Annotated in this window: 48 protein-coding genes and 2 pseudogenes; 30 read left to right on the forward strand and 20 right to left on the reverse strand. The window is 73.2% G+C overall.

What is annotated here, in order from left to right; all coding sequences use genetic code 11:
* The first annotated feature begins 263 nt into the window (after window positions 1-263).
* The gene (locus ACGF0D_RS34340) at window positions 264-1,931 is read left to right on the forward strand and encodes a hypothetical protein (RefSeq protein WP_392922923.1); all 1,668 of its coding nucleotides are present in this window, start codon (window positions 264-266) and stop codon (window positions 1,929-1,931) included.
* Between the two features lie 443 nt (window positions 1,932-2,374).
* Window positions 2,375-5,422: a hypothetical protein gene (locus ACGF0D_RS34345; RefSeq protein ID WP_392922925.1), complete on the forward strand. Its 3,048-nt coding sequence runs from the start codon at window positions 2,375-2,377 to the stop codon at window positions 5,420-5,422.
* 119 nt (window positions 5,423-5,541) lie between these two features.
* Here ACGF0D_RS34345 and ACGF0D_RS34350 read toward each other — a convergent pair whose 3' ends face one another.
* The 3 genes from ACGF0D_RS34350 to ACGF0D_RS34360 all read right to left on the reverse strand — a co-directional run bounded on the left by ACGF0D_RS34350 (window position 5,542) and on the right by ACGF0D_RS34360 (window position 9,280).
* Window positions 5,542-6,411: a LysR family transcriptional regulator gene (locus ACGF0D_RS34350; RefSeq protein WP_392922927.1), complete on the reverse strand. Its 870-nt coding sequence runs from the start codon at window positions 6,409-6,411 to the stop codon at window positions 5,542-5,544.
* A gap of 172 nt (window positions 6,412-6,583) precedes the next feature.
* Window positions 6,584-7,831 (reverse strand): MFS transporter, encoded by a 1,248-nt coding sequence (locus ACGF0D_RS34355; protein ID WP_392871471.1) that lies wholly within the window; start codon window positions 7,829-7,831, stop codon window positions 6,584-6,586.
* A gap of 225 nt (window positions 7,832-8,056) precedes the next feature.
* Window positions 8,057-9,280, reverse strand: a complete 1,224-nt coding sequence (locus ACGF0D_RS34360; RefSeq protein WP_392923012.1) for a hypothetical protein — start codon at window positions 9,278-9,280, stop codon at window positions 8,057-8,059.
* 295 nt (window positions 9,281-9,575) lie between these two features.
* Here ACGF0D_RS34360 and ACGF0D_RS34365 point away from each other — a divergent pair, with 295 nt between their 5' ends.
* From ACGF0D_RS34365 to ACGF0D_RS34390, 6 genes are all read left to right on the forward strand, one after another.
* Window positions 9,576-10,604: a phosphotransferase family protein gene (locus ACGF0D_RS34365; protein ID WP_392922930.1), complete on the forward strand. Its 1,029-nt coding sequence runs from the start codon at window positions 9,576-9,578 to the stop codon at window positions 10,602-10,604.
* A 6-nt stretch (window positions 10,605-10,610) separates the two neighbouring features.
* Window positions 10,611-11,843: an acyl-CoA dehydrogenase family protein gene (locus ACGF0D_RS34370; protein ID WP_392922933.1), complete on the forward strand. Its 1,233-nt coding sequence runs from the start codon at window positions 10,611-10,613 to the stop codon at window positions 11,841-11,843.
* A gap of 121 nt (window positions 11,844-11,964) precedes the next feature.
* Window positions 11,965-13,275 carry an alpha/beta hydrolase family protein gene (locus ACGF0D_RS34375; RefSeq protein ID WP_392922935.1) on the forward strand — a complete coding sequence of 437 codons (1,311 nt, stop codon included), beginning with the start codon at window positions 11,965-11,967 and terminating at the stop codon, window positions 13,273-13,275.
* 389 nt (window positions 13,276-13,664) lie between these two features.
* Window positions 13,665-15,563 carry a putative Ig domain-containing protein gene (locus ACGF0D_RS34380; protein ID WP_392922938.1) on the forward strand — a complete coding sequence of 633 codons (1,899 nt, stop codon included), beginning with the start codon at window positions 13,665-13,667 and terminating at the stop codon, window positions 15,561-15,563.
* A gap of 170 nt (window positions 15,564-15,733) precedes the next feature.
* Window positions 15,734-16,177 (forward strand): hypothetical protein, encoded by a 444-nt coding sequence (locus tag ACGF0D_RS34385; RefSeq protein ID WP_392871486.1) that lies wholly within the window; start codon window positions 15,734-15,736, stop codon window positions 16,175-16,177.
* A gap of 160 nt (window positions 16,178-16,337) precedes the next feature.
* Window positions 16,338-16,814 carry a hypothetical protein gene (locus ACGF0D_RS34390; RefSeq protein ID WP_392871489.1) on the forward strand — a complete coding sequence of 159 codons (477 nt, stop codon included), beginning with the start codon at window positions 16,338-16,340 and terminating at the stop codon, window positions 16,812-16,814.
* A gap of 97 nt (window positions 16,815-16,911) precedes the next feature.
* On the opposite strand, the gene ACGF0D_RS34395 is transcribed toward ACGF0D_RS34390, so the two are convergent.
* Genes ACGF0D_RS34395 through ACGF0D_RS34405 form a run of 3 tightly spaced genes read right to left on the reverse strand, consistent with a single transcriptional unit; the run spans window position 16,912 to window position 19,483 of the window.
* Window positions 16,912-17,883 (reverse strand): NADPH:quinone oxidoreductase family protein, encoded by a 972-nt coding sequence (locus ACGF0D_RS34395; protein ID WP_392922941.1) that lies wholly within the window; start codon window positions 17,881-17,883, stop codon window positions 16,912-16,914.
* Entirely contained in the window at window positions 17,880-18,671 is a 792-nt protein-coding gene (locus ACGF0D_RS34400; RefSeq protein ID WP_392923015.1) for an SDR family NAD(P)-dependent oxidoreductase, read from the reverse strand. The genes ACGF0D_RS34395 and ACGF0D_RS34400 overlap by 4 nt, the downstream gene beginning before the upstream one ends.
* 53 nt (window positions 18,672-18,724) lie before the next feature.
* The gene (locus ACGF0D_RS34405; RefSeq protein ID WP_392922944.1) at window positions 18,725-19,483 is read right to left on the reverse strand and encodes an SDR family oxidoreductase; all 759 of its coding nucleotides are present in this window, start codon (window positions 19,481-19,483) and stop codon (window positions 18,725-18,727) included.
* A 255-nt stretch (window positions 19,484-19,738) separates the two neighbouring features.
* Between ACGF0D_RS34405 and ACGF0D_RS34410 the strand changes: the two genes are divergently transcribed.
* Window positions 19,739-20,365 carry a TetR/AcrR family transcriptional regulator gene (locus tag ACGF0D_RS34410; protein ID WP_392871496.1) on the forward strand — a complete coding sequence of 209 codons (627 nt, stop codon included), beginning with the start codon at window positions 19,739-19,741 and terminating at the stop codon, window positions 20,363-20,365.
* A 203-nt stretch (window positions 20,366-20,568) separates the two neighbouring features.
* Here the strand turns inward: ACGF0D_RS34410 and ACGF0D_RS34415 are convergent, their stop codons facing one another.
* The 4 genes from ACGF0D_RS34415 to ACGF0D_RS34430 form a co-directional block, all read right to left on the reverse strand.
* On the reverse strand, window positions 20,569-21,642 hold the full coding sequence (locus ACGF0D_RS34415) for a M14 family metallopeptidase (protein ID WP_392922947.1): 1,074 nt from the start codon (window positions 21,640-21,642) through the stop codon (window positions 20,569-20,571).
* Between the two features lie 15 nt (window positions 21,643-21,657).
* Complete coding sequence (locus ACGF0D_RS34420; protein WP_392922950.1) at window positions 21,658-21,987, reverse strand: hypothetical protein; 330 nt, start codon at window positions 21,985-21,987, stop codon at window positions 21,658-21,660.
* A gap of 81 nt (window positions 21,988-22,068) precedes the next feature.
* Window positions 22,069-22,791 carry a TetR/AcrR family transcriptional regulator gene (locus tag ACGF0D_RS34425; protein WP_392871502.1) on the reverse strand — a complete coding sequence of 241 codons (723 nt, stop codon included), beginning with the start codon at window positions 22,789-22,791 and terminating at the stop codon, window positions 22,069-22,071.
* Window positions 22,792-23,101: 310 nt separating this feature from the next.
* The gene (locus ACGF0D_RS34430) at window positions 23,102-23,719 is read right to left on the reverse strand and encodes a LysE family transporter (protein WP_392922953.1); all 618 of its coding nucleotides are present in this window, start codon (window positions 23,717-23,719) and stop codon (window positions 23,102-23,104) included.
* Window positions 23,720-23,934: 215 nt separating this feature from the next.
* Between ACGF0D_RS34430 and ACGF0D_RS34435 the strand changes: the two genes are divergently transcribed.
* The 3 genes from ACGF0D_RS34435 to ACGF0D_RS34445 all read left to right on the forward strand — a co-directional run bounded on the left by ACGF0D_RS34435 (window position 23,935) and on the right by ACGF0D_RS34445 (window position 28,385).
* Window positions 23,935-24,564: a maleylpyruvate isomerase N-terminal domain-containing protein gene (locus ACGF0D_RS34435; RefSeq protein ID WP_392871505.1), complete on the forward strand. Its 630-nt coding sequence runs from the start codon at window positions 23,935-23,937 to the stop codon at window positions 24,562-24,564.
* 95 nt (window positions 24,565-24,659) lie between these two features.
* The gene (locus ACGF0D_RS34440; RefSeq protein WP_392922955.1) at window positions 24,660-26,495 is read left to right on the forward strand and encodes a M1 family aminopeptidase; all 1,836 of its coding nucleotides are present in this window, start codon (window positions 24,660-24,662) and stop codon (window positions 26,493-26,495) included.
* A gap of 201 nt (window positions 26,496-26,696) precedes the next feature.
* The gene (locus tag ACGF0D_RS34445; protein ID WP_392922958.1) at window positions 26,697-28,385 is read left to right on the forward strand and encodes a protease pro-enzyme activation domain-containing protein; all 1,689 of its coding nucleotides are present in this window, start codon (window positions 26,697-26,699) and stop codon (window positions 28,383-28,385) included.
* A gap of 127 nt (window positions 28,386-28,512) precedes the next feature.
* Here the strand turns inward: ACGF0D_RS34445 and ACGF0D_RS34450 are convergent, their stop codons facing one another.
* Entirely contained in the window at window positions 28,513-29,397 is an 885-nt protein-coding gene (locus ACGF0D_RS34450) for a lysozyme (protein WP_392922960.1), read from the reverse strand.
* 368 nt (window positions 29,398-29,765) lie between these two features.
* Between ACGF0D_RS34450 and ACGF0D_RS34455 the strand changes: the two genes are divergently transcribed.
* The 3 genes from ACGF0D_RS34455 to ACGF0D_RS34465 all read left to right on the forward strand — a co-directional run bounded on the left by ACGF0D_RS34455 (window position 29,766) and on the right by ACGF0D_RS34465 (window position 34,790).
* A complete protein-coding gene (locus tag ACGF0D_RS34455; protein WP_392922963.1) occupies window positions 29,766-30,335 on the forward strand; it encodes a GNAT family N-acetyltransferase in 570 nt (189 codons plus the stop codon).
* 268 nt (window positions 30,336-30,603) lie between these two features.
* The gene (locus ACGF0D_RS34460) at window positions 30,604-32,340 is read left to right on the forward strand and encodes a glycosyltransferase family 2 protein (protein WP_392922966.1); all 1,737 of its coding nucleotides are present in this window, start codon (window positions 30,604-30,606) and stop codon (window positions 32,338-32,340) included.
* A 134-nt stretch (window positions 32,341-32,474) separates the two neighbouring features.
* Window positions 32,475-34,790, forward strand: coding sequence for an acyltransferase family protein (locus ACGF0D_RS34465; RefSeq protein WP_392922969.1), 2,316 nt, complete (start codon window positions 32,475-32,477; stop codon window positions 34,788-34,790).
* Here ACGF0D_RS34465 and ACGF0D_RS34470 read toward each other — a convergent pair.
* Window positions 34,781-35,407: a hypothetical protein gene (locus ACGF0D_RS34470; protein ID WP_392922972.1), complete on the reverse strand. Its 627-nt coding sequence runs from the start codon at window positions 35,405-35,407 to the stop codon at window positions 34,781-34,783. The two genes, ACGF0D_RS34465 and ACGF0D_RS34470, sit on opposite strands and share 10 nt — an antisense overlap.
* Window positions 35,408-35,532: 125 nt before the next feature.
* On the opposite strand from ACGF0D_RS34470, the gene ACGF0D_RS34475 reads away from it, so the two are divergent.
* The 3 genes from ACGF0D_RS34475 to ACGF0D_RS34485 all read left to right on the forward strand — a co-directional run bounded on the left by ACGF0D_RS34475 (window position 35,533) and on the right by ACGF0D_RS34485 (window position 37,183).
* On the forward strand, window positions 35,533-35,763 hold the full coding sequence (locus ACGF0D_RS34475; protein ID WP_392871530.1) for a hypothetical protein: 231 nt from the start codon (window positions 35,533-35,535) through the stop codon (window positions 35,761-35,763).
* A 260-nt stretch (window positions 35,764-36,023) separates the two neighbouring features.
* Window positions 36,024-36,563, forward strand: coding sequence for a hypothetical protein (locus ACGF0D_RS34480; protein ID WP_392922975.1), 540 nt, complete (start codon window positions 36,024-36,026; stop codon window positions 36,561-36,563).
* Window positions 36,560-37,183, forward strand: coding sequence for a class I SAM-dependent methyltransferase (locus ACGF0D_RS34485; protein ID WP_392922978.1), 624 nt, complete (start codon window positions 36,560-36,562; stop codon window positions 37,181-37,183). Before ACGF0D_RS34480 ends, ACGF0D_RS34485 begins: the two co-directional genes overlap by 4 nt.
* Before the next feature lie 4 nt (window positions 37,184-37,187).
* Here ACGF0D_RS34485 and ACGF0D_RS34490 read toward each other — a convergent pair whose 3' ends face one another.
* The 4 genes from ACGF0D_RS34490 to ACGF0D_RS34505 all read right to left on the reverse strand — a co-directional run bounded on the left by ACGF0D_RS34490 (window position 37,188) and on the right by ACGF0D_RS34505 (window position 40,509).
* Window positions 37,188-37,658 (reverse strand): YrhB domain-containing protein, encoded by a 471-nt coding sequence (locus ACGF0D_RS34490; RefSeq protein ID WP_392922981.1) that lies wholly within the window; start codon window positions 37,656-37,658, stop codon window positions 37,188-37,190.
* A 387-nt stretch (window positions 37,659-38,045) separates the two neighbouring features.
* Window positions 38,046-38,687, reverse strand: coding sequence for a TetR/AcrR family transcriptional regulator (locus ACGF0D_RS34495; protein WP_392922983.1), 642 nt, complete (start codon window positions 38,685-38,687; stop codon window positions 38,046-38,048).
* A gap of 76 nt (window positions 38,688-38,763) precedes the next feature.
* Window positions 38,764-39,393, reverse strand: coding sequence for a histidine phosphatase family protein (locus tag ACGF0D_RS34500; protein ID WP_392922985.1), 630 nt, complete (start codon window positions 39,391-39,393; stop codon window positions 38,764-38,766).
* A 153-nt stretch (window positions 39,394-39,546) separates the two neighbouring features.
* Window positions 39,547-40,509: an oxidoreductase gene (locus ACGF0D_RS34505; RefSeq protein WP_392922987.1), complete on the reverse strand. Its 963-nt coding sequence runs from the start codon at window positions 40,507-40,509 to the stop codon at window positions 39,547-39,549.
* A gap of 73 nt (window positions 40,510-40,582) precedes the next feature.
* Between ACGF0D_RS34505 and ACGF0D_RS34510 the strand changes: the two genes are divergently transcribed.
* The 3 genes from ACGF0D_RS34510 to ACGF0D_RS34520 all read left to right on the forward strand — a co-directional run bounded on the left by ACGF0D_RS34510 (window position 40,583) and on the right by ACGF0D_RS34520 (window position 42,494).
* A complete protein-coding gene (locus ACGF0D_RS34510; RefSeq protein ID WP_392922990.1) occupies window positions 40,583-40,942 on the forward strand; it encodes a winged helix-turn-helix domain-containing protein in 360 nt (119 codons plus the stop codon).
* A gap of 72 nt (window positions 40,943-41,014) precedes the next feature.
* Window positions 41,015-41,410 (forward strand): hypothetical protein, encoded by a 396-nt coding sequence (locus ACGF0D_RS34515; protein ID WP_392871554.1) that lies wholly within the window; start codon window positions 41,015-41,017, stop codon window positions 41,408-41,410.
* Between the two features lie 43 nt (window positions 41,411-41,453).
* Window positions 41,454-42,494: a hypothetical protein gene (locus ACGF0D_RS34520; RefSeq protein ID WP_392922992.1), complete on the forward strand. Its 1,041-nt coding sequence runs from the start codon at window positions 41,454-41,456 to the stop codon at window positions 42,492-42,494.
* Window positions 42,495-42,768: 274 nt separating this feature from the next.
* Here ACGF0D_RS34520 and ACGF0D_RS34525 read toward each other — a convergent pair whose 3' ends face one another.
* A complete protein-coding gene (locus tag ACGF0D_RS34525) occupies window positions 42,769-43,455 on the reverse strand; it encodes a MerR family transcriptional regulator (RefSeq protein WP_392871562.1) in 687 nt (228 codons plus the stop codon).
* Window positions 43,456-43,653: 198 nt separating this feature from the next.
* On the opposite strand from ACGF0D_RS34525, the gene ACGF0D_RS34530 reads away from it, so the two are divergent.
* The 3 genes and pseudogenes from ACGF0D_RS34530 to ACGF0D_RS34540 all read left to right on the forward strand — a co-directional run.
* Entirely contained in the window at window positions 43,654-44,988 is a 1,335-nt protein-coding gene (locus ACGF0D_RS34530) for a YhgE/Pip domain-containing protein (RefSeq protein ID WP_392922995.1), read from the forward strand.
* Between the two features lie 125 nt (window positions 44,989-45,113).
* The gene (locus tag ACGF0D_RS34535; protein WP_392922997.1) at window positions 45,114-45,590 is read left to right on the forward strand and encodes a MarR family winged helix-turn-helix transcriptional regulator; all 477 of its coding nucleotides are present in this window, start codon (window positions 45,114-45,116) and stop codon (window positions 45,588-45,590) included.
* A 121-nt stretch (window positions 45,591-45,711) separates the two neighbouring features.
* Window positions 45,712-45,840: pseudogene (locus ACGF0D_RS34540) on the forward strand (family 1 glycosylhydrolase); the annotation flags it as partial.
* Window positions 45,841-45,880: 40 nt separating this feature from the next.
* Here the strand turns inward: ACGF0D_RS34540 and ACGF0D_RS34545 are convergent.
* Window positions 45,881-47,476 (reverse strand): M4 family metallopeptidase, encoded by a 1,596-nt coding sequence (locus tag ACGF0D_RS34545; protein ID WP_392922999.1) that lies wholly within the window; start codon window positions 47,474-47,476, stop codon window positions 45,881-45,883.
* A 159-nt stretch (window positions 47,477-47,635) separates the two neighbouring features.
* On the opposite strand from ACGF0D_RS34545, the gene ACGF0D_RS34550 reads away from it, so the two are divergent.
* From ACGF0D_RS34550 to ACGF0D_RS34575, 6 genes are all read left to right on the forward strand, one after another.
* On the forward strand, window positions 47,636-48,037 hold the full coding sequence (locus tag ACGF0D_RS34550) for a GNAT family N-acetyltransferase (protein WP_392871572.1): 402 nt from the start codon (window positions 47,636-47,638) through the stop codon (window positions 48,035-48,037).
* A gap of 159 nt (window positions 48,038-48,196) precedes the next feature.
* The gene (locus ACGF0D_RS34555; protein ID WP_392871575.1) at window positions 48,197-49,021 is read left to right on the forward strand and encodes an ABC transporter ATP-binding protein; all 825 of its coding nucleotides are present in this window, start codon (window positions 48,197-48,199) and stop codon (window positions 49,019-49,021) included.
* Window positions 49,022-49,150: 129 nt separating this feature from the next.
* On the forward strand, window positions 49,151-50,299 hold the full coding sequence (efeO, locus tag ACGF0D_RS34560; protein WP_392923001.1) for an iron uptake system protein EfeO: 1,149 nt from the start codon (window positions 49,151-49,153) through the stop codon (window positions 50,297-50,299).
* Between the two features lie 117 nt (window positions 50,300-50,416).
* Window positions 50,417-51,721 (forward strand): iron uptake transporter deferrochelatase/peroxidase subunit, encoded by a 1,305-nt coding sequence (efeB, locus tag ACGF0D_RS34565; protein WP_392923004.1) that lies wholly within the window; start codon window positions 50,417-50,419, stop codon window positions 51,719-51,721.
* A 48-nt stretch (window positions 51,722-51,769) separates the two neighbouring features.
* Window positions 51,770-52,615 carry an iron uptake transporter permease EfeU gene (gene efeU, locus ACGF0D_RS34570; protein ID WP_392923007.1) on the forward strand — a complete coding sequence of 282 codons (846 nt, stop codon included), beginning with the start codon at window positions 51,770-51,772 and terminating at the stop codon, window positions 52,613-52,615.
* A gap of 229 nt (window positions 52,616-52,844) precedes the next feature.
* The gene (locus tag ACGF0D_RS34575) at window positions 52,845-53,456 is read left to right on the forward strand and encodes a DUF4232 domain-containing protein (RefSeq protein WP_392871586.1); all 612 of its coding nucleotides are present in this window, start codon (window positions 52,845-52,847) and stop codon (window positions 53,454-53,456) included.
* A gap of 98 nt (window positions 53,457-53,554) precedes the next feature.
* Here the strand turns inward: ACGF0D_RS34575 and ACGF0D_RS34580 are convergent, their stop codons facing one another.
* Both ACGF0D_RS34580 and ACGF0D_RS34585 read right to left on the reverse strand, forming a co-directional pair.
* Entirely contained in the window at window positions 53,555-56,122 is a 2,568-nt protein-coding gene (locus tag ACGF0D_RS34580; protein ID WP_392923010.1) for an ABC transporter permease, read from the reverse strand.
* 56 nt (window positions 56,123-56,178) lie between these two features.
* A pseudogene (locus tag ACGF0D_RS34585) lies at window positions 56,179-56,346 on the reverse strand (ABC transporter ATP-binding protein); the annotation flags it as partial.

Here is a 56,346-nt window from a genome sequence, read left to right on the forward strand (position 1 = left end):
CCCGCCGGGGCGGGGCGCGCCGCCCCCCCCCCCCCCCCCACCCGGCGGGGGGGGGGGCGGGGGGGGGCCCGGGGCCCCCCGGGGGGGGGGGGGGCGGGGCCCCCCCCCGGCCCCCGCCCCGCCCGGCGGTCCTCGTCACCAGCCGCGCCGCGCTCACGGCCCTGCCCGGCTCCCGGCTCGTCGACCTGCACGAACTCGACGCCGCCCACGCGCGGACGCTGCTGCGCCGCATCCTCGGGGAGCACCGGGTCGCCGCCGAGCCGGTGGCCGCCGCCCGGATCGTCGAGCTGTGCGGCGGCATGCCGCTGGCGGTCCGCATCGCCGGTGCCCGCCTGGCCGCCCGGCCGCGCTGGACCCTGGCCCGGCTCGCCCACCTGCTGCACGACGAACGGCGCCGGCTCGACGAACTGGCCGCCGGGAACCTGGCCGTACGGGCCGGCTTCGCCGTCGGCTACACCCGCCTCGCCGAGCCGACCCGCCGCACCTTCCGGCTGCTCGGGCTGCTCGACGCCCCCGACTTCGCGCCGTGGGCCGCGGCGGCGGCGGCCGACATCCCGCCGGAGCAGGCCGAGCGGCAGCTGGAGGAGCTGATCGACGCCCAACTCCTCCAGGAGACCGGCACGGAGCCGCACCTGCGCTACCGCTTCCACGACCTCGTCCGGCTGTACGCGCGCGAGCACGCCGAGGCCGCGGACGAACCGGCCGCCCGCGCCGCCGCGCTCGAACGGGCCTTCGGCGCCTGGCTCTGGCTGGCCGAGCAGGCGGCCGACCAGGTGCCCGGGCCGTGCTTCGCGCCGATCCACGGCGCCGCGCCGCGCCACCCGATGCCGTCCGGCGTCGCGGCGGCGCTGCTGGACGACCCGACGGCCTGGTTCGACGCCGAGCAGCCGGCCCTGAACGCGAGCGCCCGGCAGGCCGCCGCGCTGCGCATGGTGCCGATGGCGTGGGAACTCGCCGCCTGCCAGGAGAAGTACTGCGACGTGCGCGGCCTGTACGACGAGTGGCGCACCACCCACCTGGCCGCCCTCCAGGCCTGCCGGGCGGCCGGCGACGACCTGGGGACGGCCGTGCTCACCCGCGGCCTGATCGAGGTGACGACCTGGACCACCGCGGCCGACGGCTCCGGGGCGACCGTCGACCTGCCGGACGGCACCCAGACGATGGTCGCGCTGGACGACCGGGCGCGACACCTGCGAGGCCTGTTCGAGCAGGCCGGGGAACCGCGCGGGACCGCCGACGCCCTCGTCCTGACGGCCTGGAGCCTGGTGGCCCAGGGCCGCGAACAGGAGGCCCTGGACGCCGCCCGGCAGGCCCTGGACCTCGCCACCGCCCACGACCACCCGGGCGGCGAGGCCCGGGCCCACCAGATCATCGCCATCGCCTACGGGGAGACGGACCTCGACCGCACGATCGAACACCTCACCGAGGCGCTGCGGGTGGCGCGGCTGATCGGCAACACCCGCTTCGAGACGACCGCGATCCAGTTCCTCGGAGCCGCCCACGGCCGGGCCGGCCAGGTGGAGCGGGGCGGCGAGCTGCTCCTGCGCTCGCTCGCCATGGCCCGCTCGCTCAAGGACCGCTACGTGGAGGCGTTCTCGCTGCTCTACCTGGCGATGCTGTACGCGGCCACCGGCGACGACCGGGCCCGGGAGACGGCCGAGGCCGCGCTGGCCATCGCCCGCCGCTTCGACCTGGGGCACCACCTCGCCCAGGCCCTCGGCATCCTGGGGGAGCTGGACCTGGCGGCGGGGGACCACGCCGCGGCGGTCGGGCACCTGGAGGAGTCGGTGCTGGTGTGGCGCGCCCGCGGCTGGCGCTCCTTCCTCGCGGAGGCGCTCCGCGCGCTCGGCCGGGCGTACGAGGCGGCCGGGCTGGCCGAGTCGGCCGCGCGGGTGCTGGAGGAGGCGCGGGAGCTGAGCGACATCCGGTAGCCCGGCAGGGGCCGTACGGCACCGGGGCCGTACGGAGTGGCCGGCCGGCGCCCGAGGGGCGCCGCCCGTGGGCCGAGCGGTGAGCGATCGGTAAGCGAACGGTAAGGCGCCCCTGCCTAGGCTCGATCCCCACGGCACAGGACAGGCGTACGCACCCGGCCCCGGCCCGGTCGACGCGCCCGTCCCGTACGCACCGCATGGGCAGCCGGTCGGGTCCGCGCAGGGGACGGACCCGGCCGGAGGCGCGGCCAGTCGGTGCTGAGCCAGCGCCAGCGCCAGAGCCAGAGCCGCGCCGGAACATCCGGCGCGGCCGCTCGTGTCCACCCCCTATGATCGCGCCCCGGGGGGAAGGCCGCTGACCTGGTAGGACGCCGGTCGTGTCCGCTCCCTTTCGGCGACGCGGACCCGCGCCGCCGGTCCGACGACCGGGAGACTACGACTCGGTGATACTCACTCAACGCCTGGGCCGCGGGCTGCTGGCCGGCGCCTCGGCGCTCGCGCTGGCACTGCTGCCCGCGGGCCTCGCACCCACCACGGCGGCAGCCGCCCCGACCGGCGCCCCCGCCGCTGCCCCGACCGGCGCCCCGGCCGGCGACGGATCCGGGCCGACGCCGGTGGACCTCGACACCACGCGTGCCTTCGCGGACACCTTCCAGCTGGACCCGGCCAGGGACACCGACCCGCTGTACGGGCTGAACGTCGGGCTCGAAGCCCGGCAGTCGGTTCCGGCCGGGCAGCACGGGATCTCCTACACCCGGGTCTCCGGCCGCTGGGACACCTCGGTCGCGCCCGACCAGTGGTTCGTCCAGACCAGTCATCCCAACTACCCCAACAAGCTGCTGTTCGCCAAGGGCGTCTCCGCGGTCATGCTCGGTGCGCCGGCCGTCGCGGACGGCACCGGGCACTACACCGTCTCGACGGTGATCGACCCCGTCGTCGGTGACACCGGCGGCAACGACTGGGGCTCGATCGTGCTGAGCCGCAGCCACCGCAGCAACGGCTACGTCACCGGTGGCGACGTCGACCTCGGACTGACCGTCAGCTCGCGCGGCGGGCTCGCCCTCTTCCACGGCGGCGGCGGTGAGACTCCGTTCTGGACCGGCACGGTGGCGCCCACGGCGCAGTACGCCGTCTCGCTGACCGTCTCCACCGGGGCCGACCGGGCCGTCACCCTGACGGTGAACGGCACCCCGTTCACCGTCTCGGCGCCGGCCGGGGTGACCCGCTGGCCGGGCAGCGAGTTCCTCTACCTCGGCGCCTACCTCACCAACCCGGACCGGTTCACCACCTTCGGCGACGGCGCCGGCCACGGGCTGAACGTCAGCAGGGTCGACACCGGGGCCACCCGCAGCGCCAAGCCGCTCGTCGACACCTTCGACGGCGCGCCCAACGCCACCGCCGACTTCGGGCTCAACCAGGATCTCAGCGCCCGCCAGCCGAGCCTGATCTCCGCGAACTACACCGCCGTCTCGGGCGTCAAGGGCCTGGCCCTCGACCCGCCGGCGGGCTCGGTGCAGGTCAACAGCCCGGCCCAGCCGAACGTGCTCTCCTTCCCCAAGGGCACCTCGGCCGTGCGTCTGAACAAGCCGGCCACCTCGGACGTCCCGACCGGCGCCTACACGGTGCACGCCGTGCTGACCCCGGTGGTCGGCAGCACCTCCGGCCAGGACTGGGCCTCCCTCGCCGTCAGCAACGCCTCGGGCGGCACGGGCGCCGTGGACGCCGAGGACGTCGCGCTCGGTCTGCGCGTCCAGTCCGACGGCGGGCTGACGCTCTTCCAGGGCGGCCGGTCGATCGTCCTGCCCACGGCCCCGGCGGCGGGCTCCTACGAGGTGTCGGTCGCGCTCAAGACGGACGAGCAGCGGGCGAGCGTGCTGGTCAACGGCGCGACGGTGTTCTCCGGCCGCACCGACGTCCAGCTGCCCCGCGACGGCTACGTCTCGCTCGGCGCCCACCACTCGGCGGCCGGCCAGGTCACCACGGTGGACGACCTGCGGATCTCCATGCTGGGCGGGCTCGGTTACTACGGATTCTTCGACATCCGGGACCCGGACTCGCCGAACAACGGCGTCAACCACGCGCCGGAGGTGGCGCAGTGGACCAACCTCAACAACTACCTGCGTGGCCAGGACCCCCGCCTGGAGTTCCTGGACCAGTGCCTGCCGGCCTCCTGCGTGATCGACGTCAACCAGGAGACGGTGATCCCGAACTCGCCGGGCGACTGGGCGGTCCACCCGAACCCGGACGCCGCGGAGAACCTCCGCAAGCTGGTGGAGCGCATCGGGCCGAACATCGACAAGATCGCCGCCGTGGACATGGCGGACGAGCCCTACTCGCACGGCATGGCCCCCGAGCAGGTCATGCTGCAGGCCAAGCAGATCCGGGCCGCGTTCCCGGACAAGACGCTGATCATGAGCCTCGACCGCTGGAACGCCGAGCAGACCGCGCCGATCCCGCCCGAGGTCGACATCGTCGGCTTCGACCACTACTGCATGGGCCGCGGCCGGCTCCAGCCGCTGCTGGCGAACCTGAAGACGTTCCTCTCCTCGCCGGACCAGCACCTGATGCTCTTCCCGGAGTCCACCAACGAGTGGGGCGTCGCCGTGAACTGCTACCCCGACAGGACGGACGCGGACATCGCGGCGTACAACGCCGAGTACCGGGCGCTCGCCGCGCAGGACCCGCGCGTCGTCTACCTGCAGAACTTCCGCTGGCTGGGCCCCGACCAGCCGAACAAGGTGCCGCTGACCGTCGCGGCGCAGCAGCGGATCGGCAGGGCCGTGGTCAACGCCACGCCCACGCCGAAGCCCGCCTCGGCGGGCGTCTACCGGCGGTCCGACGGCAGCTTCGGCGAGGCCGCCCACAACGGCCGGTACACCGGGCAGACCGTGTTCGGCGGCGGCGGCGACGACGTCGTCCCGCTGACGGGCCACTGGAACGGTCCTGGCACCGACACCATCGGCGTCTACCACCGCGACACCGCGACCTTCCAGCTGTCGAACGACAACGCCACCGCGGCCGCCACCTTCCCGTTCGGGATCCCCGGTGACATCCCGCTGGTCGGCGACTGGAGCGGGCAGGGGCGGACCACGGTCGGTGTCTACCGGCCCAGCGACCAGTACTTCTACCTCTCCGACGACAACTCCACCGTCAAGTACCGGATCAAGCTGGGCAATCCGGGCTGGAAGCCGCTGGTCGGCGACTGGGACGGCAACGGCACCACCACCGTCGCCGTCTACGACCCGCAGACCCAGATCTTCTACCTGAACGACTCCAACCAGACGGAGCACGTGCGGCCGGGCGTCAAGTTCGGCAACCCCGACGACATCCCGGTCAAGGGCGACTGGGACGGCACCGGCAAGGAGACCATCGGCGTCTACCGGCCCGGCGACCAGACCTTCTACGGGGCCTCCGAGAACTCCGACCTGGTGATCTACCGTACGAAGTTCGGCAACCCGGGCGACGTCCCGCTGGTGGGCAACTGGGGCTGACGCCTCGTGTGACGTCCGACAGGCGCCCTCCCGACCGACCGCTCCGCGGCGTCGGGAGGGCGCCCTGCTGTTGCCGGACCTCCAGGGCGAGCCCCCGCCGGCACGGCGTCAGGTGATGTTCAGGTGATGTGCCGCAACAGCGCGGCGACGGCGGGCGGCGCCTCGCCGGGAGGCCGGACGACCATGACCTTCCAGGTCGGGGCGTGGCGCTCGAAGCGGTACCGGGGGAGGTCGGGGAAGCGGTCCGCGATCGACCTGGGCATGATGCAGACGCCCAGGTCGTTGCGGACCAACTCGGCGGCCGCCACGATGTCGTTCACCTCGAAGGTGGTGCTGCGGTCGACGCCCGCGGCGCGGAAGGCGCGGTCGACGGCGTGCCGGATGGCCCAGCCGGGGGTGAAGTCCACCAGGGGCAGCCGGGCGACGTCGGCGAGGGTGACCTCGCCGTCCGGGGTGGCCCCGGCGAGCATCCGTCGGGGCGCCGCGAGCAGCACCATGGACTCGCGGGACAGCAGTCTGGTGGTGAGGCCGCGCTGCTGCTGGCGGTCGAGCGCCACCACGGCCAGGTCGACGGTGCCCTCGCGCAGTGCCTGGCGGATGTCGGCGACGGCGGCCTGGCGCAGGTGCACCACGACGCCGGGGTGTTCGGCGCGCAGGGCGGCCAGGGCGTGGTGGAGGCCGGCCCAGACGCCCTGCATGGTGCCGACGGTCACCCGGCCGCGCAGCTGCCCGCGGGCCGCGTCGACGGCTTCCCGGGCGAGTTCGGCGGCCCGCAGCGTCGCGCGGGCGGCGGGGACGAAGGCCTCGCCGGCGGGGGTGAGGGCGACGCGGTGGGTGGTGCGGTCGAACAGCGGGGTGCCGAGTTCGCGTTCGAGGGCGCGGACGGTGCCGGACACGGAGGACTGGACGACGTGCAGCCGCCGTGCCGCCGCGGTGAAGCCGCCGGTGTCCGCCACCGCGACCACGACCTCCATCTGCCGCAGATCCATCGTCCACTCCCGGTTGGGCCGTACGCCGCCCGGTGCGGGGGCGGCGAGGGCTGTCGATCTTCACGCATCGTATGCGGAGGGCGGTGCCGCCCGAGGGCGAGCGGCGGGCGGCCCGGCACGCGGCGCCGGCCCGTCCTCGGTGCGGGGAAGGCCGGCGCCGGGTCGCTCCCGGTCACGCGTTCGCGGTGCCGGGTTCGGCGGCCGCGCCCTGGCGGCGTTCGGTGGTCCAGTAGAGCAGGGCGAGCAGGGGCAGGGCGGTGCCGAGGGTGGCGACGCCGGTCCAGCCCCAGGCGTGGTAGACGACGGAGCCGAGTTCGGATCCGGCTGCTCCGCCGACGAAGAACATGGCGATGAAGGCGCTGTTGAGGCGGGCCCGGGCGGCCGGGTCGAGCGCGTAGACGGTGTGCTGGCCGAGGATCAGGCTGGCCTGCACGGCCATGTCGATGAGGACGGCGGCGAGGGCGAGCAGGACGACGCTGTGGCCGCCGAAGCCGGCGAGCGCGAAGGAGACGGCGGCGACGGCGAAGGCGATGCCGGTCATGCGGCGGGTCAGCCCGTGGTCGGCCCAGTGCCCGGCGAACGGGGCGACGGCCGCTCCGGCCGCGCCGACGAGGGCGAACAGGCCGACGCCGACCGCGGAGTAGTGGAAGTGGGGGCCGGTCAGGACGAAGGAGACGGTGGTCCAGAAGGCGCTGAAGGCGGCGAACATCGCGGCCTGGTAGAGGCCGCGGCGCAGCAGGGCGGGGTGGGTGCGCACCAGCCGGACGGTGGAGCGCAGGACGTGGTGGTACGGGATGGTGGTGGTCGGGGCGTGCGCGGGCAGGGCGGCGCGCAGGGCCACGCCGAGGACGGCCATCAGGACGGCGGAGCCGAGGAAGACGGTGCGCCAGCCGGCGACGTCGGAGACCAGGCTGCTGAGGGTGCGGGAGAGCAGGATGCCGGTGAGCAGTCCGCTCATCACCCGGCCGACGATCCGGCCGCGGGCGTGGTCGGGGGCGAGGCTCGCGGCGAACGGGACGAGGACCTGGGCGACGACCGAGGTGGCGCCGCTGACGAGGGAGGCGATCAGCAGCATCGGGAAGCTGGTGGCGAGCCCGGCGGCGACGAGGGCGAGGGTGGTGACCGTCAGCAGGGCGGTGATGAGGTTGCGCTTCTCCAGCCGGTCGCCGAGCGGGACGAGGAAGAGCATGCCGATCACGTAGCCGACCTGGGTGAGGGTGATCAGGGCCCCGGTGGTGGCGGTGCTGGTGTGGAAGACCCCGCTCAGCGTGGAGAGCAGGGGCTGGGCGTAGTAGAGGTTGGCGACCGTCATGCCGGAGGCGACGGCCAGCAGCGCTATCAGCCAGCCCGGTACGCCGTGGGGGGCGTCGGCGGGTGCGGACCGGCGCGCGGCGGTCGGGAGGTCGGACGAGGCGGACATGGGGCACCTTCTCGAAGCAGTGGGCCGGGGTCGGCCGGCACGGGCGGGGCGGTGACGGCAGCCTCCTCGCTGCCGTCACACGGGTGTGAGCGCCGGTCCGTGTCCGCTGCTTCCCCGTCCGGGGCGATGCTTCGGAATGTCAGTCATCTCGATCGGAGATGACCGTGGGAGCCCTGCCGCCGGGCCGTGCGCGGTTCCGGATCCGGCCCGCGCCGGCCGGGCCCGTCACTTGACCAGGCGGGACCAGTCGGCCGGCTGGGCGGGGTCGAGTTGGCGGAGCTTGTCGAGGACCGCCGGGTCCTGGGCGTCGAGCCAGTCGGCGACCTGGCGGAAGGAGGCGCAGCGGACGCCCTCGCGCTTGCAGACGCTCTTCATCACGTCCTCGACGGCCTGCATGTAGATGCCGCCGTTCCAGTCCTCGAAGTGGTTGCCGATGAACAGCGGGGCGCGGCTGCCGTTGTAGACGCGTTCGAAGCCGGCGAGGTAGCTGTCGCGGGTCTCCTTCTCCCAGGTGTCGTACTTCCTGGGGTCGCCCTTGGTGGTGTTTCCGGACTGGTTGGCCAGGAAGTTGAAGTCCATCGAGAGGCTCTGGGTCGACTTCCCGGAGTAGGGGAGCATCTGGAGCGGGAAGTTCCAGATGCTGTCCTTCCTGGTGGGCCAGACCTGGAACTCGCCGGGGGAGCTGGCGTCGTAGCGGAAGTTCGTGGCCTTCTCGGCCGGCAGCAGGTTCTTCTGGCCCTCCAGGCAGGGGGCGCGGCCGCCGACCAGTTCCTTGGTGTAGTCGAAGGGGAGCGGCGGGAGGTCCTTGAAGCCGGTGTTGGTCTTCCAGTTGGTGACGAAGGAGATGGCCTGGTCGAGCTCGCTCTTCCACTCCTCGGTGCTCCACTCGCCGCCGCCCTTGGCGTTGCAGAAGTGCCCGTTGAAGTGGGTGCCGATCTCGTTGCCGTCCTGCCAGGCGAGGCGCAGCTGTTCCAGGGTGTCCTTGATGTGGGGGTCGGTGGCGTAGTCGATGGAGGCGTCGCCGGGCTTGTGCTGCGGGGGTTTGTAGAGCGTGCTCTTGGACTTGGGGAGGGTGTAGAGGCCGCTCAGGAAGAAGGTCATCTGGGCGTTGTTCTCCACGCCGAGCTTGCGGAAGCGGGAGAACATGCGCTCGTCGCCCTCCAGCGCCCCGTCCCAGGAGAAGACGACGAACTGCGGCGGCTTCTCGCCGGGCTTGAGCCGCTCGGGCGTGGGCTGCTTGGGCTGCGGGCCGGTGTAGGAGGTGGAGCCGTCGCCGAGCACCTTGACCTGGCCGTCCCAGGTGGGGGTGGGAGCGGGCGGCGGCGGGGCCGGGGCCTCGGTGGTGCTGCTCGGGGTGGGGCTGGACGGGGTGGTGCCGGTGGCGGTCGTGGGTCTGCTCGTCGTGTCGGAGCATCCGGTCGCCAGGGCGGAGGCCCCGAGGACCCCCATCGCCAGCAGGATGGCCGAGCCGCGAGCAGTCCGCACAGGACCCCCTTTTCCCTGATGTCTGATCAGGAAGTATTCGGAAGATGATCGATGAATGCGATCATCAGAACATTTTTGAGCGTCAAGGTCGAACCGCTCCAGGGGCGGTGTGGCAGCGGCCCGTCCGGCGCGATCGGCGGTGGTAACGACGTCTACGGGGTCGCGGGGCCCCGGGGTTCATGCCATTGACAGCGGACCTTCCGGGTTGAATGCTAAGCAAGCGCTTAGTCAATGATCCGCCTCCCCGAGGAGCCGCCCGATGGCCGAGACCCCCGTCGACCCGCCCGGCCTGGACCTGGCCCGTCTCCGGGCCCACCTGGACCGCGAGCTGCCCGGGATCCTCCAGGGGCCGCTGCGGGCCGACCTCGTCGAAGGGGGCCGCTCGAACCTCACGTACGTGCTGAGCGACGGCGCCTCCCGCGCCGTCCTGCGGCGCCCGCCGCTCGGGCACGTCCTCGCCACCGCGCACGACATGGGCCGCGAGTACCGCGTGATGACCGCCCTGCGCGACACCGGCGTCCCCGTGCCCCGCACCCTGCTGCTCGACCCGGACACCGACACCCTCGGCGCCCCCTGGTACCTCATGGAGTACGTCCCCGGCACCGCCCACCGGGACGCCGCGCCGCTGGCCGCCCTCGGCGAGCAGCGGGTGCACACGCTCGGCACCAGGCTGGTCGACACCCTCGCCACCCTGCACCGGATCGACCCCGCCGCCGTCGGCCTCGCCGACTTCGGGCACCCCGAGGGCTACCTGGAGCGCCAGCTGCGCCGCTGGTCCAAGCAGCTCGCCGCCTCCCGCAGCCGCGAACTGCCGGACCTGGACCGGCTGTACGACCTCCTCGGCCGACGGCTGCCCGTCTCGCCCGCGCCCGCCCTCGTCCACGGGGACTACCGGCTGGACAACGTCCTGGTCGACGACGCCGACGACATCGCCGCCGTCCTGGACTGGGAGATGTCCACCCTCGGCGACCCGCTCACCGACATCGGCCTCCTGGTGATGTACACCGAACTCGCGGGCGTCGGCGGCGGCATCATCCCCTCCGCCATGACCGCCCCCGGCTTCCCCGAGCCCGACGAGATCGTCTCCTCCTACGCCGACGCGACCGGCCGCCGGGCGGAGGACCTCGACTGGTACGTCGCCTTCGCCTCGTTCAAACTCGCCGCCGTCGCCGAGGGCATCCACTTCCGCTTCCAGCAGGGCCGCACCCTGGGCACCGGCTTCGAGCGCGCCGGCGAGATGGCGCCGGTCCTCGCCCGGCACGGCCTGAGCACCCTCAAGGAGAACTGAGCACCGATGGACTTCGCCTACGACGCCCGGACCAACGAACTCCGCGAACAGCTGCTCGCCTTCATGGCCGAGCACGTGTACCCCGCCGAGCCCGTCCTCGCCGCCCAACTCGCCGACCGGGCCCGCGACCCGTGGGCCATTCCGCCCGTCGTCGCCGACCTCCAGGCCGAGGCCCGCAAGCAGAACCTCTGGAACCTGTTCTTTGTGGACAAGCACAGCCTGCCGGGCGAGCCGGGCGCCGGCCTCACCAACCTCCAGTACGCCCCGCTCGCCGAAATCACCGGCCGCAGCATCCAGTTGGCCCCGCCCGCGCTCAACTGCGCGGCGCCCGACACCGGCAACATGGAGCTGCTCGCCCAGTTCGGCAGCCCCGAGCAGCGCGAGCGCTGGCTGCGCCCGCTGCTGGCCGGCGAGATCCGCTCCGCCTTCGCGATGACCGAGCCCGAGGTCGCCTCCTCGGACGCCACCAACATCGCCACCCGGATCGAGCGGGACGGCGACGAGTACGTCGTCAACGGCCGCAAGTGGTACATCACCGGTGCGATGAACCCCGACTGCCGGATCCTGATCGTGATGGGCAAGACCGACCCGGACGCCGAACCGCACCGCCGACAGAGCATGGTGCTCGTCCCGCGCGACACCCCGGGCGTGACCGTGCGGCGCGGCATGACGGTCTTCGGGTACGACGACGCCGACCACGGCGGCCACGCCGAGGTGCTGTTCGAGGACGTCCGCGTCCCGGTGGAGAACCTGATCGGCGAGGAGGGCACGGGCTTCGCCATCGCGCAGGCCCGGCTCGGCCCCGGCCGCATCCACCACTGCATGCGCGCCATCGGCATCGCCGAGCGGGCGCTGGAGCTGATGTGCCGTCGGGCCAGCGAGCGGGTGGCGTTCGGGAAGCCGCTGGCCGAGCAGGGCGTGGTGCAGGACTGGATCGCCGAGTCCCGGGTGCGGATCGAGCAGCTGCGGCTGCTGGTGCTGAAGACCGCCTGGCTGATGGACACCGTCGGCAACCGCGGTGCGCACACCGAGATCCAGGCCATCAAGATCGCCACCCCGCGCACCGTGGAGTGGATCCTCGACAAGGCCGTCCAGGCCCACGGCGCGGCCGGCGTCAGCCAGGACACCCCGCTCGCCCAGCTCTGGGCCGGCAACCGCACCCTGCGGCTCGCCGACGGCCCGGACGAGGTGCACAAGCGCTCGCTGGCCCGCAGGGAGCTGCGGCAGTACCGGCGCTGACCCGTAGGGGTGTGACACCGGGGTATTCAGGGACCGGTTGGCCCCCTGGTATGACGGCCGCGGCCCGTCGCCGACCGTAGTGTCCTGCGTGTTCGATCGATCGGAACACGGAGGGGACACCATGGGCATTCCGGGACGGGCCGTGGCGGCGGTGGTACTGGCGGCGGCTGCGGCGGTGGGCACGATCGGCACGGCCGGAGCGGCCACGCCGACCGGCGGCGGCACCGGGACCGACGGCGGCACCGGGCGGCAGGCCCGGGCCTGGCTGCCGGAACCCAGCGGGCCGTACCCGATCGGGACCACCGCGCTGCACCTCACCGACGCCGGACGGGAGGATCCCTGGCACCCCGGACAGCGGCGCGAGCTGATGATCAGCCTCTGGTACCCGACCTCCCACCCGGCCGCCGGCGACGACCGCGCCCCCTACATGGAGCCCGCCGCCGGCCGGCACTTCGACGGCCCGGACGGCGTCGGCCTGCTCAACTACGGCACCGAGCCCGGCCGCACCGACTGGTCGGCCATCCGCACCCACGCCCGCAGGGACGCCCCGGCACTGGCCGGCGGCCCGCGCCCGGTCGTGCTCTACTCGCCCGGGCTCGGCGACCCGCGCACCTGGGGGACGGCGCTGGTCGAGGACCTCGCCTCACGCGGCTACGTGGTGGTCACCGTCGACCACACCTACGAGGCCTCCGAAGTCGCCTTCCCCGGCGGCGACCTGGCCCCCTCGGTGCTCCCCGGCATGCTCGGACAACCCGGCCTGGACATCGGCGCCGTGCTGCGCAAGGCGATGGACACCCGGGTGGCCGACACCCGCTTCGTACTGGACCAACTGGACCGACTGGACCGACTCGCCGTACTGGGCGGCCGGCCCGGTCTGCCCGCCGGGCTCGCCGGGGCCCTCGACCTCGGCCGGATCGGCATGGTCGGCCAGTCGGCGGGCGGCTTCACCGCCCTGCAGACCATGCACGACGACCCGCGGATCACCGCCGGCGTCAACATGGACGGGCAGCTGCACTTCCCCGGCCCCGACGGCCACACCGGCGTCTTCCTGCCCAGCGTCGCCGAGGACGGCCTGGACCGGCCGTTCCTGCTGATGGGCACCGGCAGCGACGACTCCGGCAGCTACCGCGACCAGCCCGGCTGGAACGCCCTGTGGCAGCACAGCACCGGCTGGCGCGCCGACGTCACCCTCACCGGTTCCCGCCACGGCTCGTACACCGACGGCCAGCCGCTGCTGCCGCAGCTCGCCCGGCAGGGCGTGCTCAGCGCCGATCAACTGCGCAGGGACGTCGGCGACATCCGCCCCGGGCGCGCCGAACTCGCCACCCGCTCCTACGTGGCGTCCTTCTTCGACCGCTGGCTGCGCGGCCAGGACGACCACCTGCTGGACGGCCCCTCGGCGCGCTTCCCGGAGATGGCCTACGAGCGGTAGCGGGGCCGGGGAGGTGGCGGGTGAGGGGGCGGTGAATTGCCGTCAGTGGGCCTCGCCAAACGGTCGGTAGCGGATTCCGGTGTGGCATTTCGCATCGTATTCAGTGAATGGCTACACGCGTTGATCCCTTTTCATCAACGTTGCTTGACCTGCTTGGACGCGCTTCTTAATCGCTCCTTACCCTATGCCGTTGACCGGTGTTCATCAGCTCTGCTTTCCTTCTTGCCACGCAGGCGGCAAAGACCCGACGGGCAGTCAATTCCGGTGCACGAATGAAATTCGACCGGAACCGGCCCCGACGGAATCCGCCGCCGGCCCTTCCCCACAAAGGGATCGTTCCCGGCCCCCCGGGCCGCGGGACGATCGGCAGAAGAGAGGCACCCTCACCCATGGGTCACTCCCCCAGGACAGCACGCGCGAGGAACGCGGCGTTCACCGCGATCGCGTCGCTCGCGCTCGCCGCCGCCGGCTTGGCCGGCGCGGCCGCTCCGGCCTCCGCGCAGGACGTCTCCAGCTCGCAGGGCAGCTCCACCAGCGAGTTCAACCCCTGGAGCCCGCAGAACGGCCACCCCTACCGGCACGGCGCGGTGCCCGGCATGTCCCAGCACGAGAACTACAAGAAGTGGCTCGCCGCCCACAACCAGGCCGCGGCGACGGGCCAGCAGACGCTGTCGTACGGCGGCGGCGTCGACGGCATCGGCGTGCAGAGCGGGCACTCCAAGGTCTACCTGGTGTTCTACGGCAACCAGTGGGGCACCCAGAGCACCGACGCCAACGGCAACGCGAAGTTCACCAACGACTCGGCCGGCGCCGCCGGTGCCACCCAGCAGATGTTCAAGGGCATCGGCACCAACGGCGAGACCTGGTCCGCCGACCTGACCCAGTGGTGCGACGGCCCCAACGTCGCCACCGGTGCCGTGAGCTGCCCGTCCAACGCCAACTTCATCCCGTACCAGAGCGGCGGCGTCCTGTCCGGCGTCTGGTACGACAACGCGGCCGCCTCGCCGAGCCAGGCCAGCGGCAACCAGCTCGCCCAGGAGGCCGTCAAGGCCGCCGGCCACTTCGGCAACACCACCGCCGCCGCCAACCGGGACGCGTACTACATCGTCCTGTCGCCGCACGGCACCAACCCGGACGACTACCAGAACCCCACCACCGGGTACTGCGCCTGGCACGACTGGAACGGTGACACCACCCTCACCGGCGGTGCGGCGAGCTCGCCCTACGGCGACATCGCCTTCTCCAACCAGCCGTACAACATCGACGCGGGCTCCAACTGCGGCGTCGGCTTCGTCAACTCGCCCGGCACGCTGGACGGCTGGACGATGACCCTCGGCCACGAGTGGCACGAGATGATGTCCGACCAGAACCCGGCCGGCGGCTGGACCAACCACGTCTCCGGCAGCAGCTACAACGGCCAGGAGAACTCCGACGAGTGCGCCTGGATCCAGCCCGGCAGCACCGGCGGCGCCGCCAACATCTCCTTCGGCTCCTTCGGCAGCTACGCCGAGCAGGCCAGCTGGTCCAACGACACCAACTCCTGCGCGATCTCGCACGCCATCCTGACCCACGGCAACGCGGTCACCGTCACCAACCCGGGCAACCAGAGCGGCACCGTCGGCACGGCGGCCAGCCTGCAGATCAACGCCACCGACTCGGCCACCGGCCAGACGCTGAGCTACTCGGCCACCGGCCTGCCGGCCGGCCTGTCGATCAACTCCTCCACCGGCCTGATCTCCGGCACCCCGACCACCGCCGGCACCTCCAGCGTCACGGTCACCGCCACCGACGGCACCGGCGCCGCCGGCAACACCGCCTTCACCTGGACCGAGTCCACCAGCGGGGGCGGCGGCAACCCCGTCACCAACGGCGGGCTGGAGAGCGGCAGCCTGACCGGCTGGACCACCGCCGGCAGCACCTCCGCCACCACCTCCGCCGCCCACAGCGGCAGCTACGGCGCGATGGTCGGCTCCACCAACCCGACCGGGGACTCCTCGATCGCCCAGACCTTCACCGCGCCCACCGGCTCCAGCACGCTGTCCTTCTGGTACAGCAACACCTGCGACGACACCATCACCTACGACTGGGCCACCGCCACCCTGAAGGACAACACCACCGGCACGACCACCACGGTCCTGGCCAAGACCTGCACCACCGTCGGCACCTGGACCAACAAGACGGCGGCCGTCACCCCGGGCCACTCCTACACCCTCACCCTGAGCAACCACGACGACAACTACCCGGGTGACCCGACCTACACCTACTACGACGACGTGACCGTCTCCTGACCACCGTCGCGCCGAACGCACCGGGGTGGGCCCAGCGCCCGCCCCGGTGCCGTTTGCGGCCCGGTGCCGTCCGGCGGGATCCGAACCGGCCGCCGGTGCGTCGAACCGGTGCCCCTGGAACAACGGCCCCTGGAACAACGGCCCCTGGAACAACGGCAAGAGGAACCACCGTGAATCCGAGAAGACCCGCCGCCCTGGCACTCGCCGCCGCCCTGCTCAGCCTGACCGGCTGCGCCTCCACCGGAACGGGCCCGTCGACGCCCGCCACCACGTCGGCCACCCCGGGCCCGGCGACGGTCACGGTGGACGAGCACGCCGACCGCACCACCGTGCGGATCGCGGTCGGCGCGACGCTGACGCTCGCGCTCCACAGCACCTACTGGTCCGCCGCCACCAGCTCCGCCCCCGAGGTCCTCGCCGCGGACGGCGCCCCGAGCACCGCCCCGTCCCCGTCCTGCCGCCCCGGCGGCGGCTGCGGCACCGTCACCGCGGCCTTCACCGCCCGCGCGGCCGGCACCGCCCGCCTCACCGCCACCCGGACCTCCTGCGGGGAGGCCCTCAACTGCCCGCCCGGGCAGCGGAGTTACGAGGTCACGGTGGACGTCGAGGGCTGAGGAGCGAGCGTTTCGACGCGCTGAGGGCCGCTCCCCGTCGAGCGAAATTCACGGCCCGGGGTCTACCCGCATAGACAGCGATACGCCATCCTGGTGCGATGCCGGTCCTCGGAGCCCGGGGGTCGAGTCGTAGGCACGTCATCCTGACCGGGAGATGCAGATGAAGCCACGCACCGCAGCCACCGTCGTCGCCCTGGCCCTGGCCGGCCTCGCCCTCTCGGCGCCCACGGCCGGCGCCAGCGGTACCAAGCTGTCGCAGTCGGCGGCCGCCAGCCAGCTCAGCGGCGCCGGCATCACGTGGAGCTCCAGCGGGGGCTGCACCACCAGGTCCAACTCCACCTGCACCTCGTTCGACCAGATCAACTCGGGCACGGTGAGCGCCGTCATCACCCTGAAGCAGGCCAGCGGCTGCGCCATCAACATCACGGGCGGGACGGAGGTGGGCCACGCCTCTGGCACCTACAGCCACTACAACGGCTACAAGGTCGACGTCTCCCGCAGCTCCTGCATCGACAACTACATCCAGAACAGCTTCACCTACATCGGCCTCCGGGGCGACGGCTACCCGCAGTGGAAGGCCGCGTCGGGCAACCTGTACTGCAACGAGGGCAGCCACTGGGACATCACCGTCTACTGACGCCGACCCGTCCTGACACGAGGAGAAGGCCGGTAGCGGGGTCGCAGCCGATGGGCTGCGACCCCGCCCGGTGTCGCAGCCCGAGCCGGGAGGAGGGTCAGTCGCCCAGTACGGCGATCCGGCCGGTGCTGAGCCCGGCGGCGACGCGATGGACGGCGTCCGCGGCGCCGGCCAGCGGCACCCGGGCGCTCACCAGGGGCCGGACGGCGCCCCGTTCGGCGAGCCTGGTGAGCTCGTCGTGGGCGGTGCGGACGGCGCGCGGGTCGTGGGTGTTGTAGAGGCCCCAGTGCAGGCCGAGGATCGAGTAGTTCTTCACCAGGGCGTGGTTGAGCGCCGGGGTGGGGATCCGCCCGCCGGCGAAGCCGACCACCACGATCCGGCCCTCGAAGGCGACGCACCTGGCGGAGCCGGTGTAGGCCTCGCCGCCGACCGGGTCGAAGACCACGTCCGCGCCGCGCCCGTCGGTGGCCTCCTTGACGGCGGCGACGAAGTCCCGCTCCCGGCGGTCCACCACCAGGTCGGCGCCGAGTGCCCGCGCGGCCCGCGCCTTCGACGGCCCGCCGACCACGGCGATCACCCGCGCCCCGGCGGCCAGGCCGAGCTGGACCGCCGCGCTGCCGACCCCGCCGGCCGCCGCGTGCACCAACAGGGTCTCGCCGGCCCGCAGCCGGGCCCGCCGGTGCAGCCCGAACCAGGCGGTCTGGTGGCCGATGTGCAGGGCGGCCGCCTCGGCGTCGTCCAGCGCCTCGGGCGCCGGGAACGTGGCGTCGGCGTCCAGCAGCGCGTACTCGGCGAAGGCGCCGTGCGGCAGCACCGGGTTGCCGATCAGCCGCTCGCCCCGCCGGGCGCCGTCCACCACCTCGCCGCACAGCTCCACGCCGGGCGTGAACGGCAGCGGCGGGCGGACCTGGTACTGCCCGCGCACCATCAGCGCGTCCGGGAAGTTGACGGCCGCCGCCCGCACCCGGACCAGCAGCTGCCCCGGCCCGGGCACCGGCCGCGCGACGTCCTCGGCCAGCCGCATCACCTCGGCGGGCTCGCCGAGTTCGCCCACCTGCCAGGCCCTCACAGCACTTCGCTCCTCTCCAGCCCCTGCTGGAGCCGGTTCATCCCGGCGAGCCAGCGGTCCGGCTCGGTGGCCCGGACGCGGCAGTAGTCGGCGACCTCGGGGTGCGGCAGCAGGAGGAAGCGCTCCGCGCGCATCCCGTCCAGCGCCGCCTCGGCGACGTCCGCCGGGTCGAGTGCGGTGGGGGCGAGCAGCGCCTCGCCGACCGCGCCGGTGGAGGCGAGCAGGTCGGTGCGCACGCCCTGCGGGCAGAGCGCGTGCACCCGCACGCCCCGGTGGCGGTAGGTCGCGGAGAGCCACTCGGCGAAGGCCAGTGCGCCGTGCTTGGTGACGGAGTACGGGGCGGAGCCCAGCATGGTGAGCAGCCCGGCGGCGGAGACGGTGGCCAGGAAGCGGCCCTCGCCGCGCTCCAGCCAGCGGGGGAGCAGCAGGTCGGCGGCCCGGACGTGGGCCATGACGTTGACCTCCCAGGCGCCCGCCCAGGCCGCGGCGGGCGCGTCGGTCCCGCCGGCCGGGGCGACGCCCGCGTTGGCGCACCACACGTCGATCTCGCCCAGCTCGGCGCGGGCCCGCCCGACCAGCTCGGCCAGGCCCTCGGCGGAGGCCGCGTCCCCGGGCAGCGCGGTGCCCGCGCACTCCTTCGCCACGGCGCGGGCGGCCTCGGCGTCCAGGTCGTTGACCACCACCCGGGCGCCGGCCGCGGCGAAGGCCCGGGCCAGCGCGGCGCCGATGCCCCGGCCGCCGCCGGTCACCACCACGCCCCGGCCGTCGAACTCCCGGCCGTCCGGCACCTGGTTGTCCGGCGCCTGGTCGTTCGGGGTGGGGCCGTCGAACGCCCTGGTGGTCACATGCCACCGCCGAGGGTGACCCCGCCGTCCAGGACCAGGGTCTGGCCGGTGATCCAGCCGGCGTCCGGGGAGAGCAGGAAGGCGACGGCGCCGGCGACGTCCTCGGGGACGCCGAGGCGGCCCAGCGGGTAGGCCTTGGCGACCTTCTCCTCGCGGCCCTCGTACAGCGCCTCGGCGAACTTGGTCTTGACCACGGCGGGGGCGACGGCGTTGACCCGGATGCCCTGGGGGCCCAGCTCGGCGGCGAGTTCGGTGGTGAGCCGGATCAGCGCGGCCTTGCTGACGCCGTACATGCCGATGCCGAGCGAGGCGCGGATACCGGTGATCGAGGCGACGTTGACGATCGAGCCGCCGTGCTCGCCCATCCACGCGGCGTGCGCGCGGCGGGTCCAGGCCAGCGGGGCGAGCACGTTGACGGCGAGGATCTTCGCGGCGGCGCCCTCGTCGGTGTCCAGGACCGGCCCGAGGACCGGGTTGATGCCGGTGTTGTTGACCAGGTGGTCGAGCCGGCCGAAGGCCTCCAGGGTGCGGGCGATCGCCTCCTCCTGGTGCGCGGGGTTGTCGGCCTTGCCCGCGACGGCGATCGCGTTCTCCGGGCCGCCCAGGTCGCGGACGGCCTCGGCCAGCGGCTCGGGGTTGCGGGCGGTGAGGCAGACCCTGGCTCCGCGGTCGACCAGCTCGCGCGCGATGCCGAGGCCGATGCCCCGGCTCGATCCGGTGACGATGGCCACCCGGCCCTTGAAGGAGTGCACCACGGAGCGTCCTGCCTTTCGTGCGGGAACCTGCGGAAACCTGGGGGAACCTGCGGGAACGTGTGGGGATCGGCGCGGATCTGCGGGGTCTGCCGGGAATCTGCGGGGCCCCGGGGGAATCCCGCCAACTGCTGACTAAGCGCTTGCTCAGCATGCTGTCGGTGCGGGAGCCTGTCAACAGTCCGTCGGACGCCCGCCCCCGCCCGAGGGGGACGACCGGCGCGAAAGCCTGTACGAGTTCTCTGGGAGGATGGCGCCATGACCAGCACCCCGCTCGCCGACCTCTGGCCGACCCTGCCCGGCGCCGACGTCCGCCCCGAAGCGGCGTACCGGCTGCTCCAGGCGGCCGTGGAGTCGTTCGCGGAGCGCGGCTTCCACGCCACCACGACGCGGGACATCGCCACCGCGGCGGGGATGAGCCCGGCGGCGCTGTACATCCACTACCAGTCGAAGGCCGCGCTGCTGGCCGAGATCAGCCAGGCCGGTCACGCCGCCACGCTCACCCTGGTCCGGGACGCGGCGGCCGGCCCGGGCGGTCCGGCCGAGCGGATGCGGCGGCTGGTCGAGCGGTTCACCGCCTGGCACGCCCGGGGCCGGACGGTCGGCCGGGTGGTCAACTACGAGCTGCACGCGCTGCCCGAGGACGCCTACGCGGTGGTCGCCGCGCTGCGGCTGGACATCGAGCGGGAGGTCAGCGCGCTGATCGAGGCGGGCGTGGCGGCGGGGGAGTTCCAGGTGGTGGAGGTGCGGACGGCGGCCCGCGCGGTCACCTCGCTGGGCATCGACGTCTCCCGCTGGTACACCGGCAATTCCACCGAGGCGCCGGAGGAGCTCGGACGCCGCTACGGGGAGCTGGTGCTGCGGATGCTCGGCGCCCGGGTCTGAGGGACGGGAGCCCCGCGGGCCGCCCCGGGGCCCAGGACCCCTTGACCCGCTCCGGCGAGGCGAGCAGACTCGTATACGAAGTACGTTTTTCCCGTACGTGTGCCTCGTAAATGTACGGACAAACCCAGGGCGCCCGCCACGACCGATCGTGGCGGGCGCCCTGGCTGTCGGGCACTGTGGCTTCGGGGCCTCCCTGCGGAGTTTCAGACGGTGGCCAGGCAGAACTGCACCAGCCCCGCGTCCACGTCGAGGACGATCTGCTCCATCTCCGCCCACCGGGGGTGGAACTCGGTGCCCCACTCGACGGTGAAGCCGAGCACCTTCCCCTGGTCCGGGTCGGCGAAGGCGCGGGAGTAGACGTAGTCGTCGCTGGTTCCGCTGGTCGGGTACAGGTGGAACCCGCTCATCGGCTTGTACGCCAGGCCGCGTACGCCGTTGACGCCCTTGCAGAACGCCTCGGCGAGCAGCACGGCGGCGTCCTCGTCGTCCTTGGGGATGTACTCGGCGTACGTGAGGTCGCCGGGCAGGCCGCGCTTGCCGTCGTAGTCGGAGTTGCGGAAGTTCATGTCGGGGTCGACCGACTGGTTCTCGTCGTCGCCCCAGTTGTAGAGCATGTCCTGTGAGTAGCTGTGCACGTCGACGAACCACCGGGTCAGCGGGAGCTGGTCCAGCAGCCACTGGACGTTGCGGGTCTCCGGTTCGGAGAACGCGCTCGGGCCGGCGTAGACCTGCTGGTCGCACGGGTCGTTCGACACCTGGGGGTTGGCGCCCGGGGCGAAGGCGGTGACGAAGTCGAAGAGGAAGTCGTAGTTGCGGTTGAGGTCGACTCCGACGCAGTCCGGGGCCGGGTTGCCACCGGCGTTCGCCGGGTTGCGGTTCTTGCGCCACATGGGCCTGACGGTCTGGCTGTAGTGCCGGCCGTCGGGGTTGACCAGCGGATAGAACACCAGGTCCAGCCGCTGGAGCAGGCCGCTGACCTGACCGGCGGTGAAGGCGGTGCCGCCGTAGCCGAGGCCGGTGCCGTCCCGGTGGGCCTCCAGCAGGTCGGCGGCGAGGTGGATGAGGATCTCGCAGCTGCCCCATTCGCGGGCGTGGACGCCCCCGATCATCATGACGCACGGTTTGGGGGCCGGCGCGGGTTCGCCGATCAGCAGGGCGTGGGCGGTGCGGCCCTCGAACGAGGGCTCGGGCAGGGTGACGAGTTGGGTCAGGTCGGGGAAGGCGGTGGCCAGGCTGGTCACGGCGGACTCGACCTCGGTGACGTTCAGGTACGGCATGGCGGGCCTCCCGGGTCAGCCGGAGAGCTTGGCGGCCAGGCCGCGCGGGACGGCGTCGGCGGGGGCGAAGCGGTCGCCGCTGCCGACCTCGGCCTGGGCGGCGCGCCCGGCCTCGCTGGCGTTGCCGATCACGGTGACCGTGACGCCCTCGCGTTCGAGGGCCGGGATCCGGTCGGCCGGGGCGTAGACGTCGATGCCGACGCGGCCGTCCTCCTCGACGCGCGGGCGTCCGCCGACGTCGGGGCGGGTGTCGCGCAGCAGCGCGCGCAGGGTCTCCGGGTCCTTGGCGGTGACACGGAGGCGCAGGATGTCATCCGGGGGTGGTGTGTCGGGTACGGAGGACATGGGGGCTTCTTCCCGGGCGCCGTCAGCGGGCTGCCGGTGGCGCCGATTCGAGCGGATATGTCCGACGTGTACCTCGTATCCTCAGGATGCGTCGCCGCCGTAGAAGCCGTCAAGGGGTGGCTCGGGCATCCCGTCGAGCAGGCTGTCCAGGCCGCTCAGCATCTCGGCCTCGTCGTCGAAGTCGGCGAACCGGGGCACCAGGGCGCGCAGCCGGGGGTAGTCCGTGGCGGACAGCCGGTGCAGGCCGAGCCGCAGCGCGGGGTCCGGCTCGCTCGGGTTGTCGACCACCTGGCGCTTGTCCACCAGCATGCAGCCGAGGTTCCAGGCGACGAAACTGCGGTAGACGGTCAGCGAGCCGGCGTCGTCGAAGCCGGCCCGGCCGAGCACGGCCAGGATGTGCTCGGTGAGGTCCAGCACCGAGGTCGGGCGCCGGGCCACCGGGACGGCCAGCGGGCGGGTCGCGACCAGCGGCAGGATCTCGGGGTGGGCGTGCGCGGTGGCGGCGAACGCCTGGGCGATCCGGCGCAGTTCGGCGCGCCAGCCGTCATGGTGGGGGCCGCGGACGGAGCCGGCCCGCAGCCGGGCGTTGATCTCGTCGAAGTAGGCCTCGACCAGGCCGTCGATCAGCGCTTCCTTGCCCGGGGTGTAGCGGTACAGGGCCATCGACTCCACGCCGAGCTCGGTCGCCAGCCTGCGCATGGTCAGCGCACCCAGGCCCTCGCGGTCGACCAGGGCCACGGCGGCGCCCAGCACCAGCGGGCGGCTCAGCCGCCCCCGCTTCTCGGAGGCGTCCTGCTCGGCCATCTCCGCACTCCTCCGGGTCGGTGCCGGTGTCGCCGGCCCGCGCCCCGGCCGCTCGGCCGGCTCGACGGACCAGTCACGACGCGGGGCCCGTTTCCGGGCCGGGCTTCGGCGGATGTCACTCAGCGGATACAGAACCAGGATACAAGGTATGAATCGGACGTAAATGGTTGAGCGGACTCCGGCGGCCGATTTCGCCGATCCCGCTGGTCAGCCGACCCGGGGTGGGGTGGGGGCGGGGCGTGGCTGTGGCAACGGCGGTGGCGGGGCCGGTCGCGGTGTGTGACGCCGCTGCGCGTGGAGAAGGGTGCGTTCAGTAGAGCAGCAGCCGGACGGCGAGTGCGGCGACCAGTGCGGCGGAGCCGAGCGCGGTGAGCAGCCGGCCGCGCGGGCCGGTCAGGGCGCGGCCGAGCAGGGCGCCGCCGGAGGCCAGCAGCAGCTGCCAGCAGGCGGAGGCGGCGAAGGCGCCGAGGGTGAAGGCCGCCCGGGCCGGGACGCCGCCCTGGCTGCCGCCGCCGAGGACCAGCGCGGCGAAGTAGAGCACGGTGAGCGGGTTCAGCAGGGTGATGCCCAGCAGCGTCAGGAACGCCCGGGCGGGGGAGGGCGGTTGTGCCCGCGGTCCGTCGGCGGCGGTGCCGGGGCGGCTGCGCAGTGCCGTGGCGGCCGTCCGGGCGGCGAGGGCCAGCAGGACCAAGGCGGAGACGAGCCGCAGTGGCCGGGCGACCGGTTCGAGCAGCGGCGCGAGGCCGGTGCCGCCGGCCGCCGCGAGCAGCGCGTACAGGCCGTCCGCGGTGGCCACGCCGAGGGCGGCGCAGGCGCCGGTGCGCAGCGAGGTGCGTGCGGTGAGCGACACCAGGTAGGCCCCGACGGCCCCCACCGGGACGGCCACGCCGAGCCCGGCGAGCAGCCCCGCGGCCAGCGCGGCCCTCACGCGCGTGCGGCGTCGGGCCTCCGGGGGCGGCGGGGCTGCTGCTGGACCGGGACCGGGAGGGTGTCGGCGGGTGCGGACAGCGGACGGGTGGGGGAGTCGGTCACGGGCCGATGGTGGCGGCCCGGCCGTGGGTGCGGCAAACGGTTTTCCGGGCGCTCGGGATAGCGTGGGGCCGACTTCGTGATCGCCGTCCCGAAGAGAACCGAGGAGAGCAGATGGACAGTCAGAACGACCCGGTGCGCGCGCTGTTGGTGGAGATCTGGGCCTCGTGGGCGGAGCGGGGCGCCGCCCTGGCCGCCGAGGACTGGGAGCGGTCCACCCGGCTGCCCGGGTGGACCGTGCGGGAGCTGTTCGCGCACGTGGCGCCGGTGCCGGAGATGTTCGCCGGGCTGCGCGCGGCCGTCCTGGACGCGCCGGCCGAGGTGGTGGACGGGGCCGGTATCCTGCGCGCCTACAACCGTCCTGGCGGTATCGCCCACACCGCCGCCGAGCAGGTCGCCGAGGCGGCGAAGCAGTCCGCCGAGGCGGCCGAACCCGCAGTGCTGATCGCCCGGTTGGGCGTCGAGGGCCCCGCCGCGCTGGACGGCATCGCGGACCTGTCGCCGGGCGCCACGGTGGCGCACCCACTGCTCGGCAGTGTGACGGTCGGCGCGCTCGGCGAGGTGGCGTTGATGGAGGCGACCGTCCATCTGCTCGACCTGGTCGCGGCCGTCGGCGGCCCGCCGCCCGCCGAGGAGGCGCTGGACTTCACCCGCGCGCTGCTGGCGCGGGTCGCCGACCCGGTGGCCTTCATCGAGGCGGCGACCGGCCGCGGCGCGCGGGCGGTGCTGCCGGTCGTCCGGTGAGGGTGGGGCGTACACGTCTCATGTCATGAGCCTTTCAAAGGCGCGGGCTTGCTGTCACGCTGCTGCTCCCGGCCCGCTCCCCACGAGAGGCTCCGATGAGAAGAATCCTGCCTGCCCTGACCGGCGCCGCCCTGTTCGCGGCAGTCGGCCTCGCGGCGCTCGCCACCCCCAATGTGGCGAGCGCCGCGGACTGCACACCCGCCCAGGTGGTGGCCAACGGCGGTTTCGAGTCCGGCGGTTCGTCCTGGACGGCGCCGAGCGGCGCGATCACCGCGGACAGCGGCCAGAGCGCGCACTCCGGCAGCTCCTACGCCTGGCTCGACGGCTACGGCTCCAGCCACACCGACACCCTCTCGCAGTCCGTCACCCTCCCCGCCGGGTGCGGCACCGCGACGCTCGGCTTCTGGCTGCACGTCGACACCGCCGAGACCACCGGCAGCACCGCCTACGACAAGCTCACCGTCAAGCTCGGCTCCACCACGCTGGCGACCTACTCCAACCTGGACGCCCGCAGCGGGTACGTGCACAAGACCCTCGACGTCTCCGCCTTCGCGGGCCAGAGCGCGACCCTCGCCTTCACCGGCGTCGAGGACGCCAGCCTGCAGACCAGCTTCGTGCTGGACGACGTCACCCTGGACGCCTCCGGCGGCGGCACCCCGCCCCAGCCCGGCGACCCGACCCGCACCCCGGTCTCGCCGGCGTACACCGTCGCGCTCACCAGCGACGCCTCCGGCGGCAGTTGGACCGGGCACGAGAGCGTGAGCTTCAGCAACGCCTCGTCCTCGCCGCTGAACGAGGTGTACCTGCGGCTGTGGGACAACGCCCACGGCAGCTGCCCCAGCACCCCGATCACGGTGACCAACGTGACCGGCGGCACGCCCTCCCCGCTCACGGTGAACTGCACCGCGCTCAAGATCACCCTGCCGGCCCCGCTCGCGCAGGGCCAGAGCGGCACCGTCGGCTTCGACCTCGGCATCACCGTGCCGAGCGGCGCGGACCGCTTCGGCCACGACGGCGCGTACAACTTCCTCGGCAACGCCCTGCCCGTCCTGGCGATACGGGACGCGGCCGGCTGGCACCTCGACCCGTACACCAACAACGGCGAGTCCTTCTACTCGGTGGCCTCGGACTTCACCGTCACCCTGGACCACCCGACCGGCCTGCTGGTGCCCGCGACCGGCACCTCGGTGGACACCCCCGGCACGGCCGGACGGACCGTCACCAAGGCGACCGCGAGCAAGGTCCGCGACTTCGCCTGGGGCGCCGGACCGTTCACCAGGATCTCCGGCACCTCCGCGGCCGGGGTGAAGGTCAACGTCTACTCGGTGGCGGGGATCAGCTCCTCCGACTCCGCGTCGATGCTCTCCACCGCGACCTCGGCGGTCGACGCCCACGCCCAGCGCTTCGGCGCCTACCCGTACGGCGAACTGGACGCGGTGATCGACAACAACTTCTGGTTCGGCGGCATGGAGTACCCGGGCTTCGTCCTCGACCTGGTCAGCACCACGGCGCTCACCCACGAGATCGGCCACCAGTGGTGGTACGGCATCGTGGGCGACGACGAGTACAACGGCCCCTGGCTGGACGAGGCCTTCACCGACTACGCCACCGACCTCGCCCTCGGCAAGACCGGCAACAACTGCTGGAACAGCGTCTCCTGGGCCTCCTCGGCGGAGCGGATCACCAACTCGATGGCGTACTGGGACGCCAACTCCTCCCGCTACTCCACGGTCGTCTACGGCTACGGCAAGTGCGCCCTGCACGACCTGCGTCGGACGATCGGCGACACCGCGATGACCACGCTGCTGCGGAACTACGCGCAGGCGCACTGGTACGGCGTCTCCACCACCGCGGAGTTCAAGGCCGCGGCCCAGGCCGCCACCACCGTGGACCTGTCCTCCTTCTGGAGCCAGCACCGCATCGACGGCTGAGCGGCCCGCCACCCCTGGCGGCGCCCCCGGTCCCGGCCGGGGGCGCCGCCCCCCTGACGCTCCCTCGGCGCCCCTTGACGCCACCTGGCCCCCGGAGGACGCTGTACGCATACGACATAAGCGTGTGCCGTATGCGGACAGTCGAAAGCACACGACCCAGAGTCGCGAGCTCCCGGCGCAGACCCGACCGTTGGAGCGATCATGTCGACCAACCACTACGTGGCGCTGCCGGACAGCTCCCGCGTTCCGCTCGACGGAGCGCGGGCCATCGGACCGGCCCACCCCCAGACACCCCTGACCGTCACCGTCTACCTGCGCCGCGACCCCGCCGCGCAGCCGCGGCCGGACGTCTACGAGCTGGCGCTCCAGGCGCCGACCCGGCGCGTCCTGCCCACCGACGACCAGTACGCCGCCACCCACCGGTGGCTGGACACCGACCTCAAGGCGGTCGAGGCCTTCGCCGCCGAGCACGGCCTCAAGGTCGAGAACCCGAACCCGTTGGCCCGCAGCGTCCAGCTGACCGGCACCACCCGGGACGTCTCGGACGCCTTCCAGGTGACCCTGGCCCGCTACCGCTACCAGGACGCCAAGGGCAATCCCCGCACCTACCGCGGCCGGGTAGGCCAGATCTTCGTCCCCGCGGAGCTGGACGGCATCGTCAGCCACGTCTTCGGCCTGGACGACCGGCCGATCGGCAGCCGCCTGCTGATCCGCCGGCCCGCCGACGCCGCCCCGGTGGCGCACACCGCCGCGACGGTCCGGCCGGGAGCCTTCCTCCCGCCGCAGCTCCAGGCGCCGTACGCCTACCCGGCCGGCACCGACGGGAGCGGGCAGTGCATCGCCGTCCTCGCCTTCAACGGCGAGACGCCGCCCGGCGTCCCGTCCGGCGGCTACTCGCTGGACGCCCTGAGGAACTACTTCGTCAACGTCCTCCACCAGGACATGCCGGACATCACCAACGTGGTGATCCCGGGCGTCGGCACCCCCGGCAACGACCCGGGGCAGGATTCCGACTTCGAGACGGCCGACAGCAGCGGCGAGATCATGCTCGACCTGGCCGTCGTCGGCGCCCTCGCCCCCAAGGCGAAGATCGTCGTCTACTTCAGCCGGTTCACCGAACAGGGCTGGGTCGACCTGATCACCCGGATCGTCAACGACACCGAGAACCGGCCCACGGTGATCTCCTGCAGCTACGGCAACCCCGAGGCCACCGTCGGCAGCCGGTGGACGATCGGGGCGATGAAGCGGGTGGACGCCGCCTGCGCCGGCGCGGCCGAGAAGAACATCAGCGTTTGCTGCGCCTCGGGTGACGACGGCTCCCGCGACCAGGTCGACGACGAGCGCGCCCACGCCGACTTCCCCGCCTCCAGCCCGCACGTGCTCGGCGTCGGCGGCACCCGCCTGGTGGTCCGCCAGGGGCAGGTCGTCAGCGAGGTCTGCTGGGACGACGGCCCGGGCAGCCGGACGGGCGGCGGCATCAGCGCGGTCTTCCCGGTGCCCGCGTACCAGTCCGGCGCCGACGTGCCGCCTTCGGCCGACCCTCCGCACGCGCACGGGCGCGGCGTGCCCGACGTGTCCGCGCTGGCCGACCCGCAGACCGGCGTGGTCGTCCCGAGCGTCGACGGCATGCACTTCAACCAGATCGGCGGCACCAGCGCCGCCGCCCCGATGTGGTCCGCGCTGCTCGCCCGGATCAACCAGGGCCTGCCCGGCTCCGCCCAGGTCGGCTTCCTCGACCCGCTGCTGTACACGAAGTTCGCGACCGGCGTCCTGCGGGACATCACCCGGGGCAGCAACGGCGCGTACGCCTCCGGGCCCGACTGGGACGCGTGCACCGGCCTCGGCAGCCCCGGCGGCCAGGGGCTGCTGGACGGCCTCAAGGCGCTCTGACGCGGCCCCCCTTGACTCCGGACCTCCCTTGACTCCGGGTCTCCCTCGATCCGGACCCGCCCCGGCTCCGGACGTCGCGGATCCGTCGGACCCCCGCCTCGGCGACGGGGGTCCGACGGTCGGTGGATCAGCCCAGGGCGAGGGCGCGGAGGCGGTCGGCCGCGCCGTTGAAGTAGTTCTGGTCACCGGGGAAGGTGCCGGCGTCGGCGAACTGCCAGAAGGTCTGGTAGCCCCAGCCGTTCGGCAGGGTGCCGACGGAGGAGGCGTAGCGGGCTATCCAGAGCGGGTTGGTGGTGCCGAACCCGCCGTTGTTGCCGGTGCACTGGGTCCACCAGTTGGTGGTGGTGTAGATGGTGGGGTAGCGGCCGGTGCGGGAGTGCACGGTGTTGCTGAAGTCGCGGATCCAGCTGACCATGGCGCTCTGGCTGAGGCCGTAGCAGGTGGCGCCGTAGGGGTTGTACTCGATGTCCAGCGCGGGCGGCAGGGTCTTGCCGTCGGCGGACCAGCCGCCGCCGTGGCTGACGAAGTAGTTGGCCTGGGTGGCGCCGGAGGAGGAGTTCGGCAGCGCGAAGTGGTAGGCGCCGCGGATCAGGCCGGCGTTGTACGAGCCGTTGTACTGCTGGGCGAAGGAGGGGTTGGTGTAGCCGGTGCCCTCGGTCGCCTTGACGTAGGCGAACTTGGCGCCGTTGGCGGCCACCGACGACCAGTTGACGTTGCCCTGGTAGCTGGAGACGTCCAGACCGGGGGTCTGGGTGGCGGCGAGGGAGGCGAACGGCGCGGCGGCGCCGCGGCCCTCGCGGGCGGCGACGGTGGAGCCGGCGAAGTCCTGCTCGGGGTGGAAGCCGGGGCGGCCTTCGGCCACGGGGGCGACAGGGGCGGGTTCGGCCGCGTACGCGGGGGCGGCCGCACCGGCGACCAGGGCGGTCGCGGCGGCGAGGGCGGCCAGCGCGGGCAGGCGGCGGGCCGGTCTGTCGGTGCCGGTGGGGCGGGCGGAGCGGGAAGAGCGGGGCATGAGCACTCCTCTGGTCCGAGCGTGGGGAAGGTCGAAATGACCCGGTACGGCCGGGGTCTGACCGGCCGTACCGCAGAGTAGCCATGTACCTGGCACCGCCACCAGGCATCTTTTTTCACATAGTGAACGCATGTCAGATGTGTCGGGGCCCCATGACCGGCAACCGGCGTTGCCGGTCCTGCCCGTTTCCGGCGGCCCGGAACGCGCGCGGAGGCGGTGCCGGCCGCGGTGTCGGAGGCGGTGTCGGGCGCGGTGGCCGGGCCGACGGCGGGAGGGCCCCCGGGGTGCTGGGGTGCGGTCGCCGCTGTGCGACGATGCCCGCGGGCCGGCCACCACGGGCGGCCCCGCACGTGAGGAGAGGACCCGCCATGCCCGAGACCGTCGCCGACTCCGCCCGTCCCGCCGGGGAGCCCGCGTTCCGGCCCGCCACGCCCGCCGACGTCCCGGCGCTGGTCGCGCTGGTCGAGTCCGCCTACCGGGGCGAGTCCAGCCGGGCCGGCTGGACCACCGAGGCCGACCTGCTGGACGGCCGGCGCACCAACCCGGAGGCCGTCGCCGAGGCCCTGCGCCACCCCGACGGGCTGGTGCTGCTGGCCGAGCTGGACGGCGAGCCGGTGGCCTGCTGCCAGCTGGAACGGCGTGGCGGGCTGGCCTACTTCGGCATGTTCTCGGTGCGTCCCGGGCTCCAGGGCGGCGGCATCGGACGGGCCGTGCTGGCCGAGGCGGAGCGGCTGGCCGCCGAGGAGTGGGGCGTCGGCGCGATGGAGATGACGGTGATCGAGCAGCGCGCCGACCTGATCGCCTGGTACGAGCGGCGCGGCTTCCGGCGCACCGGCGAGTTCAGCCCGTTCCCGTACGGCGACGAGCGCTTCGGCGTCCCCCTGCGGCCGGACCTCCGGTTCGCCCACCTCGTCAAGGAGTTGAAGGCTGGGTCATGAGTGGACGGATGTCCGTGTACGGAAGTTGACGGCTGTGGCGGTGCTGAACCGGTGGCCGCGAAGGGAGTTGACGGCGGCCGGAAACGGCTCGCCCCCGGGGGAGGGTTCAGTTCCGCCGGAGCGGATTTCCGCAGGTGACGTACCGTCAAGTCGGTGAGCTGGGGCGATGTGGAGAAGTCATACCTCGTTCATTATTGGTCTAGGCCAATGTGAGAGGCTGGGCGCGAACGGCCACGTTCCGCCCGCTGCCCAGGGGGGCCATTTCCACATGCCCGCACTCCATGGCACCGCCATGCCCGCACCCGACGCCGGTCCGCGCCGGACACCCGCGGACCCCGACGACAACCGACTGCCCGGCCCGCCCGACGACGAGGAGCTCTACTGGTACTTCGGCCCGCAGCGCCGCTGGGTGCTGCTCTGCGCCACCCTCTCCTACGCGGGAGCCACCGCCACGCTCGGCCTGTTCGCCCTCAGCAAGCCGCTGCTCTGGCCGTTCCTGGCGCTCACCCTGCTCAACGCGGCCACCTGGCTGCTCTCACTCGCCGACGGCCAGCGCGCCCGGCGCTTCACCCGCGACTCGCACGACCTGCTGCTACGCGCCTGGAACCCCGCCCGCGCCCCGAGCGTGGACCTGCTGCTGCCGACCGCCGGTGAACCACTGGCCGTCCTGGACAACGCCTACCGGCACACCGCGGCCGTCCGGTGGCCCGGCGAACTGACCGTCCTGGTCCTCGACGACGCCGACCGCCCCGAGGTCCGCGAACTCGCCGAGTCCTACGGCTTCCAGTACCGCGCCCGCCCCGACCGGGGCCGGTTCAAGAAGGCCGGCAACCTCAACCACGGCCTCGCCGAGGGCGCCGGCGAGATCGTCGCCGTCCTGGACGCCGACTTCTGCCCCCGCCCCGACTTCCTGCACCACCTGGTGCCCTACCTCGACAACCCCGGGGTCGGCATCGTGCAGAGCCCGCAGTGCTTCGACACGGACGCCGACATGTCCTGGCTCGAACGCGCCGCGGGAGCCACCCAGGAGATCTTCTACCGCTGGATCCAGCCCTCCCGGGACGCGCAGGACGGCACCGTCTGCTGCGGCACCAACGCCCTCTACCGCCGCGCCGCACTCGAGCGGATCGGCGGCTTCGCCGAGATCGACCACAGTGAGGACCTCTACACCGGCCTCGCCCTCGCCCGCGCCGGATGGGCCACCCGCTACGTCCCCGCGCTGGTCGCCAAGGGCATGTCGCCCACCGGCCTGCCCGCCTTCATCAGCCAGCAGTACCGCTGGTGCCTCGGCTCCCTGGCCCTGGTCCGCGACCCGGACTTCCGCCGGGGGCCGCTCTCCCGATCCGCCCGGCTCTGCTTCTGGAACGGCATCCTCGGCTACGTCACCAGCGCGGTGAACGTCTTCGCCGTGCCGCTGCCCGCCCTGATCATGCTGTTCTTCCGGCCCGAGGAGATCCGGCCCTGGCAGGTGCTGCCGTTCCTGCCGCCGATCTGGGTCGCCCTGGTGCTGCTGCCCGCGATGTCCCGCACCCGCTGGCGCTTCGAGGTCACCCGGGTCCAACTCCTCGGCGGGCTCTGCCACGTGGTCGCCATCGCGCACGCGCTGCGCCGCCGCTCGGCCGACTGGGTGCCCACCGGTGCCGTGTCCGGCGGCAGTTCGCTCGCCCGCGCCGTCGCCCGGATCGGGGTCGGCTGGCTCGGGCTCGTCGTCCTCGCCGGCGCCGCCGGACTGGTCCGGGCCGCGCTGCTGTACGGCTGGCGGCCGTACTGGGCGCTCGCCGGACTGCTCGCGCTCACCGCGTACACCATGGTCCCGCTGATCCGGGAGCTGTGGCCGCTGCTGAACGGGACCGGCGGAAAGGGCACGCCCGTCGGCGAGGTCGCCGCACCCGCACCGGGCCGCTCCGAGCTCCGGTTCGGATGGGCCGAGGCCGTCGCCGTCACCGCCGTGCTGTTGCTGTGCGGGCTGCTGGCCTCCGGCTGGGCCGACCCGCTGATCTTCTGACGCTCCGTCAGAAGCCCCGTACCGCTCGATCGTTGCGTTTCCTTGCGCGTCGCCCCACCGGCGCGGACACCGCCCGGCCGCCCCATCGGCCCGGCGGCCCGACAACCGCTGCCAGCCCTGCAAGGAGCACCGCCGTGTCAACGGCCGTACCGCCTTCGTCGCCCTCCGCCGCGTCCACCGCCGCGTCCACCGTCTCGTCCTCGGCGGCGTCCGCCGCCGCCTCCGCCCCACCCGCCGACCTGCTGCCCGGCGTCGTCCGGGTCGACCGGGCACCCGCCGTCCCGCGGCGCGCCACCGTCTCCGGGAGCGGACCGGACCGCCGGCGCACCGCCTTCCGCCCCGACATCGAAGGGCTGCGCGGCGTCGCCGTGCTCTCCGTCCTCGCCTTCCACTCCGCCGTCCCCGGCCTGACCGGCGGCTTCGTCGGCGTCGACGTCTTCTTCGTCATCTCCGGCTTCCTGATCACCGGCCTGCTCATCGGCCGCCCGCTCGGCCTGTGGGACTTCGCCGCCCGCCGCGCCCGGCGCATCCTGCCCGCCGCCGCCACCGTGCTGGTCGCCACCGCCGTCGCCGGCGGCGCCCTGCTCGACCCGCTGCGCGGCACCGACCTCGCCCGCGACCTGATCGCCTCCGCCGGCCAGTTCGCCAACTGGCGCTTCGTCGGCCTGCAGACCGACTACCTGGCCGCCGAACGCGACCCCAGCCCGCTGCAGCACTTCTGGTCGCTGGGCGTGGAGAACCAGTTCTACCTGCTCTGGGGCGTCCTGCTGCTCGGCCTCGCCCGCCACCTGCACGGGCGCCGCCGCACCCTGGCGACCACCCTCGCCACGGTGGCCCTCGGCGCCGTCTCGCTGGCGCTCTGCCTGCGCTGGACGGACAGCTCCGCGCCCCTCGCCTACTTCTCCACCGGCAGCCGGCTCTGGGAGTTCGCGGCCGGCGCCTGCGCGGCGCTGGCGGGCCCGGCGCTGGCCGCCCGCGCCGAGCGGCGTCCGGTGCGCCGGTCGACGCGGTGGTCGCTGCGGACGCTCGGGTGGCTGGGCCTCGCGGCCGTAATCGCGCCGGTGATCCTGTACGACCGCGACACCCCGTTCCCCGGCACCGCCGCGCTGCTGCCCGTCCTCGGCACCGCCGCCGTCCTGCTCGCGGGGCACGGCGCCCCCGGCACCCTCCGCACCGCCGACGCCGGACGGCTGCTCGCCACCCGCCCGCTGCGCGCCGCCGGACGCCTCTCCTACGCCTGGTACCTGTGGCACTGGCCGGTGCTGACCATCGCGCAGGCCCGGTACGGCGCGCTGCCCTGGACCACCCTGCTCGCCCTCACCGCTGCCGCCGCGCTGCCCGCCTGGCTCACCCTGCGCCTGGTCGAGCAGCCGCTGCGGTACGGCAGCAGCCCGGCACCCCGGCGCGGGCTCGCGGTCGGCGCCAGCGCCCTGGTCATCCCGCTGATCGCCGCGCTCACCCTCGGCGGCGGCACCGTGCGCGCGCTCGGCGACCCCTCCTCCGGGCCCGTGGCGGCCCCCGCCGGAGCCGCCGACGGCCCGCTGCTGCTCGCCCCCGGCACCCGGGTGCTCGCCCTGACACCCTCGCTGGCCCGGGCCCGGGAGGACTTCCCGCCCGGCAAGGGCTGCGAGATCCCGCTCAACGCCGACAGCAGCCCGCGCTGCCTCTTCGGCGCCGAGGACAGCCCCGACCGGATCGTGCTGCTCGGCGACTCCCACGCCGGGCAGTGGATCTCCGCGGGCCTCGCCCTGGCCGAGCAGCGGCACTGGGCCCTGGAGGTCCTGGTCAAGCCCGGCTGCCCGCTGGCCACCCTCACCGTGCGCAACAACGTGCTCGGCCGCACCTTCGAGGAGTGCGACCGCTGGCGCGAGAACACCCTCACCCGACTGGCCTCCGGACCCAGGCCTCGCCTCGTCCTGATGGCCGGCCTCAACCGCTACGGCACCCAGGCCGAGCGCACCGAGGGCTGGACCCGCACCCTGGACCGGCTCACCGCGCTCGGCGCCCCGCTCGCCTACCTCGGCGACACCCCGATGCCCGGCAAGGACATCCCCACCTGCCTGGCCGCCTCCGACGGGCGCTCGGACGCCTGCTTCTTCCCGCGCGACACCGCCTTCGAGCCCGACCCGGTGCTGGACGGCGGCCTCGCGGCCCGGTACGGGGTGCGGACCCTCGACCTCGGCCCGCTGCTCTGCCCCGGCACCGGGCCCTCCTGCCCGGCCGTGCTGGAGGGCGTGGTGCTGTACCGGGACACCGGGCACATCACCGACACCCTGGCGCGGGTGCTGGCACCCCGGCTGGACAGGGGGCTGCTGGGGGCGGCGGGGGCCCCGGTCGCCCCGGCGGGGCAGGCCGTTCCGACCGGTCAGGCCGCTCCGGCCGGCCCGACCGGTCAGGCCGCGTCCGTGGCCCCGGGGCCGCCGTCGGCCCAGCCGTGGACTCAGCCGTAGATGTTGCGGCAGAGCCGGGCCGAGTCCGACCCGACCGGCCAGTGGCCCGCCCGCTCGGCCTGATCGCAGATGGTGCTCCGGCCGCCGCCCGAACCCGCCCCGGCACTCGCCGGGGCGGCAGTGCCCGACGGGCCACGGGCCGGAGCCGACGCGTGCGGACTGTGCCCCGGCCGGGGATGCGCGCTCGCCGAGGCGTGCTGGGCGTCGGGCGTCGCGGCGGCCCCCGCACCGGCCCCCGCACCGGCCGCGGGCGCGGCCACGCTCGGCCCGTCCACCGGTACCGCCGTCCCCAGGGTGGGCGGCGGCAGCGGGGACGGCGCCGGCGTGGCCGGGGAGGGGGAGGCCGGCAGCAACTGCGCCGTCGGGTCCGCGGCGGAGGGCGAGGCCTCCGGCAGCGCCGTCACGCCGGTCTCGTCCCCCGGCCCCGGCCCGCACATCACCAGGACGGAGGCCAGCACGGCTCCCGTCCCGACCATCGCGGCCGTCCAGGCCTTGCGCGACAGACGCCTCGGCGGCTCGGGGGTGGACCACGGCGGTAGCGGATTCGTCGGGACCGGTGGCGGCTGCCAAGCGTTCTGCGGCCACTGCCACTGCCCTCCGGTGGGCTGCCCAGTCATGTACTCGTCCTTCCAGCGGCCCCCCTCGAACGTTTCCGTGCTCAACGAGCGCACCGACGCCGGGATATGACCCGGAAGAGGGGTTTGGACGGGCGTTGATTGCCAGCGCGACACATGCTGGGGGCATGGAGACCAACAGCACGTCCAAACCCCTGGTCGAGGTGGCCGAGCTCCGGGCCGACAGCCGCTACCGCCTCGTCCGCTTCGAGGGCCACGGCTGGGAACCGCTCGAACGGGAAGAGTTCGAGCCGCGCGTCCACCAGCTCTTCCCCGACCTCGACCCACGCGACCCCCAGCGGGTCCACTGGGTCGACCACCCCTGGGAATGGCCCCGCTGGCACCCCGGCGAGGCCTGAACCAGGGCCTGTCTCTTGGATCCTTGCCGGGTCCGCGGCGTTGGGGCACGCACCTCGCCGCGTTGTCGTCAGTCGCCAATGGCCCCCAGCCTTCGGCCGGGAGGTGCCCCCACCGCAGTGGCTCCGCCCCCAGCCTCCGGCCGGGAGGTGCCCCCACCTCCGCCTTGCGATGCACGCACCCCAACGCCGCGCCCTGATCCGACAAAATCCAAGAGACAGGCCCAAGTCGCGGGGGTTGCCGACCCGGTTACGCTGAGTGGGTGAGTGTGGATCACTTCTGGTGTCGCTTGCCGGGTCGGGCCGTGGACGCCTGCTCGCCGGAGGAACTCGGCGAACTCGTGCCCCGCGACCGCGACGTCCGCTACGACCGGCTGGCCGCCGCTGGCCTCGCCCTCGGCGTGCGGCGCACCGCCGTCCTGATGGAACTCGCGCTCACCGAGAACGGTCTGCACCCCGACCCGGCCGCCCGGTTGCCCGTCTACGGCGGCCGATGTCACCGGCCCGGCGGGGCTCTGCCGGACCGGGCGCTGCCCGGCGGGGCACCGCGGGGCGGCGCCATGCCGGTGCTGCGCCCCGAACAGGTCGCGACGGCCGCCGCCTTCCTGCGCGGCTCGGCGCTCGGCGAACTCGTCCGCCAGCAGGACAGCGTGCTCGCCCGTACGGTCGCGTACCTCGGCTACCCGACGCCCTGGTCCGAGGCCTGGGCGGCGCTCGTCGTCCACGACCTGCGCGAGCTGCGGGACTTCTTCGCCGGCGCGGCCGCCGCCGGCGACGCGGTGGCCGTCCGGGAGGCGCGGTGAACGGGCCGGAGCGGGTGGACCAGCCGGCCGGGACGCGGGGCTACGGCGAGGCGGCGGAGCAACTCGCCGTCCAGTACGAGGGCGTGACCTTCACCGAGGTGCACCGCGACCTGCACCACCTGTACCCGGCCCCACCCCGCTCCGTCCTCGACATCGGCGCCGGCACCGGCCGGGACGCCGCCGCCCTCGCCGTCCTCGGCCACCGGGTGGTCGCCGCCGAGCCCACCCCCGAACTCCGCGCCGTCGGCGAGCGGTTGCACGCCGGCTCCGGTGTCCGCTGGGTCGCCGACGCGCTGCCCGAGCTGCCGCTGCTCGTCGCCGAGGGCCGGCGCTACGACCTCGTCCTGCTCACCGCCGTCTGGATGCACCTCGCCCCCGCCGAGCGCCCGTCCGCGATGGCCGCCCTCAGCCGCCTCCTCGCTCCCGCCGGCCGTCTCGCCCTCACCCTGCGCCACGGCCCCGTCCCGCCCGGCCGCCGGATGTTCGACCTCCCGCCCGAGCCCACCGTCACCCTCGCCGCCGACCACGGCCTGCGCCTCCTGCACCGCGCTGCTCGCCCCGACCTGCACGGCCGGGACGGGGTCCACTGGACGGCGCTGCTCTTCGAGCGGGAGGGGTAGCCGCTCAGCCGCGGCCCGGGCGGACGGTCTCGATCGACAGTGGCGGGCGGGCGACCTCCTCCTCGGTGAGATCGACCAACTCCTCGGGCGGCTCGGCCCCTTCCCGTACGGTCGGCAGGTACGCCCTGGCCAGCGGGAGGCGCGCCTCTCGGTGCCGATGGGCCATCGCGGCGACGGCCCCGTCCTGCGCCGCCAGGGGGGCGGGCGGCCGGATCCCCTTGGCCTGCCGGAGGGGGAACGTGGTGGTGGGAACCTGGTGGACGCTCCCGTCCTGCCGGTCCACCAGACAGGGCTCGCCGCCTGTGAGCGTGTCCCGCCGACCACGGGTCCGGGCGAACTCGGCGCTGTTCGCGGAGACGATCCACCCGAGGGCGTGCTCCTCGACCCCGCAGACCACCAACGCGCGCCCTCCTGCGGGGTGTTGGGCCGGCGCTGACTCGACGAGTTCGACGGCTGGCGCTTCGGCGATGCTCACCGCCGCGGAAAGGGGATTTCGGGCGGTGCGCGGAGGCGGCCCCGATTGTCCGTGATTCGGGTGACGCCGAAGGAGGGCGACACCGGCCGGGGGCGTCGGCACGATGGTTGGACCGACGGGGGGAGCCCGCGGTCGGAGAACGCCGGGGATGGCCTCCGTTCGCTGCCCGTCAGGTGCTTGCTGCCCGGCCCCGCCCGTGCGGGGCCGGGCCTCAGCCGTGCCGTCGCCGCCCAGGTTGCGAAACCGACGGCGAGTCATCTTCCGGTGGGGAGTGTCACGCCAGGGGGCCTCACGCCTCGCAGTCCGCGCGCCCGTCGTCGCACCTCGCTGGTCGAGTGGGCCTCGTCGCGCGCAGGAAGTCGGCGGGGCCGACGTCCTGCGTCGGCGTCACGGTGTGCCGGAGCCGTCCTCATACAAGGTGGATGGACGGCTGGGGGTGACGGCGAGGACCGTCCGGTCGCCGCCGAGCAGGTGCCGGACGGCATGGCGGGCGTGCTCGAGTGGTTCGCGGCTGCGGCGGACGGCGGCGAGCAGGGCGGCGCCCTCCAGCAGGGCGAGTGCCTGCCCGGCTGCGGCCCGGGCTGCCGCCGGGTCGCAGCCTTCGGCCTCCAGTCGGTCGGCCAGGAGCTGCTGCCAGCCCGCGTACAGCTCGGCGCAGACCGTCCGCAGGGCCTCGTTGGTGCCGGCCACCTCCAGGGCGACGGTGGCGATCGGGCAGCCGCTGGTGTAGTCCGAGCGCTCCAGGCGTTCGGCGAAGGCCTCGATCAGCCGCTCGGCGAGGCTGGCGGTGTCGGCGCCCTCGGTGGCCGGGCCGGTGAGCAGCGCCTGGACCTCCTGACCGGCCTGGGTGAGCGCGGCGGCCACCAACTGGTCCTTGCCACCGGGGAAGTGGAAGTAGAGCGAGCCGCGCGGGGCGCCGGTGGCGGCCACGATCCGGTTGAGTCCGGTGCCGAAGTAGCCCTGCGCCTCGACCAGTTCCCTGGTTCCGGTGATCAGTCGATCCCTGGTCGCCTCACCCTTGACTCCCATGCGGCGATGGTAGGCCGGTCTGCATATTCCTGTCGACGGGCCCGGCGGGTGTTGCCGATCGGCCCTCCGCCCTTTGTCAGCACCGGAGTTGGGGCGGGTAGCCGGTCCAGTGCAGCTCCTCCGGGAGGTGGCCCTGGTCGTTGAGGAGCAGCACGGCGGGCGGTCGACCGGGCGTGTAGCGCAGGACGGTCAGTGCCGCGTTGGCGGCGTTGACGCCGAGCCAGCGCCAGGCCGGGGCGTCCAGGGCGTGCCGGACCAGCCAGCCGACCAGGAAGGCGTGGGTGACGACCAGTTGGTGCCGCTCCTCGCCGCCCGGCACCGGTCCGGTGAACCGCTCGACGGCCCGCCGGGCCAGCAGGGCACCCTCCTCCCGTTCCTCCGCCGTGGTGGCCGAGAGACGGTCCAGCACGAACTCGGCGCTGTCCTCGGGTAGTTCCTCCCGCTCGGGAACGTACGGCACGAAGTCGCCGGCCTCCTCGCACTGCTGCGTCCGCACGCCGGTCAGCTGTTCCGTGACCAGCCGCGCGGTCTCCGCCGCCCGGGGCAGCGGGCCGTGGTGCAGCACCGAGATCGGGCGGCCGGCCAGCCGTCGGCCCAGCAGGGCGGCCTGCCGGCGTCCGGCGGCGGTGAGGCCGCTGCCGTCGCCTTCGGAGGCGGCCTCACCGTGGCGGGCCAGGTAGAGGTAGCGGGTGGCAAGGTCGGTCATGTTCGGGGACTCCTCGCGGTGGACGAAGATCGACTTTCCCCGGGGCGACGCGCGGCGGGCGGCGCCCGGTTCCGCCCCAGCCCGTCAGCCTGTGAGCCCGTCAGCGTGTGAGCCCGTCAGCGTGTGAGCCCGTCCGCCCAAGCCGGTAAGCCCTCAGCCCGCGTGGGCCTCGTCCAGCAGCGCCAGCTCCTGCGCCGACAGCCGCAGCGCCCCGGCGGCGATGTTGTCCTCCAGGTGCGCCACGTCCCCGGTGCCCGGGATGGCCAGCACGTGCGGGCCGCGGTGCAGCGTCCAGGCCAGCCGCACCTGTGCGGTGCTCACCCCGCGGGCCTCGGCCACCGCCAGGACCTGGGCGGGCTCGGTCTCGCCGGCGCCGTCCTGCCGTCCGGCTCCGGCGATCGCGTAGAAGGGGACGAAGGCGATGCCCTGCTCCCCGCAGATCCGCAGCAGCTCGTCCTGCTCCGGAGTGGCGCCGATGCCGTACGGGTTCTGCACGCAGACCACCGGCGCGATGGTCTGCGCCTCGGCGAGCTGGTGCGGGTGGACGTTGGAGAGGCCGAGCTGCCGGATCAGTCCGGCCTGGCGCAACTCGGCCAGCGCGCCGAAGCGTTCGGCGACCGAGTCGGTGCCGAGGATTCGCAGGTTCACCAGGTCGAGGTGGTCGCGGCCGAGCTGGCGCAGGTTCTGCTCGACCTGGGCGCGCAGCCGCTCGGGGGTGCGGGCGTGCTCGACCCACTCGCCGTCGAGGCCGCGGCCGGGGCCGACCTTGGTGGCGATCACCAGGTCGTCGGAGTACGGCGCGAGCGCCCGGTTGATCAGCTCGTTGGCGGAGCGCAGCGGGGAGAAGTAGAAGGCGGCGGTGTCGATGTGGTCGACGCCCAGTTCGACGGCGCGGCGCAGCACCCGCAGTGCCTGCTCGCGGTCGCGCGGGACGGCGTGCGGGACGAGCGCCGGGCCGGTCTGCGGCAGGCGCATCGCGCCGAAGCCGATCCGGTGGACGGTGCGGTCGCCGAGCTTCCAGGTGCCGGAGGCGGCGGCGGTGACAGGGGCAGTGCCGGAGGTGGCGGTACCGGAGGCGGCGGTGGCGGGGGTGTTCACGACGGCGTTCGAAGTCATGCCCATGATGATCTCCACTGCACTAGCCTGACCGCCAACGATTCGAACATGTGTGAATCCACGGGGGTGGGGCGTGGCGGCCGAGCTGCTGTTCACGGCGGGCGACCTGGCGCGGATGCGCTTCGCGGTCTCGCCGATGTGGGAGGTCGGGCCGAGCCTGCGGCTGCTGCGCTCGGGGCTCGCCCACCCCGTCCACCGGCCCTGGACGGAGCAGGTGCGACCCCGGCTGGCGGCGCTCGGCCCGGCGTACGCCCTGCTCGCCGAACTCGCCCGGCGCACCGGACTCTCGGCCTCGGCCGTCTCGCAGTACCTGACGGCCCTGCGGGAGGCCCGGCTGGTCAGCGCCCACCGGGCGGGGAGATGGGTGCTCTATGCCCGGACGGCCTCGGCGGAGGCGCTGCTGGCGCCGCCGGCACCGCTGGGGGAGGGGTGATCGGGGTGCTCCTCCCGCCCGGTCGGAACGCGGTCTGGTCGGTGTCGGTCGCCGCCGGTTAGGCTGCCCGGCGTGGTGGAGGAGAACGCGGCGCGGGCCGCCCAGCCGGCGGACGACCGGGTCGTGGCGGAGTGGATCCGCGAGCGTTTCGGTGTGGTGCCGGAGTCGCGGGGCTCGCTGACCGCCTTCGACGGGCGCCTCGTCGTCGACCTGGACACCCGCCTCGTCACCGTGGACGGCCGCGAGGCGCGGCTGAATCGCTCCGACGTCAAACTGCTGTGCGGCCTGATCGAGTTGGGCGAGGGCGTGCACGAGCCGGAGGCGATCATGTGGAAGGTCTACGGCACGCCGTTCCACACCCACGAGCTGAGGTACCTGACGGCGGTGCTGAGGGTGAAGCTCGGCGAGCCCTCCTGGATCGTGCGGACCGAGGAGGGCTACGGCCTACTGCCCCCGGAACGGCAATAGCCCGCCCCCAGCACCGGGCCGCCCGGGGCCGCATACTGACGGCATGACGGGTGGAGACGGTGGCCGGGGCCCGGGGCGACGCGGGATCCTGCGGGCGGGTGCGGCGGCGCTGGTGCTGGGCACGGCGGGGTGTACGGGAGGCACCAGGCCGCAGCCGACGACCACGAGCCCGACCGCGAACCCGGCCACGAGCCCGGCCGGGACTCCCACCGAACGGCCCACCGAGACGCCGACTCCGGCGCCGACACCCACTCCGCTGCCCCAGCCGCCCCTCTGGCAGCCCGGCCCCGGCGAGATCCAGCCCGACGTCAAGCGCCGCGCCGTCGAACTGGTCGCCGCGCTCGGCGCCTGGCCGCCCGGCGGGCAGGGCGTGGAGGCGGCCCGCGCCCGGGTGGCGGCGCTCGGCCTGCCGCCCGCGCTGGCCGACCAGGCGGGCCCGCTGGCCCCGGCGGCGACCGAGGCCAGCCTGGAGGTGATCGTCGCCCAGTACGGCGGGATCCTCGACGACTCGGCGAGCGTGCTGGTGGTCTGTCGTCAGTGGCGGCGCGGCCCGGACGGTTCGGTGGTCGAGGGCGGCACCACGGTGGACGTCCGGCTCGGCCGGGCCGAGCCGCGCTGGACCGTCACCGACCTGCGCCCGGGGGACGCCGGGCCGGCCGCCGCCGCGCCGCCGCCCGAGGTCGCCCGGGTGCTGGCCGAGCCCCGGATCGAGCTGCCGCCGGAGGCCGCCGCCGACCTGTGCAGCGGCACCGTCCACGACAGCGTGCTGGAGGCGATGCTGCGATTGGCCGGCCCGTACACGCTCTCGGTGAGCGTGGTGCGGACCGGCCACCCGCTGGACGTCTTCGGCACGACCCGGCCCAGCGACCATCCGCTGGGCCGGGCCTTCGACGTCTGGCGGATCGACGGGCTGGCGGTGGTCGACCCGGGGACGTCCCGGCAGCTGATCGCTTCCTTCATGCGGGACGCGGCCGCCGCCGGCTCGTACAACGTGGGCGGTCCGGTGGCGCTCCAGGGCGCCGGGAACCAGTTCTTCACCGACGACACCCACCACGACCACTGCCACGTGGGGTTCGACCACTGAGGCCCTGAAGCATCGTGGCGGGTGGGGTGGACGCGGCTGGATGCCGCGATCACCCCATCCTTCGTCCTGCGGGTGTGGAGACCCAGCTCTCCGGTCCGCCGGCGGGCGCGGGCCGGGTGGCCACGGGCCGGAGTGCGGAGGTCGCTCGCGTTGCCGTCCGCGTCCAGCGCGTACACCCACATGTCGACGTCGGCCGGCGCTTCCTGGGCGGTATCGCCGGGCAGGCCGGTCACCGGGCCGGGGCCGCTGCCGCTGCCGAAGCCGGTGGAGCCCCTCACGCGGGATCGCGGGGGAGTCGGGGTCGGGCGGGGTGGGGTTCGGCGGCTTCGGCCGGGCGGGCCCAGGCGGTGCGGCGGTGGGATTCGTGTTCCTGGGCGAGGCGCCGTAGGACGGCGAGGACCGGTTCGAGGAGCAGGACGACGATGGCGGCGTGTTCGGCGAGCTGGAGGCGGTCCTTGATGTCCTCAAGCTGGTCGAGGTCGAGCCGGGCGGCGGTGGCGGCGACCTCGGCGTAGGGCAGGAGGTCTTCGGTGCGGTAGTTGACGCCGAGGCGGTCGAGGTCCATCAGGCTGGCGGCGAGGGCTCTGCGGTGTGGTGAGTCCTGGGAGACGTCCCAGTCCATGGCGTCGAGCAGCTCGTCGATCCGGTGCGCTTGCTCGTCGACGGCGTCCGTCTCGGCGGCGTCGACGGGGGTGGGCAGGGCGTAGTGGACGACTCCGAGGGTGGCGAGCGGGTCGAGAGGCTGGTCGAGCGCGGCGAGGACGTCGCGGGTGGCGGCGATGGACAGGCCGCCGCGGGCGGTGAGGGCGCGGATGAGCCGCAGGCGCTGGACGTGTTCGTCGCCGTAGAGCGTGAGGGTGGCGCCGAGGGGCCGACCCGGGGGCAGCAGGCCTTCGCGTACGTAGTACTTGATGGTGGCGACCGGGGTCCCGGACTGCCGGCTCAGGTCGGAGATCTTCATGCGCACTCTCGCTCGGACTCGGTGTCTGTGATCAGTCTCGCAGGCCGTCGAATGGACTCCCCGTACTGATAGTGGCACTATCAGGCTGGATAGTGAAGCTATCAATTGGATGGATGGCCAGCTGAAACGCTGGAAATCCACGTCCTTTCGTCACTCGGAGCGCCACGACGGCGCGATATCGCAACCGGAGCACCGTTGATGTCTGAGCCACCCCGCGTCCTGAGCGTGAGCGCCCGCGGACTGCTGCGCAGGAAGAGCCTGTGGCTGTCGTCCGCGGTGATCCTCGGCCTGCTGTCGTTCGTCCTGTCGCTGCTCTACCTGGGCGCCAACAACGACCCGGTCGGTTCGACGAAGGACATGCCGATCGCGCTGGTCAACGCTGACCGCGGCGCTCAGGTGGCCGGTCAGCGGATCGACCTCGGCGCGCAGATCGCCTCGCAGATCACCGGAGCCGACGACCTGAAGGGCAAGGTCTCCTGGAAAGAGGTCGACCGGGCCACCGCGGACGACCTGCTGGGCAAGGACAAGGTGTTCGGGGCGCTCGTCATCCCGGACGACTTCTCCGCCACGGTCGCCGCCCTCGCCGGGCCGGCCCAGCACGATCCGCACCCCCCGACCATCACGGTGCTGACCAACCCCGCGGCCGGCAGCTTCGGCTCCTCGATGGCGGCCGAGATCAACCGCAAGGTCGTCCAGGCCACCTCCACCCAGGTCGGCCACCAGCTCGCCGAACAGCTCGCGAAGCAGCAGGCCGCGCAGCAGACCGGGCGCCAGGCCGCCCCGGGCGCCGCGGCCCAGCTGATGATCACTGACCCCGTCAAGGCCGTGATCCAGGAGGGCCACCCGCTCGGCGGGCACAGCGGCCTCGGGCTGAGTGCCTTCTTCTACACCCTCGTCCTCGTCCTGGGCGGCATGCTCGGCGCGAACGTGATCCACACCCAGGTGGACGCCGCGCTCGGCTACGTCGCCAGCGAGAAGGGCCCGTTCCGCAGCACCGCGCCCGCCCAGCACATCAGCCGCACCCGGCACTTCGCGGTCGCCTCCGTGGTCATGGTCGCCCTCTCCGCGCTGACCTCCGCCCTCGCGATGGTCGCGGCCTTCGGCATCATCGGCATCGACGCCTCCCACCTGCCGATGCTGTGGCTCTTCGGGACCTGCGCCACGGCGGCGATGGGCATCACGGCGCTGGCCCTGCTCGCCGCCTTCGGCACCCCGGGCCCGCTGGTGTCCATGCTGGTGCTGGTCGGCCTGGCGATCCCCTCCGCGGGCGGCACCATCCCGCTGCAGGCGCTCCCCGGCTTCTACCGGTTCCTGGCCGGCTTCGAGCCCTTCCGCCAGGTGGTCGACGGAGTCCGCTCCATCCTCTACTTCGGCGCACAGGCCGAAGCCGGACTCGGCCGCGCCTGGACCATGGTCGGCATCGGCTTCGCGATCGCGCTCGCCCTGGGGTTCGCCGTCACCCGCCTCTACGACCACAAGGGCCTGCACCGCAGCCCGGCCCACGCACCGCAGCCGGCCCCGGCAGCCGCCTGACCGGCACCGACGCCCGTCCGGTGCCGGCCTGCCCCAGGTCGGCACCGGGTCTGCATCAGGACCGCGAGTCCGCCCGGGCGCGGTCACGGTGCCCGCCGACGAATCAGCGAAGTGAAAGAACGGTCATGATCCAGGACGAGCCCGCGCCCGCGCTTTTGCCGGCCTCACCGCTACGGCCGCTCGACCGCCTGTACCGCGTCATCGCGCTCTGGAAGGAACAGCTGACCCCCGTGCTCAAGCAGCACGGGCTCACCCTCGCCACCTTCCACGTGCTCGCCGCCCTACGTCAGGCGGGACCTTCCCACCGCCTGACCACCGGACAACTGGCCGTCGGCGAGAAGGTCACCTGCTCCGGCATGACCGGCCGCGCGGACCAACTCGAACGCAAGGGCCTGATCGCCCGCGAACGCGACGAACACGACCGCCGCATCATCCACCTCAGGCTCACCGAACCCGGACTACGCCTCGTCGACCAGGTCCTCTCCCACCACCGCCTGATGGAACAACAGCTGATGGCGGGACTCGACGGCGACGAACGCCAGGCCTTCGCCGGACTGCTCGTCAAACTGGAACACCTCCTCGAAAGAGGTGGCCGAGCTTGATCCCCCGGCGTCGGCCTTCGATCGCCGCCTCGAAGGTACCGGGCCGGACGGAGTCCGGCCCGGTACCTTCGACGACACCCCCGCCTCACATCATCGTCAGGAGGCTGCCAGGCCGAACCGCTTCGACCTGCCGGCGGGGTTCCGCTGGGGTGTCGCCACCGCCGCCTACCGGATCGAGGGTGCCGTCGACGAGGACGGCCGCGGCCCGTCCGTCCGGGACACCTTCGCCGCCCGCCCCGGCGCCGTCCGATCTCCCTGTGATGACGGCCTGTTCGACGGGCTGAGGGGCGTCAGCTGACGTTGACGCCGCTCCAGGCCGCCGCGACCGCGTTGTACTCGGTGCTGCCGGCGCCGTACAGGTCGCGGGCCGCGTTCAGGGAGGCGGCGCGGGCGCCCTTGTAGTTGGTGGTGGAGGTCATGTAGACGGTCAGCGCGCGGTACCAGATCTTGGCGACCTTGTCGCGGCCGATGCCGGTCACCGTGGAGCCGTTGCAGGTCGCGCTGTTGTAGGTGACGCCGTTGATGGTCTTGCTGCCGCTGCCCTCGGCGGCCAGGTAGAACCAGTGGTTGCCGACGCCCGAGGAGTAGTGCACGTCGAGCTTGCCGACGCTGCTGCTCCAGCAGTCGGCGGAGCCGCCGTCCAGCGAGGGCTTGTCGAAGCGGCGCAGCCACGGCGGGGTGGACTGGTCGCTGAACAGGTAGTCGCCGGTGTCGACCTTGTTGTTGGCGTAGAACTCGACCATGGTGCCGAAGATGTCGCTGGTGGACTCGTTGAGGCCGCCGGACTCGCCGCTGTAGCGCAGGTTGGCGGTGGCGCTGGTGACGCCGTGGGTCATCTCGTGGCCCATGGTGTCGAGGTCGACCTGCTCCGGGTCGGTGCTGCCGTTGCCGTCGCCGGTCATCATGCAGAAGCAGGCGTCGGACCACTGGGCGTTGTCCCAGTTGGTGCCGACGTGGACGAAGACGGTGGCGCCCTTGCCGTCGTTCTTGATGCCGCTGCGGCCGTGGACGTTCTTGTAGTAGTCGTACGTCCAGGCGGTGTTGGCGTGGGCGTCGACGGCGGCGGTGGAGCGGTCGGAGGAGAACTTCTTCCCGTCGCCCCAGACGTTGGTGGTGCTGCTGAACGCGGTGCCGGAGGAGGCCTTGAGCGAGCTCGCGGAGAGGTTGTTGGCGTCCTTGGTGACGTGGCCGCGGACCGGGTCGGTCAGGGTGTAGCCGCCGCCGGACTTGGCGGTGGTGTCGATGGTGACCGTGCCGGTGTACTCGGAGTTGCCGGTGCCGGCCGCCTGGTGCTCGGCGTCGTAGGACTCGATCTGCTCGCCGGTGGTGGCGTCGGTGACGACCACCTTGCCGGCCGGCTGGCCGTGCTCGCCGGTGCCCTCGACGGTGGTGCGCCAGGCCAGTCGGGGCGTGCCGTCGGCGGCCCAGACGACCAGCTCGGGGGTGCTGACGGCGTCCTTGACGCCCGGGGCGGCGGCCAGCGCGCCGGCCGCGCCGGACTGGGCGTTCACCTTCGGCACGGTCGACTTCACGGCGGCGTCGTGGGCGGCCGCCCGGGAGGAGTCCTTGAGCCGGCCCTTGGCGTCCTGGTGGACGACGAGGTCGCCGCCGACCACCGGCAGGCCCTGGAAGGTGCGGTCGAAGCGCACGTGCGAGGCGCCGTCGGCGTCCAGCACGACGTCCTTGAGCACGAGGTCCTGGCCGGAGCCGAAGCCGAACACCCCCGCGTTGTGGGTGACGTTGGCGCGGGCCTGGGATATCGCGGCCTCGCGCGCGCCGGGGGCGGCGGACGCCGTGGCGGCGGGGACGGTGGCGCCGGCGAGGGCGGCGACGACCGCGACGGCGGCGGCCACGCGGGCACGGCGGGAGGAGGGCGTGGGGGTCACTCTGACTCCAGTGGGGGTAGCTGTGCAGGGAAAGGAGTTGCGTCAGAGATTGACGGGGTTCAGTCAGGTTCAGCTAGAGGGAAGGTCATAACTTTGCCAAGTCGTGTCCTTGGTCGATAAAAAATGATCAGAAGTTAACAAGCGCTCTACAGTGCCGTCGTGACGATCGACTACCTGTGGCGCGGCCCGCTCGCCGACCCCGAACTCGACGCCCTGCACGCCGAGGGCTTCGGCCACCCCGTGCGACCCGGCGACTGGCTCGCCCGGCTGGAGCGGCACAGCCTCGGCTGGGTCACCGCCCGCCGCACCGCCGACGGCGCCCTGGTCGGCTTCGTCAACCTGGCCTGGGACGGCGGCACCCACGCCTTCCTGCTCGACACCGTGGTCGCCCCGGGCGTCCGGCGGCGGGGCGTCGCCGGCCGGCTGGTCGCCGAGGCGGCCGACGGCGCCCGCGCGGCCGGCTGCGGCTGGCTGCACGTCGACTTCGAGCCGCACCTGCGCCCCCTCTACCTCGACGCCTGCGGCCTGCGCCCCACCGACGCGGGGCTGTTGGCGCTCTGAGGCCCCAACTCCCGCCGGGCGGCCGGGTCATGGCGCGTCCACCCCTCGGACGGCCGGGGCCGGCCCCGGCCGGCGGTTGTACTCTGCACGCGTACGGACGGCGCCGGCCCGGCACGCCGCCCCGCCCGCACCCCTGCCCGGCGCCGCGATCGGAGTCCCGTGAACTCATCCGCCCCCGACTTCGACGGGCCGCTGCTGCGCACCCGGGACGTGGACGTCGTGCGCGACGGCCGGCACCTGCTGCGCGGGATCACCCTGGAGATCCACCCGGGCGAGCACTGGGCGCTGCTCGGCCCCAACGGGGCGGGCAAGTCCACCCTGCTCGCGCTGCTCGGCGCGGTCTCCCACCCCACCCGCGGCGAGGTGGACGTGCTCGGCCGCCGGCTCGGGCGGGTGGACATCCGCGAGTTGCGCGCCCACCTCGGGCACGTCAACCCGCGCCACCCGCTGCGCTCGCCGCTGACCGTGCGCGAGGTGGTGCTCACCGGGCATACCAACACCATCGAGCCGGAGTTCCACCGCAAGCCCGCCCCGGAGGCGCTGGAGCGGGCCGAGCTGCTGATCGACACCCTCGGCATGCGGGCGATGGCCGAGGCGGCGTGGACCACGCTGTCCCAGGGCGAGCGCGGCCGGGCCCTGATCGCCCGGGCGCTGATGCCAAGCCCCCGGCTGCTGCTGCTCGACGAACCCGCCACCGGACTCGACCTGACCGCCCGCGAGCTGCTGCTGGACAGCCTGGACCTGCTGCGCCACCAGCACCCGGAACTGGCCGGCGTGCTGGTCACCCACCACCTGGAGGAGCTGCCCGAGAGCACCACCCACGCCCTGCTGCTGCGCGGCGGCGAGTGCGTCGCGGCCGGACCGGTGGACGAGGTGATGACCACGGAGCTGATCAGCGAGACCTTCGGCCACCCGATCCGGATCAGCCGCCACGAGGGGCGCTGGACGGCCCGGGCCGCGGCCCGCCGGACTCCGGAAAGGTAACGGTTCGGGGGGTGGGTGTAGACGGTAAACGGTCTTTACGTAAGGTATGCCTTAGCTAATGATGGTCTGCTGGTCCCCGGCCGGCCGCACCGCCTTGGCACACCCATGCCTCTTTCCGTTGGAGCCCGCATGTCCGCCCGTCGCCGTTCCACCGCAGCCGCGCTGCTCACCCTCGCCGTGGCGACTGCAACCCTGGCCGGTTGCGCGTCCAAGAAGGACGACAAGGCGGCCTCCTCCGACGCGGTCAAGGTGAACGCGACCGACACCGCCTGCGAGGTCTCCAAGACCAGCTTCCCGGCCGGCCACGTCGTGCTGGACATCAGCAACAAGGGCTCGAAGACCACCGAGGTCTACGTCTACGGCGACGGCGACAAGATCGTCACCGAGCGCGAGAACATCGGCCCCGGCACCAAGGCCAGCATCAACGCCGAGATCAAGGCCGGCTCGTACGAGATCGCCTGCAAGCCCGGCATGGTCGGCAACGGCATCCGCCAGAAGATCACCGTCACCGGCGAGGGCGGCAGCGCCGCGTCGGCCGACCCGCGCCTGGCCGCCGCCGTCGACGCCTACCGCAAGTACGCCCAGGAGCAGGCCGACACCACCATCCCGGCCGTCGAGGCCTTCGTCGCCGCGATCAAGGCGGACGACCTGGAGAAGGCCAAGTCGCTGTACGCGCCCTCGCGCACCGGCTGGGAGCGCACCGAGCCGGTCGCCGAGAGCTTCGGCGACATCGACCCGAAGACCGACACCCGCGAGGACAAGCTGGAGCCGGGCCAGGCCTGGACCGGCTGGCACAAGCTGGAGAAGTCGCTCTGGGTGGACGCGAAGATCGGCGACGACGAGAAGAAGCTCGCCGACCAGCTGGTCGCTGACCTCAAGGACTGGCAGAAGAAGATCCCCGAGGCCGAGATCACCGCGACCAGCATGGCCAACGGCGCAAAGGAGCTGCTGGACGAGGTGGCGACCAACAAGATCACCGGCGAGGAGGAGCGCTACAGCCACACCGACCTGGCCGACTTCCAGGCCAACGTCGAGGGCGCGCAGAAGGCCTACGAGCTGCTGAAGCCGGTCGCCGCCGAGAAGGACCCGGAGCTGGCCAAGACGCTGGACTCCGAGTTCACCGAGATCAACGCCCTGCTCGCCAAGTTCAAGCAGGCCGACGGCACCTTCACCTCCTACGACAAGGTCACCGAGGCCGAGCGCAAGACCTTCTCCGACGCGGTCAACTCGCTGGGCGAGCCGCTGTCGAAGCTGGCCGCCGCCGTGGTCGTCAAGTAACCGGCCAGGCACACCCCGTACCACCCCGCCGACGCCGTGGCGGCCCGCGATCCGGGCCCCACGGCCTCGGTGGGCCAGCGTAGAAGTCCCCAGCACAGTAGAAGGGCCCGCCCGCCGATGGACGCGGAGAACGAGCAGCAGAACGGGACGCCGGCCACCGCCGACGCCACCGCGACCAAGAGCGCGGTCAGCCGCCGCGCCGTCATCGGCTGGGCCGGCGCGGGCGTCGCGCTCGGCGCCGCCGCCGTCGGCTCGGTCGCCGCGGCGACCCGCCAGGACGACGCCGTCCCGGTCGCCGCCACCCAGGTCGGCGCCGAGGTGCCGTTCTACGGCGAGCACCAGTCGGGCATCTCCACCCCGGTCCAGGACCGGCTGCACTTCGCCGCCTTCGACGTCTCCGAGAAGGCCACCAAGGAGTCCCTGGTCAAGCTGCTCAAGGAGTGGACCAAGGCGGCCGCCGCGATGACCGGCGGCCGCGAGGTCGGCACCGGCGCGGTGCCCGGTTCGCCGGAGGCGCCGCCGGACGACACCGGTGAGGCCCTCGGCCTGCCGGCCTCCCGGCTCACCCTGACCATCGGCTTCGGGCCGAGCCTGTTCGAGAAGGACGGCATGGACCGCTTCGGCCTCCAGGCCAAGCGCCCCGAGGCCCTGATCGACCTGCCCAACTTCAAGGGCGACAAGCTCGACCCGACCCGCAGCGGCGGCGACATCTGCGTCCAGGCCTGCGCCGACGACCCGCAGGTCGCCGTCCACGCGATCCGCAACCTGGCCCGGATCGGCATGGGCACCGTCAACATCCGCTGGTCGCAGCTCGGTTTCGGCAAGACCTCCTCGACCACCCCGGACGAGCAGACCCCGCGCAACCTGATGGGGTTCAAGGACGGCACCCACAACATCGCGGGCACCGACACCGCGAAGCTCGCCGACCACGTCTGGGCCGCGCCCGGCGACGGCCCGGAGTGGATGACCGGCGGCTCCTACCTGGTCGCCCGGCGGATCCGGATGCACATCGAGACCTGGGACCGCGCCTCGCTCAAGGACCAGGAGGACACCTTCGGCCGCACCAAGGGCGAGGGCGCCCCGTACGGCAAGGGCAAGGAGCACGACGCCCCGGACCTGGCGGCGATGCCCGCGACCTCGCACGTCGCCCTCGCCCACCCGGACGCCAACAGCGGCCTGATGATCCTGCGCCGCGGTTTCTCCTTCACCGACGGCACCGACGGCCTCGGCCGCCTGGACGCGGGGCTGTTCTTCCTCGCCTACCAGCGCGACACCCGCAAGGCCTTCGTCCCGCTCCAGCAGAAGCTCGCGGCGAGCGACAAGCTCAACGAGTACATCCAGCACGTCGGCTCCGCCCACTTCGCCTGCCCGGCGGGCGTGCGCAAGCCGGGGGAGTGGTGGGGTCAGGCCCTGTTCGGCTGACGCCCTCCGCTTCCCCCGGTACCACCTCTACACCCCCCAGGAGCCCGCGTGTTCGGCAACTACCTGATCGGCCTGCGCGAAGGCCTCGAAGCCAGCCTGGTCGTCTGCATCCTGATCGCCTACCTGGTCAAGACCGGCCGCAAGGACAAGCTGGCGCCGGTGTGGATCGGCGTCGGCTCGGCCGTGGCGCTCTCCATGGCCTTCGGCGCCCTGCTGCAGTTCGGCTCCTCGCAGCTCACCTTCGAGGCCCAGGAGGCGCTCGGCGGCACGCTGTCGGTCATCTCGGTCGGCCTGGTGACCTGGATGGTGTTCTGGATGCGGCGCACCGCCCGGCACCTGAAGACCGAGCTGCACGGCAAGCTGGACGCGGCGATCGCGATGGGCACCACCGCCCTGGTGGTCACCGCCTTCCTGGCCGTCGGCCGCGAGGGTCTGGAGACGTCGCTGTTCATCTGGACGGCCGTCCAGGCCACCGGTGACGGCTGGAACCCGCTGCTCGGCGCCGTGCTCGGCCTGCTCACCTCGGTGGTGCTCGGCTGGCTGTTCTACCGCGGCGCGCTGAAGATCAACCTGGCCAAGTTCTTCACCTGGACCGGCGCGATGCTGGTCGTGGTCGCGGCCGGCGTCCTCGCCTACGGCGTGCACGACCTGCAGGAGGCCGGCTGGCTGCCCGGTCTGCAGAGCGTGGCCTTCGACATCTCCAGCACCATCCCCAAGGACAGCTGGTACGGCACCCTGCTGAAGGGCGTCTTCAACTTCCAGCCGGACCCGACGGTGCTCCAGCTGGTGGTCTGGCTGCTCTACCTGCTGCCGACGCTGGCCGTGTTCTTCAACCTCTTCGGCGGCGGCAAGGCCAAGCCCGCCCAGCGGGTGACCGCCAAGCCGGCCGCCTGATCCGGCCGTTCGACCCCCGAGTCGACACCCGTACCGCCCCGCCCGGCACCCGCCGGGCGGGGCGGTTTCGCATGACCGCGGCCGGTTCTCGCCATGAGCGGCCGAAATCAGTCAGGAAACGGAAGAAAACGGTCAGCTCTGACAAACTGCAGCCTCAGTGGAACCGTTCTGCCACGGCCTTCGTACTTAGGGTGACAGCACCATGCCATTACTCACCCTTGGGGGGACCATGACCGTTCGCAGGCCTGCCAGGTTAGTCGCCGTCGGTGTCGCCGCCCTCGCGGCGACCGTCGTGCTGACCGCGTGCGACGACGTGAAGTACACGGACGACAAGCCGGGAGACCCGAAGGCGAGCGCCGCCGGGGCCACCGTCCCCGGCGACCCGATGGCCGGTCAGGCGGCCGGTTCGCGGTGCAAGAGCGACGAGATCACCGCCACCGTGCAGCTCAAGGGCGCGGGCTCGGCGATGCTGACGATCAAGAACAAGAGCGACCACAACTGCACCCTGTACGGTTACCCGGGCTTCGGCGGACTGAAGGCCGACAACAGCCCGGACGCGCTGGCTGCCAACCGTGACGCGCACCCCGGGCCGGCGGTGCTGGTCACCCTGAAGCCCAACAAGTCCGGCTACGCGGGCCTCAAGTGGAGCGCCTGCGACAAGTCGGACGCGAGCTGCCACGTGCTCACCGGCCTCCAGGTCACCGCGCCGGACGAGACCACGCCGGTCACCGCCGAGGTGCTCGGCACCGACGGCAAGCCGGCCGGCCAACTGCTGGTCTCGGCCGCCGGGCTGACCACCGGCACCCTCCAGCCGAACAACGAGAAGGTCCTGTTCAACTGACGCCTTCCGGCTGACGACACGACGGAGCCCCCGGGGCGGTTTCTCCAACCGCCCCGGGGGCTCCCGGCTTCGTGCCCTGGACTGCTACCGGCGGACCGCTACTGGCTCTTGATCGAGTCCAGGATGTCCAGCTTCGCCGCCCGGTGGGCCGGCCAGAGCGCGGCCAGCAGGCCGATCACGGCGGCCGCGAGCAGGAAGCCGACGGTCTGCACCGGCGGGACCACGGTGCTGATGCCCTTGAGGCTGTCCGCCATCGTGCGCACGCCCGCCCAGGCGACCAGGACGCCGAGGCCGACCCCCACCAGCCCGCCGAACAGCGCGATCAGCACCGACTCCAGCCGGACCATCCGGCGGATGCCGAGCCGGTCCAGGCCGACCGCCCGCAGCATGCCGATCTCCCGGCGGCGCTCGAACACCGACATCGCCATGGTGTTGACCACGCCGAGCACCGCGATGACCACGGACATGCCGAGCAGCCCGTACATCATGTTCAGGATCCCGGTGACCATCTGGCGGCTCTCCGCCTTGATCTCCTTCTGACCCTTGACCGCGATCAGCGGGTTGCCGCCGCTCGCGTCGCGCAGCGTCTGCTTCAGCTTCTCGGTCGGGCCGTCGACGCCCTTGACCAGGACGCTGTCCAGACCGGAGCCGGGCAGCGCGTGCGGGCCGACCACGGCCTCCGGGGCGACGACGCCGGCCAGCGCGGTGTTGGCCTCCAGGATGCCGCCGACGGTCAGCGAGCCCTTGGCGCCGTCCGGGTAGGTGACGGCCAGGGTGTCGCCGACCTTGTAGCCGGCGTTCTCGGCACGGCCCGAACTCACCAGCAGCTTGCCCTGCTTGAGGGCGTCGGCGGAGCCCTCCCTGACCTTGATGGTGGCCAGCTGGTCGATGGTCGCGGCGTCCACCGCGGTCACCCACTCGCTGTCCTCCTGCCCCTGCCCGATGTTGAGCGGGACGGTGCGCTGGGTGCTCATCGCGCTGACGCCGGGCGCCTTGGCGATCTGGGCGGCGACCTCGGGGGAGAGCTTCGAGAAGTTCTGCATCGCGACCGTGTAGTCGGACTTGAGGTCGGTCGCGGTGGCCTTGTCCAGGGCCTGGTTCACCGAGGCACCGATCACGGTCAGCGAGGTGATCAGGGTGACGCCGATGGTCAGCGCCGAGGCGGTCGCGGCGGTGCGGCGCGGGTTGCGGACGGCGTTCTCCTGGGCCAGCTTGCCCGGCGCGCCGTACAGTGCGCGCAGCAGCGGGGCGAACAGCGCGATCAGCGGCCGGGACAGCATCGGGGTCAGCACGAACACGCCGATCAGCAGCGTGCCGGCGCCGAGGCCGACCAGCTTGACCTCCTTGCCGCCCACACCGGCCGCCAGCGCGGCGAAGCCGGCCAGGGAGAACAGCAGACCGATGGTGTTGCGGACCCGCAGGCCCTTCTGGGTGGCGGGCTGCTCGACCGCGCTCATCGCCGCGACCGGCGCGATCCGGGAGGCGCGGCGGGCGGGCAGCCAGGCGGCCACGACCGTCACCAGCACGCCGGTCGCGATCGCGGTGATCACCGTGCTCGGGGCGACGATCAGCGGGCCGTCCGGCAGGTTGGCGTCCATCGGGCCGTTGAGCAGCGCCTTGAGCCCGACGGCGATCCCGATGCCGGCCAGCAGACCGGTCACCGAGGCGGTCAGGCCGACCAGCAGCGCCTCGATCAGCACCGAGCGGGTGATCTGGCGACGGGTGGCGCCGACGGCGCGCAGCAGGGCCAGCTCCTTGGTGCGCTGGGCGACCAGCATGGAGAAGGTGTTGGCGATGATGAAGATCCCGACGAACAGTGCGATGCCCGCGAAGCCCAGCAGGAAGGTGTTCAGGACCCGGGTGAGCTTCTCGATCATCCGGTCCTGCTCGGCGGCGAGTTCGCGGCCGGTCTTGGCCTCGATCATGCCGTCCTGCGGGACGGTCTGCTTGACGGCGGCGAGCAGCGCGGCGTCGTCGGTGCCCGGCTTGGCCTTGACGTCCAGCTGGGCGAAGCGGCCCGGGGTCAGGTAGAGCCGCTGGGCGGTGGCGGTGTCGAAGGCGGCCAGCGAGCCGCCGGCCATCACGCGCGGGTCGTTGGTGTGCACGGTGCCGGTGAGCTTGAGCTCCATCACCGGGCCGTTGACCGCCGCCCGGACGGTGTCGCCGACCTTGTAGCCGCCCTTCTCGGCGGTCCTGGCGTCCAGCGCGATCTCGGTGGCGTCCTTCGGGCCGCGGCCCTCGACCAGCGGGTAGCGCGGGTCGGTGCCGTCGGCGCCCGGCACGTAGTTGGTGCCGGTGGTGGAGAAGCCGTTGCCGATCAGCGCGCCCTTCTTGTCGGCGATGCCGGCGAAGCCGCTGACCACACCGCGGACCTCGGCGGCGCCCGGCAGCGCGGCGACCTTCGTCCGGGTCTCCTCGGTGAGGGTCGGGCCGGTGGTGGCGGCCTGGTCGTGGCCGCCGTAGGCGCGGCCGGCGGCCTCGCTGTCGCTGACCGTGACGGCGATGTCGGTGTAGCTCTTGGAGTTCTGGGTCCTGAGGGCGTTGCCGACGGTGTCGGAGAAGACCAGCGTGCCGGCCACGAAGGCGGTGCCGAGCATGACGGCCAGTACCGTCATCAGCAGTCGGCCCTTGTGGGCGAGCACGTTGCGCAGTGCGGTGCGGAACATGAGGGTGTGTCAGTCCTGGGGTACTCGGGGGACGGGTGCGGTTCGGGGCCGAGGGCTCAGCTGGTGCGGCCCTTGGCGTCGAAGCGGCGCATGCGGTCCAGGACGGTGTCGGCGGTGGGGTGGTGGAGTTCGTCGACGATGCGGCCGTCGGCCAGGAAGACGACGCGGTCGGCGTAGGAGGCGGCGACGGGGTCGTGGGTGACCATGACGACGGTCTGGCCGAG

Origin of the sequence: Kitasatospora sp. NPDC048298 (genome assembly GCF_043201465.1) — a bacterium.
Taxonomy (GTDB): domain Bacteria; phylum Actinomycetota; class Actinomycetes; order Streptomycetales; family Streptomycetaceae; genus Kitasatospora.

Excerpts from the sequence above, each read along its gene's own strand:
- ACGF0D_RS34350 (WP_392922927.1), bottom strand. The coding sequence starts at position 6,411 with ATGGATCTGCGGCAGATGGAGGTCGTGGTCGCGGTGGCGGACACCGGC.
- ACGF0D_RS34355 (WP_392871471.1), bottom strand. The coding sequence starts at position 7,831 with ATGTCCGCCTCGTCCGACCTCCCGACCGCCGCGCGCCGGTCCGCACCC.
- ACGF0D_RS34360 (WP_392923012.1), bottom strand. The coding sequence starts at position 9,280 with ATGGGGGTCCTCGGGGCCTCCGCCCTGGCGACCGGATGCTCCGACACG.
- ACGF0D_RS34365 (WP_392922930.1), top strand. The coding sequence starts at position 9,576 with ATGGCCGAGACCCCCGTCGACCCGCCCGGCCTGGACCTGGCCCGTCTC.
- ACGF0D_RS34370 (WP_392922933.1), top strand. The coding sequence starts at position 10,611 with ATGGACTTCGCCTACGACGCCCGGACCAACGAACTCCGCGAACAGCTG.
- ACGF0D_RS34375 (WP_392922935.1), top strand. The coding sequence starts at position 11,965 with ATGGGCATTCCGGGACGGGCCGTGGCGGCGGTGGTACTGGCGGCGGCT.
- ACGF0D_RS34380 (WP_392922938.1), top strand. The coding sequence starts at position 13,665 with ATGGGTCACTCCCCCAGGACAGCACGCGCGAGGAACGCGGCGTTCACC.
- ACGF0D_RS34390 (WP_392871489.1), top strand. The coding sequence starts at position 16,338 with ATGAAGCCACGCACCGCAGCCACCGTCGTCGCCCTGGCCCTGGCCGGC.
- ACGF0D_RS34410 (WP_392871496.1), top strand. The coding sequence starts at position 19,739 with ATGACCAGCACCCCGCTCGCCGACCTCTGGCCGACCCTGCCCGGCGCC.
- ACGF0D_RS34415 (WP_392922947.1), bottom strand. The coding sequence starts at position 21,642 with ATGCCGTACCTGAACGTCACCGAGGTCGAGTCCGCCGTGACCAGCCTG.
- ACGF0D_RS34420 (WP_392922950.1), bottom strand. The coding sequence starts at position 21,987 with ATGTCCTCCGTACCCGACACACCACCCCCGGATGACATCCTGCGCCTC.
- ACGF0D_RS34425 (WP_392871502.1), bottom strand. The coding sequence starts at position 22,791 with ATGGCCGAGCAGGACGCCTCCGAGAAGCGGGGGCGGCTGAGCCGCCCG.
- ACGF0D_RS34435 (WP_392871505.1), top strand. The coding sequence starts at position 23,935 with ATGGACAGTCAGAACGACCCGGTGCGCGCGCTGTTGGTGGAGATCTGG.
- ACGF0D_RS34440 (WP_392922955.1), top strand. The coding sequence starts at position 24,660 with ATGAGAAGAATCCTGCCTGCCCTGACCGGCGCCGCCCTGTTCGCGGCA.
- ACGF0D_RS34445 (WP_392922958.1), top strand. The coding sequence starts at position 26,697 with ATGTCGACCAACCACTACGTGGCGCTGCCGGACAGCTCCCGCGTTCCG.
- ACGF0D_RS34450 (WP_392922960.1), bottom strand. The coding sequence starts at position 29,397 with ATGCCCCGCTCTTCCCGCTCCGCCCGCCCCACCGGCACCGACAGACCG.
- ACGF0D_RS34455 (WP_392922963.1), top strand. The coding sequence starts at position 29,766 with ATGCCCGAGACCGTCGCCGACTCCGCCCGTCCCGCCGGGGAGCCCGCG.
- ACGF0D_RS34460 (WP_392922966.1), top strand. The coding sequence starts at position 30,604 with ATGCCCGCACTCCATGGCACCGCCATGCCCGCACCCGACGCCGGTCCG.
- ACGF0D_RS34470 (WP_392922972.1), bottom strand. The coding sequence starts at position 35,407 with ATGACTGGGCAGCCCACCGGAGGGCAGTGGCAGTGGCCGCAGAACGCT.
- ACGF0D_RS34475 (WP_392871530.1), top strand. The coding sequence starts at position 35,533 with ATGGAGACCAACAGCACGTCCAAACCCCTGGTCGAGGTGGCCGAGCTC.
- ACGF0D_RS34495 (WP_392922983.1), bottom strand. The coding sequence starts at position 38,687 with ATGGGAGTCAAGGGTGAGGCGACCAGGGATCGACTGATCACCGGAACC.
- ACGF0D_RS34500 (WP_392922985.1), bottom strand. The coding sequence starts at position 39,393 with ATGACCGACCTTGCCACCCGCTACCTCTACCTGGCCCGCCACGGTGAG.
- ACGF0D_RS34505 (WP_392922987.1), bottom strand. The coding sequence starts at position 40,509 with ATGACTTCGAACGCCGTCGTGAACACCCCCGCCACCGCCGCCTCCGGT.
- ACGF0D_RS34520 (WP_392922992.1), top strand. The coding sequence starts at position 41,454 with ATGACGGGTGGAGACGGTGGCCGGGGCCCGGGGCGACGCGGGATCCTG.
- ACGF0D_RS34525 (WP_392871562.1), bottom strand. The coding sequence starts at position 43,455 with ATGAAGATCTCCGACCTGAGCCGGCAGTCCGGGACCCCGGTCGCCACC.
- ACGF0D_RS34530 (WP_392922995.1), top strand. The coding sequence starts at position 43,654 with ATGTCTGAGCCACCCCGCGTCCTGAGCGTGAGCGCCCGCGGACTGCTG.
- ACGF0D_RS34535 (WP_392922997.1), top strand. The coding sequence starts at position 45,114 with ATGATCCAGGACGAGCCCGCGCCCGCGCTTTTGCCGGCCTCACCGCTA.
- efeO (WP_392923001.1), top strand. The coding sequence starts at position 49,151 with ATGTCCGCCCGTCGCCGTTCCACCGCAGCCGCGCTGCTCACCCTCGCC.
- efeB (WP_392923004.1), top strand. The coding sequence starts at position 50,417 with ATGGACGCGGAGAACGAGCAGCAGAACGGGACGCCGGCCACCGCCGAC.
- ACGF0D_RS34575 (WP_392871586.1), top strand. The coding sequence starts at position 52,845 with ATGACCGTTCGCAGGCCTGCCAGGTTAGTCGCCGTCGGTGTCGCCGCC.
- ACGF0D_RS34580 (WP_392923010.1), bottom strand. The coding sequence starts at position 56,122 with ATGTTCCGCACCGCACTGCGCAACGTGCTCGCCCACAAGGGCCGACTG.